The organism is Mesorhizobium sp. B2-3-14, assembly GCF_006442175.1.
GTDB lineage: Bacteria > Pseudomonadota > Alphaproteobacteria > Rhizobiales > Rhizobiaceae > Mesorhizobium > Mesorhizobium australicum.
The window spans coordinates 1-55,869 of the sequence record NZ_VFVP01000005.1 but is presented as its reverse complement, the minus strand read 5'-3'; the positions used below and the strand labels follow the sequence as shown (position 1 = coordinate 55,869).

General features: G+C 62.9%; 54 protein-coding genes, 2 pseudogenes and 1 riboswitch. Of the genes and pseudogenes, 33 read left to right on the top strand and 23 right to left on the bottom strand.

Annotated features, from left to right (window positions below; genetic code table 11):
- The first annotated feature begins 114 nt into the window (after window positions 1-114).
- On the top strand, window positions 115-1,230 hold the full coding sequence (gene aroC / locus FJ950_RS14745) for a chorismate synthase (protein ID WP_140617301.1): 1,116 nt from the start codon (window positions 115-117) through the stop codon (window positions 1,228-1,230).
- Between the two features lie 92 nt (window positions 1,231-1,322).
- Window positions 1,323-2,423 (top strand): 3,4-dihydroxy-2-butanone-4-phosphate synthase, encoded by a 1,101-nt coding sequence (ribB, locus tag FJ950_RS14740; RefSeq protein ID WP_140617300.1) that lies wholly within the window; start codon window positions 1,323-1,325, stop codon window positions 2,421-2,423.
- Window positions 2,424-2,442: 19 nt separating this feature from the next.
- On the opposite strand, the gene FJ950_RS14735 is transcribed toward ribB, so the two are convergent.
- The gene (locus FJ950_RS14735; RefSeq protein ID WP_140617299.1) at window positions 2,443-3,663 is read right to left on the bottom strand and encodes an MFS transporter; all 1,221 of its coding nucleotides are present in this window, start codon (window positions 3,661-3,663) and stop codon (window positions 2,443-2,445) included.
- A 120-nt stretch (window positions 3,664-3,783) separates the two neighbouring features.
- Here FJ950_RS14735 and FJ950_RS14730 point away from each other — a divergent pair, with 120 nt between their 5' ends.
- Both FJ950_RS14730 and FJ950_RS14725 read left to right on the top strand, forming a co-directional pair.
- Window positions 3,784-4,392 (top strand): TetR/AcrR family transcriptional regulator, encoded by a 609-nt coding sequence (locus FJ950_RS14730; RefSeq protein ID WP_015318812.1) that lies wholly within the window; start codon window positions 3,784-3,786, stop codon window positions 4,390-4,392.
- 90 nt (window positions 4,393-4,482) lie between these two features.
- Window positions 4,483-5,466: a hypothetical protein gene (locus FJ950_RS14725; protein ID WP_246681319.1), complete on the top strand. Its 984-nt coding sequence runs from the start codon at window positions 4,483-4,485 to the stop codon at window positions 5,464-5,466.
- A gap of 116 nt (window positions 5,467-5,582) precedes the next feature.
- Here FJ950_RS14725 and bluB read toward each other — a convergent pair.
- A pseudogene (gene bluB, locus FJ950_RS29805) lies at window positions 5,583-6,188 on the bottom strand (5,6-dimethylbenzimidazole synthase); the annotation flags it as partial.
- Window positions 6,189-6,259: 71 nt separating this feature from the next.
- Window positions 6,260-6,442, bottom strand: a riboswitch (cobalamin riboswitch).
- A gap of 178 nt (window positions 6,443-6,620) precedes the next feature.
- Here bluB and FJ950_RS14715 point away from each other — a divergent pair.
- From FJ950_RS14715 to FJ950_RS14690, 6 genes are all read left to right on the top strand, one after another.
- Window positions 6,621-7,547, top strand: coding sequence for a histone deacetylase family protein (locus FJ950_RS14715; protein WP_140617297.1), 927 nt, complete (start codon window positions 6,621-6,623; stop codon window positions 7,545-7,547).
- Between the two features lie 3 nt (window positions 7,548-7,550).
- Entirely contained in the window at window positions 7,551-7,802 is a 252-nt protein-coding gene (locus FJ950_RS14710) for an exodeoxyribonuclease VII small subunit (protein WP_015318808.1), read from the top strand.
- A 92-nt stretch (window positions 7,803-7,894) separates the two neighbouring features.
- Window positions 7,895-8,161: a DUF2277 domain-containing protein gene (locus FJ950_RS14705; protein ID WP_015318807.1), complete on the top strand. Its 267-nt coding sequence runs from the start codon at window positions 7,895-7,897 to the stop codon at window positions 8,159-8,161.
- A 39-nt stretch (window positions 8,162-8,200) separates the two neighbouring features.
- A complete protein-coding gene (locus FJ950_RS14700; protein WP_140617296.1) occupies window positions 8,201-9,121 on the top strand; it encodes a pirin family protein in 921 nt (306 codons plus the stop codon).
- 75 nt (window positions 9,122-9,196) lie between these two features.
- Window positions 9,197-11,134: a 1-deoxy-D-xylulose-5-phosphate synthase gene (gene dxs, locus FJ950_RS14695; protein WP_181171248.1), complete on the top strand. Its 1,938-nt coding sequence runs from the start codon at window positions 9,197-9,199 to the stop codon at window positions 11,132-11,134.
- Window positions 11,135-11,282: 148 nt separating this feature from the next.
- Window positions 11,283-11,576, top strand: a complete 294-nt coding sequence (locus FJ950_RS14690) for a hypothetical protein (protein WP_015318804.1) — start codon at window positions 11,283-11,285, stop codon at window positions 11,574-11,576.
- On the opposite strand, the gene FJ950_RS14685 is transcribed toward FJ950_RS14690, so the two are convergent.
- The gene (locus tag FJ950_RS14685) at window positions 11,573-11,974 is read right to left on the bottom strand and encodes a GFA family protein (protein WP_140617295.1); all 402 of its coding nucleotides are present in this window, start codon (window positions 11,972-11,974) and stop codon (window positions 11,573-11,575) included. The genes FJ950_RS14690 and FJ950_RS14685 overlap by 4 nt on opposite strands.
- Window positions 11,975-12,147: 173 nt before the next feature.
- On the opposite strand from FJ950_RS14685, the gene FJ950_RS14680 reads away from it, so the two are divergent.
- Window positions 12,148-12,912 (top strand): TlyA family RNA methyltransferase, encoded by a 765-nt coding sequence (locus FJ950_RS14680; RefSeq protein WP_140617294.1) that lies wholly within the window; start codon window positions 12,148-12,150, stop codon window positions 12,910-12,912.
- The gene (locus tag FJ950_RS14675; protein WP_140617293.1) at window positions 12,909-14,153 is read left to right on the top strand and encodes a class I SAM-dependent RNA methyltransferase; all 1,245 of its coding nucleotides are present in this window, start codon (window positions 12,909-12,911) and stop codon (window positions 14,151-14,153) included. Before FJ950_RS14680 ends, FJ950_RS14675 begins: the two co-directional genes overlap by 4 nt.
- 218 nt (window positions 14,154-14,371) lie before the next feature.
- Here the strand turns inward: FJ950_RS14675 and FJ950_RS14670 are convergent, their stop codons facing one another.
- The 3 genes from FJ950_RS14670 to FJ950_RS14660 all read right to left on the bottom strand — a co-directional run bounded on the left by FJ950_RS14670 (window position 14,372) and on the right by FJ950_RS14660 (window position 17,436).
- Entirely contained in the window at window positions 14,372-15,055 is a 684-nt protein-coding gene (locus tag FJ950_RS14670) for a transglutaminase-like cysteine peptidase (protein WP_181171246.1), read from the bottom strand.
- A gap of 235 nt (window positions 15,056-15,290) precedes the next feature.
- On the bottom strand, window positions 15,291-16,703 hold the full coding sequence (gene tldD / locus FJ950_RS14665) for a metalloprotease TldD (RefSeq protein WP_140617292.1): 1,413 nt from the start codon (window positions 16,701-16,703) through the stop codon (window positions 15,291-15,293).
- Window positions 16,704-16,875: 172 nt separating this feature from the next.
- A complete protein-coding gene (locus FJ950_RS14660; protein ID WP_140617291.1) occupies window positions 16,876-17,436 on the bottom strand; it encodes an invasion associated locus B family protein in 561 nt (186 codons plus the stop codon).
- A gap of 378 nt (window positions 17,437-17,814) precedes the next feature.
- Between FJ950_RS14660 and coxB the strand changes: the two genes are divergently transcribed.
- From coxB to FJ950_RS29800, 14 genes and pseudogenes are all read left to right on the top strand, one after another.
- A complete protein-coding gene (gene coxB, locus FJ950_RS14655) occupies window positions 17,815-18,681 on the top strand; it encodes a cytochrome c oxidase subunit II (protein WP_015318797.1) in 867 nt (288 codons plus the stop codon).
- A 38-nt stretch (window positions 18,682-18,719) separates the two neighbouring features.
- Window positions 18,720-20,372, top strand: coding sequence for a cytochrome c oxidase subunit I (gene ctaD / locus FJ950_RS14650; RefSeq protein ID WP_015318796.1), 1,653 nt, complete (start codon window positions 18,720-18,722; stop codon window positions 20,370-20,372).
- A 75-nt stretch (window positions 20,373-20,447) separates the two neighbouring features.
- Window positions 20,448-21,392 carry a heme o synthase gene (locus FJ950_RS14645; RefSeq protein WP_140617290.1) on the top strand — a complete coding sequence of 315 codons (945 nt, stop codon included), beginning with the start codon at window positions 20,448-20,450 and terminating at the stop codon, window positions 21,390-21,392.
- Between the two features lie 2 nt (window positions 21,393-21,394).
- Window positions 21,395-21,556: a hypothetical protein gene (locus FJ950_RS14640; protein WP_015318794.1), complete on the top strand. Its 162-nt coding sequence runs from the start codon at window positions 21,395-21,397 to the stop codon at window positions 21,554-21,556.
- Entirely contained in the window at window positions 21,556-22,188 is a 633-nt protein-coding gene (locus tag FJ950_RS14635; protein ID WP_140617289.1) for a cytochrome c oxidase assembly protein, read from the top strand. The genes FJ950_RS14640 and FJ950_RS14635 overlap by 1 nt, the downstream gene beginning before the upstream one ends.
- Window position 22,189: 1 nt before the next feature.
- Window positions 22,190-23,071 (top strand): cytochrome c oxidase subunit 3, encoded by an 882-nt coding sequence (locus tag FJ950_RS14630; RefSeq protein WP_015318792.1) that lies wholly within the window; start codon window positions 22,190-22,192, stop codon window positions 23,069-23,071.
- 330 nt (window positions 23,072-23,401) lie between these two features.
- Entirely contained in the window at window positions 23,402-23,788 is a 387-nt protein-coding gene (locus FJ950_RS14625) for a DUF983 domain-containing protein (protein WP_015318791.1), read from the top strand.
- A complete protein-coding gene (locus tag FJ950_RS14620; protein WP_181171244.1) occupies window positions 23,785-24,540 on the top strand; it encodes an SURF1 family protein in 756 nt (251 codons plus the stop codon). Before FJ950_RS14625 ends, FJ950_RS14620 begins: the two co-directional genes overlap by 4 nt.
- Before the next feature lie 88 nt (window positions 24,541-24,628).
- On the top strand, window positions 24,629-25,639 hold the full coding sequence (ispH, locus tag FJ950_RS14615; RefSeq protein ID WP_015318789.1) for a 4-hydroxy-3-methylbut-2-enyl diphosphate reductase: 1,011 nt from the start codon (window positions 24,629-24,631) through the stop codon (window positions 25,637-25,639).
- Window positions 25,640-25,645: 6 nt separating this feature from the next.
- On the top strand, window positions 25,646-26,623 hold the full coding sequence (locus FJ950_RS14610; RefSeq protein ID WP_140617288.1) for a homoserine kinase: 978 nt from the start codon (window positions 25,646-25,648) through the stop codon (window positions 26,621-26,623).
- Window positions 26,620-27,153 carry a ribonuclease HI gene (rnhA, locus tag FJ950_RS14605; RefSeq protein ID WP_015318787.1) on the top strand — a complete coding sequence of 178 codons (534 nt, stop codon included), beginning with the start codon at window positions 26,620-26,622 and terminating at the stop codon, window positions 27,151-27,153. The genes FJ950_RS14610 and rnhA overlap by 4 nt, the downstream gene beginning before the upstream one ends.
- Before the next feature lie 44 nt (window positions 27,154-27,197).
- On the top strand, window positions 27,198-27,773 hold the full coding sequence (locus tag FJ950_RS14600) for a histidine phosphatase family protein (protein WP_015318786.1): 576 nt from the start codon (window positions 27,198-27,200) through the stop codon (window positions 27,771-27,773).
- A gap of 122 nt (window positions 27,774-27,895) precedes the next feature.
- Window positions 27,896-28,177: a type II toxin-antitoxin system ParD family antitoxin gene (locus FJ950_RS14595; RefSeq protein WP_140617287.1), complete on the top strand. Its 282-nt coding sequence runs from the start codon at window positions 27,896-27,898 to the stop codon at window positions 28,175-28,177.
- Window positions 28,167-28,473, top strand: a pseudogene (locus FJ950_RS29800) (type II toxin-antitoxin system RelE/ParE family toxin). Before FJ950_RS14595 ends, FJ950_RS29800 begins: the two are co-directional and overlap by 11 nt.
- Window positions 28,474-28,477: 4 nt before the next feature.
- On the opposite strand, the gene FJ950_RS14585 reads toward FJ950_RS29800, so the two are convergent.
- From FJ950_RS14585 to FJ950_RS14575, 3 genes are all read right to left on the bottom strand, one after another.
- Complete coding sequence (locus FJ950_RS14585; protein WP_140617286.1) at window positions 28,478-28,954, bottom strand: DUF2938 domain-containing protein; 477 nt, start codon at window positions 28,952-28,954, stop codon at window positions 28,478-28,480.
- Between the two features lie 93 nt (window positions 28,955-29,047).
- A complete protein-coding gene (locus FJ950_RS14580) occupies window positions 29,048-29,530 on the bottom strand; it encodes a peroxiredoxin (protein ID WP_015318782.1) in 483 nt (160 codons plus the stop codon).
- A 78-nt stretch (window positions 29,531-29,608) separates the two neighbouring features.
- The gene (locus FJ950_RS14575; RefSeq protein ID WP_140617285.1) at window positions 29,609-30,415 is read right to left on the bottom strand and encodes a protein-disulfide reductase DsbD domain-containing protein; all 807 of its coding nucleotides are present in this window, start codon (window positions 30,413-30,415) and stop codon (window positions 29,609-29,611) included.
- A 172-nt stretch (window positions 30,416-30,587) separates the two neighbouring features.
- Between FJ950_RS14575 and FJ950_RS14570 the strand changes: the two genes are divergently transcribed.
- Window positions 30,588-31,196: a YqgE/AlgH family protein gene (locus FJ950_RS14570; protein WP_015318780.1), complete on the top strand. Its 609-nt coding sequence runs from the start codon at window positions 30,588-30,590 to the stop codon at window positions 31,194-31,196.
- A gap of 153 nt (window positions 31,197-31,349) precedes the next feature.
- Here FJ950_RS14570 and FJ950_RS14565 read toward each other — a convergent pair whose 3' ends face one another.
- On the bottom strand, window positions 31,350-32,141 hold the full coding sequence (locus FJ950_RS14565) for an MBL fold metallo-hydrolase (protein WP_181171242.1): 792 nt from the start codon (window positions 32,139-32,141) through the stop codon (window positions 31,350-31,352).
- A 98-nt stretch (window positions 32,142-32,239) separates the two neighbouring features.
- Between FJ950_RS14565 and FJ950_RS14560 the strand changes: the two genes are divergently transcribed.
- On the top strand, window positions 32,240-33,130 hold the full coding sequence (locus FJ950_RS14560; RefSeq protein WP_140617283.1) for a LysR family transcriptional regulator: 891 nt from the start codon (window positions 32,240-32,242) through the stop codon (window positions 33,128-33,130).
- Window positions 33,131-33,179: 49 nt separating this feature from the next.
- Here the strand turns inward: FJ950_RS14560 and FJ950_RS14555 are convergent, their stop codons facing one another.
- From FJ950_RS14555 to thrC, 4 genes are read right to left on the bottom strand one after another with little or no spacing between them, the layout of a single operon-like run.
- On the bottom strand, window positions 33,180-36,068 hold the full coding sequence (locus FJ950_RS14555) for an EAL domain-containing protein (protein ID WP_140617282.1): 2,889 nt from the start codon (window positions 36,066-36,068) through the stop codon (window positions 33,180-33,182).
- 3 nt (window positions 36,069-36,071) lie between these two features.
- On the bottom strand, window positions 36,072-36,668 hold the full coding sequence (locus FJ950_RS14550; RefSeq protein WP_140617281.1) for a GNAT family protein: 597 nt from the start codon (window positions 36,666-36,668) through the stop codon (window positions 36,072-36,074).
- Between the two features lie 12 nt (window positions 36,669-36,680).
- Window positions 36,681-37,973, bottom strand: coding sequence for a pitrilysin family protein (locus FJ950_RS14545; RefSeq protein WP_140617280.1), 1,293 nt, complete (start codon window positions 37,971-37,973; stop codon window positions 36,681-36,683).
- A gap of 14 nt (window positions 37,974-37,987) precedes the next feature.
- Complete coding sequence (gene thrC, locus FJ950_RS14540; RefSeq protein ID WP_140617279.1) at window positions 37,988-39,385, bottom strand: threonine synthase; 1,398 nt, start codon at window positions 39,383-39,385, stop codon at window positions 37,988-37,990.
- Between the two features lie 129 nt (window positions 39,386-39,514).
- On the opposite strand from thrC, the gene FJ950_RS14535 reads away from it, so the two are divergent.
- The gene (locus FJ950_RS14535) at window positions 39,515-40,246 is read left to right on the top strand and encodes a hypothetical protein (RefSeq protein ID WP_140617278.1); all 732 of its coding nucleotides are present in this window, start codon (window positions 39,515-39,517) and stop codon (window positions 40,244-40,246) included.
- A gap of 43 nt (window positions 40,247-40,289) precedes the next feature.
- On the opposite strand, the gene FJ950_RS14530 is transcribed toward FJ950_RS14535, so the two are convergent.
- Window positions 40,290-40,979 carry an HAD family phosphatase gene (locus FJ950_RS14530; RefSeq protein WP_140617277.1) on the bottom strand — a complete coding sequence of 230 codons (690 nt, stop codon included), beginning with the start codon at window positions 40,977-40,979 and terminating at the stop codon, window positions 40,290-40,292.
- A gap of 178 nt (window positions 40,980-41,157) precedes the next feature.
- Between FJ950_RS14530 and FJ950_RS14525 the strand changes: the two genes are divergently transcribed.
- Entirely contained in the window at window positions 41,158-42,291 is a 1,134-nt protein-coding gene (locus FJ950_RS14525) for a site-specific DNA-methyltransferase (protein ID WP_140617276.1), read from the top strand.
- A 64-nt stretch (window positions 42,292-42,355) separates the two neighbouring features.
- On the opposite strand, the gene FJ950_RS14520 is transcribed toward FJ950_RS14525, so the two are convergent.
- On the bottom strand, window positions 42,356-42,967 hold the full coding sequence (locus FJ950_RS14520; protein ID WP_140617275.1) for an HAD family phosphatase: 612 nt from the start codon (window positions 42,965-42,967) through the stop codon (window positions 42,356-42,358).
- On the bottom strand, window positions 42,960-44,099 hold the full coding sequence (gene mutY / locus FJ950_RS14515) for an A/G-specific adenine glycosylase (RefSeq protein WP_140617274.1): 1,140 nt from the start codon (window positions 44,097-44,099) through the stop codon (window positions 42,960-42,962). The genes FJ950_RS14520 and mutY overlap by 8 nt, the downstream gene beginning before the upstream one ends.
- Before the next feature lie 53 nt (window positions 44,100-44,152).
- Between mutY and FJ950_RS14510 the strand changes: the two genes are divergently transcribed.
- The 3 genes from FJ950_RS14510 (at window position 44,153) to smc (ending at window position 49,246) form a co-directional block, all read left to right on the top strand.
- A complete protein-coding gene (locus tag FJ950_RS14510; RefSeq protein ID WP_140617273.1) occupies window positions 44,153-44,653 on the top strand; it encodes a DUF721 domain-containing protein in 501 nt (166 codons plus the stop codon).
- Between the two features lie 267 nt (window positions 44,654-44,920).
- Window positions 44,921-45,664, top strand: a complete 744-nt coding sequence (locus FJ950_RS14505) for a DsbA family protein (protein ID WP_140617272.1) — start codon at window positions 44,921-44,923, stop codon at window positions 45,662-45,664.
- A 123-nt stretch (window positions 45,665-45,787) separates the two neighbouring features.
- The gene (gene smc / locus FJ950_RS14500) at window positions 45,788-49,246 is read left to right on the top strand and encodes a chromosome segregation protein SMC (protein WP_140617271.1); all 3,459 of its coding nucleotides are present in this window, start codon (window positions 45,788-45,790) and stop codon (window positions 49,244-49,246) included.
- Between the two features lie 212 nt (window positions 49,247-49,458).
- On the opposite strand, the gene FJ950_RS14495 is transcribed toward smc, so the two are convergent.
- The 6 genes from FJ950_RS14495 to FJ950_RS30085 form a co-directional block, all read right to left on the bottom strand.
- Window positions 49,459-49,827, bottom strand: a complete 369-nt coding sequence (locus FJ950_RS14495) for a VanZ family protein (RefSeq protein ID WP_140617270.1) — start codon at window positions 49,825-49,827, stop codon at window positions 49,459-49,461.
- Between the two features lie 224 nt (window positions 49,828-50,051).
- A complete protein-coding gene (locus FJ950_RS14490; protein WP_246673831.1) occupies window positions 50,052-50,831 on the bottom strand; it encodes a GGDEF domain-containing protein in 780 nt (259 codons plus the stop codon).
- 121 nt (window positions 50,832-50,952) lie between these two features.
- A complete protein-coding gene (locus FJ950_RS14485; protein ID WP_246673829.1) occupies window positions 50,953-51,612 on the bottom strand; it encodes a thermonuclease family protein in 660 nt (219 codons plus the stop codon).
- A 49-nt stretch (window positions 51,613-51,661) separates the two neighbouring features.
- Entirely contained in the window at window positions 51,662-52,864 is a 1,203-nt protein-coding gene (locus tag FJ950_RS14480) for an ABC transporter substrate-binding protein (protein WP_140617269.1), read from the bottom strand.
- Window positions 52,865-52,891: 27 nt separating this feature from the next.
- Complete coding sequence (locus FJ950_RS14475) at window positions 52,892-53,260, bottom strand: hypothetical protein (protein ID WP_015318761.1); 369 nt, start codon at window positions 53,258-53,260, stop codon at window positions 52,892-52,894.
- 72 nt (window positions 53,261-53,332) lie between these two features.
- The coding region (locus tag FJ950_RS30085) for a DUF5801 repeats-in-toxin domain-containing protein (RefSeq protein WP_210242356.1) at window positions 53,333-55,869 on the bottom strand (2,537 nt) is incomplete at its 5' end.

The window sequence follows — 55,869 nt, the reverse complement described above, 5'->3', positions numbered from 1 at the left end:
GAAACCAACCGAATGTGTCAAAACTAAATCCGTCGGATCACAGTTTGACCACTGTGGAAAACGCCAATAGAAGGCTGGCTTCAGCCGGTTTCGATGCCGGGCAGGGCACTTTCCATGTCTCACAACACGTTCGGCCATCTTTTCCGCGTCACCACCTGGGGCGAGAGCCATGGCGCGGCGCTCGGCTGCGTGGTCGATGGTTGTCCGCCGGGTATCCGTTTCACGCGCGATGAAATCCAGGCCGAACTCGACAAGCGCCGCCCGGGCCAGTCGCGCTTCGTCACGCAGCGCCGCGAGCCCGACGAGGTGAAGGTTCTGTCCGGTTTCGTCTTGGACGAGGACGGAGAGACGATGATCACCACCGGCACGCCGGTGTCGATGCTGATCGAGAATGTCGATCAGCGCTCGAAGGACTATGGCGAGATCGCCCGCCAGTTCCGGCCGGGCCATGCCGACTACACCTACGACGTCAAATACGGCATACGCGACTATCGCGGCGGCGGCCGCTCCTCGGCGCGCGAGACCGCTGCCAGGGTCGCTGCCGGCGCGCTCGCCCGCAAGGTGGTGCCGGGCATGGTGGTGCGCGGCGCGCTCGTGTCGATGGGCGAAAAGTCCATCGACCGCGCCAACTGGAACTGGAATTTCATCGGCGATGCCGAGAACCCGTTCTTCACCCCCGATCCGGCTTCGGTTCCTGTTTTTACGCGGTATCTGGACGACATCCGCAAGGCCGGTTCCTCCGTTGGCGCGGTGATCGAGATCGTCGCCGACGGTGTGCCTGCCGGCCTCGGCGCGCCGATCTACGCCAAGCTCGACCAGGACCTCGCGTCCGGCTTGATGTCGATCAACGCCGTCAAGGGCGTCGAGATCGGCAATGGTTTCGAGGCCGCCCGCATCACCGGCGAACAGAATGCCGACGAGATGCGCATGGGCAATGACGGCAAGCCGGTGTTCCTGTCCAACAACGCCGGCGGCATCCTGGGCGGCATCTCGACGGGCCAGGCGATCGTCGCCCGTTTTGCGGTGAAGCCGACTTCGTCGATCCTGACGCCGCGCAAATCGATCGACAAGGACGGCAGGGATGTCGAAGTGATGACCAAGGGTCGCCACGATCCCTGCGTCGGCATCCGAGCCGTGCCGATCGGCGAGGCCATGGTTGCCTGCGCCATCGCCGACCATTATCTGCGGCACAGAGGACAGACGGGGAAGGGAATAGGCGGTAGGGAATAGGCAGTAGTCAGTGGTCAGCTGCCAGCCCGCCCCTTTTATTCCCTAACCCCTACTGCCCAGTCCCTATTCCCTGCGAGCGAAGCGAGCATTCCATGTCTTATGACCAGAAGAAGATTGTCGAAGCCATCCGCGCCTTCGAACGCGGCGAGATCGTCGTCGTCATGGACGATGACGGGCGCGAGAACGAGGGCGACCTGATCGTCGCGGCCGTCCATTGCACGCCGGAGAAGATGGCCTTCATCGTTCGCAACACGTCGGGCATCGTCTGCACGCCGATGCCGCGCGAGGAGGCTAAGCGGCTGAACCTCGCGCCGATGGTGGCCGACAATGATTCGGCCCACACCACCGCCTTCACCGTCAGCGTCGACTTCAAGCATGGCACGACGACAGGCATTTCGGCCGACGACCGCACGCTGACTGTGCGTAACCTCGCCAACGGCAATGTCGGTGCCTCCGATTTCGTCCGCCCTGGACACATCTTCCCGCTCATAGCGCGCGAGGGCGGCGTCTTGATGCGCTCGGGTCATACCGAGGCGGCGGTCGATTTGTGCAAGCTCGCCGGCCTGCCGCCGATCGGCGTGATCTCGGAACTGGTCAATGACGACGGCACCGTCAAGCGCGGCCCGCAGGTCGCGGCCTTCGCGGAGGAGCATGGCCTCAGGCAGGTATCGGTCGCCGACCTCATCGCTTACCGGCAGCGCAAGGAGACCCTGGTCGAGCGCGTCGCCTGCTCCGACATCGAGACGCTGGGTGGCAAGGCCCAGGTCTTCACCTACACGCTGCCCTGGGACACGATGCATCACGTCGCCATCGTCTTCGGCGACATCCGCGACGGCGAGGAGGTGCCGGTGCGGCTGCATTCGGAGGATGTGGTGACCGACGTGTTCGGCACCAGCCACCGGCTCGACGGCATCATGAAGGCGATGGGCGAACGCAAGCGCGGCGTCATCGTCTATCTCAGGGAAGGCTCGGTCGGCGTTGCCCACCAGGAGCGCAACCGGCCGGCGCCAGGCGACCGCGAGGACCATGAAGAGGCGCGCCGGCGCGAGAGCGAATGGCGCGAGATCGGCCTTGGCGCCCAGATCCTGAAGGACCTCGGCATTTCCTCGATCAACCTGATTGCCTCGCGCGAGCGCCACTATGTCGGCCTCGAAGGCTTTGGCATCCACATCGCCAAGACCGAGATCATCTGAGCTCGACAAACCCTGCCTGTCACTCGGCCGGGATTGCCGCCTCGCATCCTTCCAACTCGCATTCGTGGGTGGCGAGGCTGCGCTGGCCGAGCAGCACCGTGATCAGCGCGATAGCGCCTGACGTCACCGAGACCCAGAATCCGTTCTGGGCGCCGAATGCATCCACCACGGCGCCGGCGGCGAAGGAGCCCAGCGCCATGCCGATGCCGATCCCGGTGGTTACCCAGGTGATGCCTTCGGTCAGCATCGCTTCCGGGACATGCCGCTCGATCAGGCCGAAGGCGGTGATGAAGGTCGGCGAGATCGCCACGCCACTGATGAAGACAGTCAGCGCGAGCGCTGGCACGGTGCTGGCGCTAAGCGGCAGCAGTGTGCCGAGCGCGACCAAGGCAACCGCGATGGCGAGCTGGCGCTGCAGCGGTGCTTTCAGGTTGAGCGCGCCGATGATGATGCCGAGCACGAAGGAGCCCAGCGCATAGACGCCGATGACGAGACTGGCAGTGCCCGGCTGGCCGAGTTCCTTGGTGATCGCCACCGTGCTCACCTCCGTCGTCGCGAAGGTCGCGCCGATGAAGATCATGGCGAAGGTGATGATTTGAACCGGCCCCAGGCGGATTGCCGAGCCGCTGGAGCCATGGTCCACCGGCCGCACTTGCGGCTCGGTCGAACGCTGCAGAACGAAGGCTATCGAGCCCAAGGCGAGGAACAGCGTGCTGACGAGCACGCCCGCTTCCGGGAACAGCGCGGCGCTGAGGCCCACAGATAGCGATGCGCCGGCGATATAGACCAGTTCGTCCGCCGCCGACTCGAAGGCGAAGGCGGTGTTCATCTCGGACCGGCCCCGGAAAATCTCGGTCCAGCGCGCCCGCACCATGGCCGGCATGCTTGGCATTGCCGCGGCCAGCAGCGCCGACGCGAACAGCGTCCATACCGGCCAGTCTTGATTGGCCGATGCGATCAGGGCCGCGAATGCGAGCACGGAGATGATGGTGGTGGGTACGACAACCCGCGTCTGGCCGAGGCGGTCGACCAACCTCGATATTTGCGGCGCCAGGAAGGCATTGGCCAAGGCGAATGTCGCCGAAACCGCACCCGCCAGCCAGTATTCGCCACGCGTCTGCGACAGCATCGCCACGATGCCGATCGGCGCCATGGCGATCGGCAGGCGCGCCATGAAGCCGGCGGCGGCAAAGCCCCTGGCTCCGGGCGCGCGAAAGATTTCCGAATAGGGGTTTTGCATGATCCTGTTCCTCGACAAGGGGCGATTCGACAATTACATACGAGACGTATAAGTGTTAAATAGAGCATACGTCGCGTATGTCAATTGGCATACGGAGCGTATGTAAGTAAGGCCAGAAGCATGCATCGACCGCGCAAGGAGATGATCGCCGAGACACGCGCCAAGCTGATCGCCGCGGCGCGCCAGGCTTTCGGCACCATTGGCTATGCCGAAGCGTCGATGGATGATTTCACCGCGTCGGCCGGGCTGACGCGCGGCGCCCTTTATCATCACTTCGGCGACAAGAAGGGACTGCTTGAGGCGGTTATCGCCGAAATCGACGCGGAAATGGCGGCCCGGGTGAATGAGGTCGCGTCGCGGGCGCCGACCCGCTGGCAGCATTTCGTCGACGAATGCACCACCTATATCGAAATGGCGCTGGAGCCGGAAATCCAGCGCATCATGTTCCGGGATGGTCCGGCTGTGCTGGGCGATCCGGCACTGTGGTCGAATGCCAATGCCTGCGTCGGTTCAATGACCGATCATCTGACAGCGCTGCAGCGGGAAGGGGTGGTCGTCCCCGGCGTCGACCCGGAGTCGGCAGCGCGGCTGATCAATGGGGCGAGCAGCCAGGCCGCGCAGCGCATCGCCAATTCGCAAGATCCCGAAGCGACATCGAAGATGGTGGTGGCCGCGTTCAAGCAATTGCTCGAAGGCCTGCTGAAAAAGCCGGAAGCGCTTTCAAGATGAACCGCCATGGCAGTCCCGCCACTGCCTGCAATTGACAATAGCCGGTTTGAGCGCATCCTCCGCAGCCATCTCTGAGGGGAGATTCGGGGCGTGTGGGATTTCGATATCGGCAGGTCGGTGTCCATCATGATGCGGACCTGGCCTTTCATTGTCTTTCGCATGATCGTCTATTTCGGCATCACGCTGGCCTACATCGTGGCCACCGGCACCGGCGCCTCCGTCGGCTATGGCGTCGGCCATATTTCTACCGATCCCGACGGACCATTGTCTTTTGCGATGTGGGGCGGCGTGGTCGGTTTCGGCATCGTCTCGATCGCCGTCTACTGGATCCGCGAATACATTCTCTACGTCGTCAAGGCGGGCCATATCGCCGTCATGGTGCATCTGATCGACGGCAATGATATTCCCGACGGCCAGAACCAGATCGCCTACGCGAAAGAGGTCGTGACCGAGCGTTTTGCCGAGGCCAACATCCTTTTCGTCGTCGATCAATTGGTCAAGGGCGCCATACACGCCATCACCGGCCTGCTCGGCGGCATCGCGGCCTTCCTGCCCATTCCTGGCCTGAGCGGCCTGGTTTCGTTCCTCAACACGGTGATTCGCCTGTCGCTGACCTATGTCGACGAGATCATTCTCGGCTACAACATTCGCATCAGTTCGTCCTCGCCGTTCGAAACCGCGCGCCAAGGCGTTGTGCTCTACGCCCAGAACGGCAAGACCATGGTCAAGAATGCCGTCTGGCTAGGGGTCATCATGTGGGGCGTGTCGTTCGTGATTTTCCTGCTGATGCTGGCTCCGGCAGCCGCTATTCTTTACGTCATGCCCGGGCAGCTCGCCGGCTGGGCTTTCGTGCTGGCAATCGTCTTTGCCTGGGCTTTCAAGGCGGCCTTCATTGAGCCGTTCGCCATTGCCTGCCTGATGCAGGTCTATTTCAAGACTATCGAGGGTCAGGTGCCCGATGCCGCCTGGGACGCCAGGCTGGCCGAAGCCTCGTCGAAGTTCAGGGAACTCAAGGACAAGGCGCTCTCCACTTTCGGCGGTTCGCGCTGGGGCACGGCCGGCGCGACGCGCTGATCGGCTAGGCTCGCGGGCGCACCGGCGGCGGTACCGAGGCGCGCCACTGCTGATTTGAGCGGCGCTTCGCCTTGTCCGCGAAAAGTCTCGCTCATGATAAGCTCGGGCAACGGCAGCCGCCGGCCCCAGCCGTGTGTTTCGAGATCCGGCTTCGGTGCGAATTCGGAAACGCGGCCGACGCAGAGATAGGCGATCGGCGTCATTTGATCGGGAATGGCCAGCAAGCTTTTCAGCGCTTGCGCCTCGATGATGCTGACCCAGCCGACGCCGACGCCTTCGGCACGCGCGGCCAGCCAGAAATTCTGCACCGCGCAGACCGTGCTGTAGAGATCCATCTCCGGATTGTGCCAGCGCCCCAGCGGCGAGCCTTTCGAGCGCTCGCGGTCGCAGGTGATGCAGATGTTGAGCGCGCTTTCGCAAATGCCTTCCAGCTTGAGCTTGCGGTAGAGCGCCTGCCGTTCTGCTTCGATTTCAGGCAGTTCCCGTTCTCGCGCGGCCAGGAACAGGTCGCGCACCTCCGCCCGCCGCGCGGCATCGCGAATGACGATGAAATTCCAGGGTTGCATGAAGCCGACCGATGGCGCGTGGTGGGCGGCAAGCAGCAGCCGCGCCAGCACCTCGTCGTCGATCGCCTCCGATGTAAAATGGCTGCGGACGTCGCGCCGTGTGAAGATGGCGCGGTAAACAGCGTCGCGCGCAATCTGGTCAAATCCATCGCCCATTGGAGCGGTCATAGCTTCCGGCATCGCTTGTCCCCTTGCGATTGCAATCGATGTCATCCGCCTGACCATGCGGATGACGATGCCTGCCAGGCCGGTCTTCTGGCTCGGGATCGACCCGCGTCCGGTGCCTTCCCGTCATCGACAGTGGCATTTACCGGCGCGGTCCCCCTCACAGCGTTGGGCACGCCACGGAGTTCAACCGTGTTCCCGATTCTCCCGCCAAGGCATTTGCAGCCAAGTGGAATCACTTGGCGTCGCAAAATGCCGCTAAAACAAACAGCCCGGCGGGCACCAGGCAGTGGTTGCGACCTTACGCCGAAGGGCCGGCGCCGCCAATGCCCGCAGCGACATGAATGGACGCAGGTTCGATTTTCCCCAGCGATCAAGCCGCAACGCATGGCCATCACGACGCCGGGGCACTAGATAGGGGGCATGGCCACCCGTCTCTACACGCACCCGATCTTTCTCGAACACATCACGCCGCCCGGTCACCCCGAGCGGCCCGACCGCCTGCGCGCCATCGAGCGCGTGCTCGACGACGAAGCTTTTGCCACGCTTGACCGCGTCGAGGCACCGCACGGCGACGAGGCGACCATCCTCTACGCGCATCCCGCCGATTTCGTCGCGCGTGTCCGCGCCGCCATCCCCGACGAAGGCATTGCCCGCATCGACGCCGACACCACCGCCAGCCCGAAAAGCTGGCAGGCGGTGATTACGGCGATCGGTGCCGCCAATGCCGCCGTCGACGACGTCTTTGCGGGCCGCGCCGACAACGTCTTCGTCGCCGCCCGCCCGCCCGGCCACCATGCCGAAAAGACCACGGCCATGGGCTTCTGCTTCTTCAACACGGCCGCAATCGCAGCGCGCCATGCGCAGAGGAAGCATGGCGCCGAGCGTGTCGCTGTCGTCGACTGGGACGTGCATCACGGCAACGGCACGCAGGATATTTTTTGGGACGATCCCTCGGTGCTCTATTGCTCGACGCACCAGATGCCGCTTTATCCCGGCACGGGCGCGAAGAGTGAGACCGGCGCCGGCAACATCGTCAATGCGCCGCTGGCGCCTCGGACGGGCAGCGAGGTGTTTCGCGATGCGTTCCTGTCGCGCGTGCTGCCGGCACTCGACAATTTCGCGCCGGATCTGATTATCGTTTCGGCCGGCTTCGACGCGCACCATCGCGACCCGCTGGCGGAAATCAATCTGACCGAGGACGATTTCGACTGGGCGACCGGCCAGCTGATGCAGCGCGCCGCAATCCACGGCGGTAACCGGCTCGTCAGCCTGCTCGAGGGCGGCTACGATCTGCAGGGATTGGCATTTTCGGTCGCCGCCCATGTCGGGCGACTGATGAAAGGATGAATGATGACCGGTGAGATCAACGAAGACGTCAAGGCGATGAGCTTTGAACAGGCACTCGACGCACTGGAGAAGATCGTCGATGATCTGGAGCGTGGCGACGTACCGCTCGACCAGTCGATCCGGATTTACGAGCGCGGCGAGGCGCTGAAGGTTCATTGCGACCGGCTGCTGAAGGCCGCCGAGGACAAGGTCGAGAAGATCAGGCTGTCGCGCGACGGCAAGCCGGTTGGAACCGAGCCGCTCGACGCGGACTGAGGTCCGGAGCAGCCTTACCGGTTTTTGGACACGATCATCATTGAGGATACAGTTCGTCCCGATTGAAACGGACAAGAGGAGATACGGAAGCGATGTGCAGAAACATCAAGACCCTGTTCAATTTTGATCCGCCGGCAACCAACGACGAAGTCCGCGACGCGGCACTGCAGTTTGTCCGCAAGCTGAGCGGCACGACGCGGCCTTCTGCCAAGAACCAGCATGCGTTCGATCATGCCGTCGAAGCCATCGCGGCATCCGCACGCGAATTGCTCGATTCCCTCGAAACCCACCAGCATCCGCGCAATCGCGAAGAGGTGGCAGCCAAATTAAAAGCAAAAGCGGCGATCCGGTTCGCCTGATATGCCCAAGCGCCCACTGACCGCTGACGAGGAGAGTTCATGAGCTTCTTCCCCGGCAAGGACCCTGAGGCCGGCGATGCCTTCGCCAGCGACCAGATCGAGCTGATGGTTATCCCTAACGCCAAGGACATTGGCGGTTTCGAGGTGCGTCGCGCCTTGCCGACCGCCAAGCGGCGCCTGGTCGGGCCGTTCATCTTCTTCGATCGAATGGGTCCCGCGATCATGCGCGCGGGCCAGGCGCTCGATGTCCGTCCCCACCCGCATATCGGCCTGTCGACCGTGACCTATCTGTTCGACGGCAAGATCAGGCACCGCGATTCGCTCGGCACCGAAATGGTCATTCAACCCGGCGACGTGAACCTGATGACGGCCGGTCGCGGCATCGTCCACTCCGAACGCACGCCGCAGGAATTGCGCGGCGCGCCGATGTCGATCTCCGGCCTGCAGACCTGGTTGGCTCTGCCGGACGGCAAGGAAGAGGTGGCGCCGGTGTTCGAGAACACAGCGGCGCTGCGGCTTCCCGAAATCGACGCCGAAGGCGTCTGCGGCCGCGTCGTCATCGGTGATTTCCAGGGTTTGCGGTCTCCGGTGCGGGCCGATTCCGAGACACTCTATGCAGATTTGCGGCTGGCGCCCGGCGCCAGCGTCAAAATCCCGCCCGATGCCGAGGAGCGCGCCATCTACACGCTGGAGGGCGAGGTCTCGATTTCGGGTGATGTCTTTCCAGCGGAACGGCTGCTGGTGTTCCGGCCCGGCGACGAGATCGTCATATCGTCATCGACGGGTGCGCATTTCATGCTGTTCGGCGGCGCGTCTCTCGGTTCGAAGCGCTACATCTGGTGGAATTTCGTTTCCTCGTCCAAGGAGCGCATCGAGCAGGCCAAGCAGGAATGGAAGACCGGCCGCTTCGATATCGTTCCTGGCGATGAGAAAGAATTCATCCCGCTGCCGGAAGGCTGAGAAGATCGGTGAGGGGCTGACCGTCCGCGTCAGCGACACGCATTTACTTTCGCCGGCCGGCGGCCTATCCCGCCGATGAACAGAAAGTCTGGGCCCAACGTGAACGCAACGCCGCATACGCCGCTTCTCGATAGGGTTCGCGTCCCGGCCGACCTGCGCACGCTGGCCGAGAGCGACTTGCCGCAATTGGCATCGGAGCTTCGCCTCGAATTGATCGACGCGGTGTCGCGCACCGGCGGCCATCTCGGTGCCGGCCTTGGCGTGGTCGAACTGACCGTGGCACTGCATTATGTCTTCAACACACCCGATGACCGGCTGATCTGGGATGTCGGCCACCAGGCCTATCCGCACAAGATACTGACCGGCCGTCGCGACCGCATCCGCACCTTGCGCCAGGAAGGCGGGTTGTCGGGCTTCACCCGCCGAGCCGAGAGCGAATATGACCCGTTCGGCGCCGCCCACTCCTCGACATCGATATCGGCCGGCCTCGGCATGGCCGCCGCCCGCGACCTCTCAGGCGGGCGCAACAATGTCATCTCCGTCATCGGCGACGGCGCCATGTCGGCCGGCATGGCTTATGAGGCGATGAACAATGCCGGCGCGCTCGATGCGCGCCTCATCGTCATCCTCAACGACAATGACATGTCGATCGCCCCGCCAACCGGCGCCATGAGCGCCTATCTGGCGCGTCTGGCTTCCGGCAAGGCCTATGTCGGCCTGCGCGACTTTGGCAAGAAGCTGACCTCCTATCTAGGCAAGCGGGCCGATCGAGCCATCACCCGCGCGGTCGAGCATGCGCGCGGTTACGTCACCGGCGGCACCTTGTTCGAGGAACTCGGCTTCTATCACATCGGCCCGATTGACGGTCACAATCTGGAGCATCTCATCCCGGTCCTGAAAAATGTCCGTGACAACGGCAAGGGTCCGGTGCTGATCCATGTCGTCACCCAGAAGGGCAAGGGCTACGCGCCGGCGGAGGCGGCCGCCGACAAGTATCATGGCGTCAACAAATTCGACGTCATCACCGGCGCACAGGCCAAGGCGCCGGCCAATGCACCGGCCTACACCAAGGTGTTTGCCGAAAGCCTGATCCAGGAGGGGCGCGAGGACGACCGCATCGTCGCCGTCACCGCCGCGATGCCGGGCGGCACCGGCCTCGACCTGTTCGGCGAGGTGTTTCCGTCAAGGACTTTCGACGTCGGCATTGCCGAGCAGCATGCGGTGACCTTCGCCGCCGGCCTGGCGACGGAAGGCTACAAGCCCTTCGCCGCGATCTATTCGACCTTCCTGCAGCGTGCCTACGATCAGGTCGTCCATGACGTCGCGATCCAGAAACTGCCGGTGCGTTTCCCCATCGATCGCGCCGGCTTTGTCGGCGCCGACGGTGCCACCCATTGCGGCGCGTTCGACACCACCTTCCTGGCAAGCCTGCCGGGCTTTATCGTAATGGCCGCGGCCGACGAGGCGGAATTGCGTCACATGGTGCGCACCGCCGCCAGCTATGACGATGGGCCGATCGCCTTCCGCTATCCGCGCGGCAACGGCGTCGGCGTCGACATGCCCGAGCGAGGCTCTGTTCTGGAGATCGGCAAAGGCCGCATCGTCCGGGAAGGCAGCAAGGTTGCCCTCCTGTCGTTCGGCACAAGGCTGCAGGATTGCCTCATCGCGGCCGAGGAACTCGGCGCGGCCGGGCTTTCCACCACGGTCGCCGATGCCCGTTTCGCCAAGCCGCTCGACCAGGATCTGATCCGGCGGCTGGCCCGCTCGCATGAGGTTCTGGTGACGGTGGAGGAGGGCGCAATTGGCGGCTTCGCCAGCCATGTGCTGCAATTCCTCGCCCATGAAGGACTGCTCGAAAGCGGGCTGAAGGTACGCCCGCTGGTGCTGCCGGATGCCTTCACCGACCACGCCAAGCCAGAGAAGATGTATGCCGATGCTGGCCTCGACGTCGCCGGAATCGTGCGCACCGTATTCATCGCGCTCGGTCATACGGTCCGCGCCCAGCGCGCCTGAATCAAAACCTCAACAGCTTGAATCAGTTTGCCGGCTCGATTTTATAAGGCATTGTTAACGTTGCCGTTTGGCGTTTTGCTTACCCTGTCCCTTGGCCGTTTTTCAACGCCGCCCTGCTAGATCACAGCCAGGCAGGGAGACAACGAGAATGAAGACGCTTCTGTGCGGCGCGGCCTTCTTGGCGGTGATGGTCGTACCGGCTGCCGCCGAAACGCCCTACGACCGCAATCTCGAAAAGGCGGCGATAGGCATTGTCGCCGGCAAGATGGGCGATATCCGCGGCGGCTTTTCCTACAAGCAAATTCCGCAGCTTGTGGTGCCGCCGGATCCTTCGCCTGTATCACCTGTTGCGACCGGGCATGCGCGTGAGCAGGCTTCAGGCGGTCGAGACGACGGTTTGTCTCCAGCCATCGAGCGCCAGGCTCCGCGAACCATCTTCTAAAACCACATGTCGCGTACGCAGCGGCCGTCGCGCGGCAGATCGTCGTAAGTGTCGAGGCCATCGAAATGGTCGATCGGCAGATCGGCGACGGCCTCGGGGGGCGCCAGCCGGACATTGACGGCCATGCGTCTTCGACCCGAGGCGCTGGCGCGCAGTCCGCGCCAGCCGAGCACGCAGGCGCAACGCGGGCAGAACAGGATCTCGAGCGACGGGTCTTCCTGTCCGGCGCGCGTATAGCTGCCCATTGGCCCCGAAACGCGAATGCGTTCGTCGACATAATCATAGGCCCAGAGCGTGCCATAGCGGCGGCAAAGCGTGCAGTTGCAGGCCGTCACCGGGCCGGGGTCGCCCTCCAGCGTCCAGTGGGCGGCGCCACAGTGGCAGGTTCCCGTCAGCATTCGTTCTCCTTCGAGTTGCGACAAACAGAGGGCTCTTCGTGGCCAATATTCTGCCGGACCGGCATAATGGGCGCAAGCCGCGGCCTGGTTCGATGCACCAGCCGCTCTCGTAGGATCACTTTGGTCCATCTAATGTCCTTGCCTTCACCGCGGGCTTTCGTCAGAGAAGGCCGATGAACTCGCCTCTGCCAGCAAGCACACGCCAGCGGCTCGACGACCTGCTCGTCCAGCGCGGGCTGTTTGCCAGCCGCTCGCGCGCCCGCGACGCGGTGGAGCGCGGCACGGTGACGGTCGACGGCGCCATAGCCCGCAAGCCCGGCCAGAACGTTTCGCCGCAATGCGTTGTCGCCATCGACGATCCGGCGCAAGCCTATGTCTCGCGCGCCGCGCTCAAGCTGATCGCCGGGCTCGACCATTTCAGCCTCGACCCGGCCGGTCGCGAGGCCCTCGACATCGGCGCCTCGACCGGCGGTTTCACCCAGGTGCTGCTCGAACGCGGCGCGTCCCATGTCACGGCAATCGATGTCGGGCATGGCCAGATGCATCCTGATGTCGGTGGTGATCCGCGCGTGACCGTGATCGAGGGCCTGAACGCGCGCGATCTCACCGTTGCCGATCTTGCCGGCCGCAATCCGGATTTCATCGTTTCCGACGTCAGTTTCATCTCGCTGAAACTGGCGCTGCCGCCGGCACTCGCCATTGCCAAGCCCGGCGCCGGTGCGATCTTTCTGGTCAAGCCGCAATTCGAGGCCGGTCGCGAGGCGATCGGCAAGGGCGGTTTGTTGAAGGATCCCTTCGATGCCGCCCGTGTCGCGGGCCTGCTGCAGGATTGGCTGGATGCCGTTCCCGGCTGGCGCTCGCTTGGCCTGCATCTGTCGCCGATCGAAGGTGGCGACGGCAATCGCGAATTCCTGCTCGGTGGGATCAAGGACCGATGAGCGTACGCTTCACAATACGAAAGCTCGGATCGCAGGGCGACGGCATCGCCGAAACCGAGAGCGGCGATCTGTTCATTCCCTTCACGCTGCCGGGCGAGATCGTCACCGCCGCGCGCGAGCGGGATCGCGCCACGCTGATGGCGGTGCTGGAAGCCTCTCCGCTGCGCGTCGAACCCGCCTGCCGCCATTTCACCGAATGCGGCGGCTGTGCCCTCCAGCATTTCGAGACCGAAGCCTATCGCCGATGGAAACGCGAAAAGGTGGTGCACGCATTGAGGGGCAAGGGCATCGAGTGCGAGATTGGCGAACTGGTCGCCTGCGCGCCGCAGTCGCGCCGCCGCGTCGTGCTTGCCGCCCGGCGCACGGACGCAGGCATGCTGCTCGGCTTCAATCGCCATCTGTCGCCCGAGATCATCTCCATATCCGAATGCCCGATCTCACTGCCCGAGATCGTCGCGGCACTCGGCCAGCTGAGGGCGCTGGCCGAATTGATATGCGCCACCACCAAATCGTTCCGGATGGCGGTCACCGTTACGGGTTCCGGCCTCGACATCGCGGTGCACGAGTCAGGCAAGCTCGGCGAACACCAGCGCCGTATCGCCTCCAACTTTGTCATTGCGCAAGGCTTTGCCAGGCTGTCCATCGATGACGAGATCGTCATCGAACCAAGGAAGCCCGTGGTCATGTTCGGCAGTGTTGCGGTCGCCGTGCCGCCCGGCGCCTTTCTGCAGGCGACGGAGGCCGCCGAACGGACCATGGCCGAGATCGTCGGCGGACATCTGAAGCGTGCAAAAAAAATTGCCGATCTCTTTGCCGGTTGCGGCAGCTTTGCCTTGCGGCTGGCGGCGAAATCGGAAGTCCATGCGGTCGAAGGCGACGCGGCGGCGCTTTCGGCGCTCGACCGGGGATCACGTTTCGCGACCGGCCTCAAGCGGGTGACGGGCGAACGACGCGACCTGTTTCGCCGGCCACTGACCTTCAAGGAGTTGAACGCCTTCGACGGCCTTGTCTTCGATCCGCCGCGCGCCGGCGCCGAAGACCAGTCGAAGCAGATCGCCCGCTCGGATGTTCCATACGTTGCTGCGGTGTCCTGCAACCCGGTGACGCTGGCCCGCGACCTGCGCATTCTCATCGACGGCGGCTATACCCTGAACAGCGTGACGCCAATCGATCAGTTCCTGTGGTCGCCACATGTCGAGGCGGTCGCCTTGCTGGAGAAACCGAGGAGGAGGCGCGGCTGAGCACGGTTCGTTGAGACTGCTGAGGCCAAACCGCGCTTCCGAAGCGCTGCTGCGGGATCCTCCGGTTAGAGCAACTCCAGGAAGAGTGCGTAGCGGTTTTCCGTCCGGAATTGCGTCGAAATGAAGAGAGAGCGGTTCAGCGCTTTTATCAAACACCGAACCGCTCTAAAAAAGCCGCCGAACGCCTGTAATGCCTGAACCGTACGGTCCAGGCAGGCTCAATCTACGAGCTTTGCAGCATTCGCGAAGGTTTTCGGCGTGCCGCCTCGCTGGTTGACCGACTGCCAGACATTCGGATTCTGCTGCGATTGACGTTTCAGGAAGTAGTAGCCGGTTGCGTTCCAAGGCCTGATTTGGTCGACCATATTGTCGAGGACAAGATCGCCTTTGTCGGTTTTCACCGTCAGGATGGTGTGGCCCTCATTGTTGAGATCGCGCACGACCGTCATCAACAGCGCTTGTCGGGGAAATCCAGCCTCTTGAAGGAGCTTGCGTTTGTAGAGGGCGTAGATCTTGCAATCGCCTTTGCCGTCAACCGGATAATCCCAATGGTCCGCCATCGTGCCCCAGTGATCGAAATTGCTGACGGGTTTGATGGCGCTGTTCGCCTTCTGATTTATCCGCTTGAGGATGCGGAAGGTCCGCGCTGTCAGCTTGACATTCGCGGCCGGCAGAGCCGGCACCTTGCACTCTTTTGGGCGGCGATGACAGAAATCGATCCAACCGTAGGGGACGCTGGTGCTTCCACCCACGGAGGCAGAGCGCGACCCATCCATGGAAGATTGGGTCGATCGCGACTTGAACAACGTCGACTGGGCCGACGCCGGACTGGCTAGCAGCGATGCCGCACCAATCAACGAAACAAAGCCAAGCAGGAGAGCCAGGACGGGGGAGTGCCGCATTGCCAAAACCACCACCGCAACGAGGAACTGGTGCTGCGTTCGTGCGCGAGAGGCAGCCCAGGCAGTCAAAGACCTAATAATTTGTTAATGTGGATTGTGTCCACTTCAAGGTCCCGGCCGCCGAAAAGCCGGTCCCTGTCAGGCCGGCCCCTGTCAGGATGACAATGGGCATGGTGGAGGGCGCCTGCATCCGGAAACGTCACGGCGGGTGATGACACCGGAACGGCACCGAGTTTCAAACCCGCGTGCCGCCGACCGTCATCTGGTTCATCCTGAGATGCGGCTGGCCAACGCCGACGGGTACGCCCTGGCCGGCCTTGCCGCACATGCCGATGCCGTTGTCGAGCTTCATGTCGTTGCCGACCATCGAGACGCGGTGCATGGCATCAGGCCCGTTACCGATCAGCATCGCGCCTTTGATCGGCTGCGTCACCTTGCCGTTCTCGATCATGTAGGCCTCGGTGCAGCCGAACACGAATTTGCCCGACGTGATGTCGACCTGGCCACCGCCGAAGGAGACGGCGTAGATGCCGTTCTTGACGGAGGCGATGATTTCGTCCGGCTCCATGTCGCCTGAGGTCATGTAAGTGTTGGTCATGCGCGGCATCGGCTGGTGCGCATAGCCTTCTCGCCGGCCATTGCCGGTGGCTTTCATGCCCATCAGCCGGGCATTCTGCCGGTCCTGCATGTAGCCGACCAGTTTGCCGTCCTCGATCAAGACGTTGCGGGCCGAAGGCGTGCCTTCGTCGTCGACGGTGAGTGAGCCGCGCCGCTCTGGGATGGTGCCGTCGTCGACGACCGTCACCCCCTTGGCGGCCACCTGCTGCCCCATCAGGCCGGCGAACGCCGACGTCTTCTTGCGGTTGAAATCGCCTTCAAGACCATGACCGACGGCTTCGTGCAGCATCACGCCCGGCCAGCCATTGGATAGCACGATGTCGAAAGTGCCTGCCGGGGCCGGGATTGCCTCCAGGTTGACCACCGCTTGCCGGAGCGCCTCCCTGGCGGCGTGCTTCCAACTATCCTCGATCAGGAATTCGCCGAATGCCTTTCGCCCGCCCATGCCATAGGAGCCGCTTTCCTGGCGGTCGCCGTCGCCAACGACGACCGAGACGTTGACGCGGACCAGCGGCCTGATATCGCGCACTATCTGACCGTCGGCACGCACGATCTCGACATGCTGCCAGGATGCGGCAACCGAGGCCGTTACCTGGCGCACGCGTGGATCCTCGGCGCGCAGCCAGGCGTCGATTTCTTGCAGCAGCTTCGCCTTGGCCTCGAAGGAAGGCGAGGGGATCGGGTTCTCGTCGCCGTAGAGATGGCGGTTGGTACGGGCGGGGGCTGCCGCAAGCGTGCCGGAATAGCCACCCTTGACGGTCGAGACGGCTTCGGCCGCGCGCAGCAGCGACGCCTCGGACAGGTCGCTGGAATGAGCGTAGCCGCTGGCCTCGCCGGCGACGGCCCGCAGGCCAAAGCCCTGGTCGGTGTTGAAATTGGCGGTCTTCAGCTTGCCATTGTCGAACATCAGCGCTTCGCTCTCGCTGTATTCGAGGAAAAGCTCGCCGTCGTCCGCGCCCTTGATGGTGTCAGCGACGATCTGCTTGATGCGGTCGTCTGAAATGTCGAATTGGCCGATCAGGCTGTTCATGGCGCGTCCGTCCGTGGGATGTTTGCTTTCCCCCGATGTAGGCGTGAAGCCGCGCCCGCACAATCGGCAATGAGGAATCGGCGCCGACGAATGATTTCGTTCGCTGAACGCAAGGCATGCGTCTGGGGTCGGCAAAAGCCGCGTCCAGGCCTGGTTCAGCGCGAAGCCGCGATCAGGGCAGAGCGGCGAAGCCTTCGGCGAAACCCTTGAGGTCGACGGGAATGCCGATACCCTCTTCCGGGGTCTGGAAAACGATGAATGTTGCCGACGTACCGGTCTTCAGCGTGTCGAGCAGCGGCTTTTCGAGAATGACCTCGGCATAACAGCCGTCCTGGAAGCAGCGCACGAAATAGGCGCGGCCAATGTCCTTGCCGTCGACATTGAGCCCGAGGCCGTTCGGCAACAGCACGCCGAGCGGCGCCAGCACGCGCAGGATCTCGGCCTTGTTGTCGGCGGTGCGCAGCACGACGACCGAAAGCCCCATCTCCGGACGATCCTCGGCGACGACGTTCTGCATCATCACGCATTGTTCCGAGGTGGCACCGGCCGGCGTGTCGCAGATGATCGACCATGCGCCATGCGTCGAGCGCACCGTGCCGCTTGGCTGGGCAGCATTGGCCTTGCCGGCGACGGACAGACCGGCCGCGCACAGGACCGCGAGAAACACGGCGTTTGCCAGGGTTCTCGAAAGGCCCAGTCGCGTATGCCTCAGTCTCGAAAGCCAAGAGTTCATGACGGCTCCATTGCGAATCACGGCACTTTAAGCCGCGCCAATGCCAAGTAAAGGACGAGACCGTGGCCGGACTGTCCCTAAAAAGGCAATGCGGCGCTTTTCCCTGCCAAATTCGCCTGAATTACGACGCTTTGCGGGTGTCGCCGGCACAAGGCGTGCGGGCCGCCGAACATACGCGATTCGCCACTACGGCCATTGCCCCGGACGAGCCACGTCAGCTTGCGCGCAAAAATGCCGCACGGTTTCGACCGCTCCTTTCTTGCGGAGGGAAAAAGAGTATGGTTTGAACCAGCTTGAGACTGTCCGGGATTCCCGTCCCGGCATTGTTCGTTATTCTCGCGGGCACAGCCGGTGAGAGACTGGGAGACGAAGAGGGCGATGAGAAAATTCCTAGCGAGCACCGGTGCTGCTGCCACGTTCCTCGCCTGCGGATCCGCTTATGCGGACCAGCCCAGGCCGTGGGAGACCGGCTTCCAGGCGCCTGCGACCGACATGATGCGGCAGATCGAGTGGTTCGGAAACTACACGATGTGGTTTATCATCCCGGTCACGGTCCTTGTGCTGTTTCTGCTGATCTACTGCATCGTCAAATTCCGCGCGAGCGCCAATCCGACCCCGTCCAAGACCAGCCACAACACGCTGATCGAGGTGATCTGGACCATCGGCCCTGTCGTCATCCTGCTTTGCCTCGCCATCCCCTCGTTCCAACTCCTGACCGCCCAATATACGCCGCCGGAAGAGGCCAAGCTGACCGTCAAGGCAACCGGCAACCAGTGGAACTGGGATTACGAATACCAGACCGACAACACGCTCGCCTTCAATTCGGCCATTCTTCAGGATGGCGATCGCGCCAAGGCCGGCAAGGAGGATCGCGCGGTCTATCCGCGCCTGCTCGCCGTCGACAACGAGCTGGTCGTGCCGGTCAACACGATGACCCGCGTGCTTGTCACCGCGACCGACGTGATCCATTCCTTTGCCGTGCCGTCCTTCGGCATCAAGATCGACGCCGTTCCCGGCCGCACCAACGAGACCTGGTTCAAGGCGGAGAAAGAAGGCCTCTACTACGGTCAGTGCTCGCAGCTCTGCGGCAAGGACCATGCCTTCATGCCGATCGCCGTTCGTGTGGTGTCGGACACGCAGTTCAAGACCTGGCTGGCCGCGGCCAAGACCGACCTGCCAGGTGCCAACAAGACGCTCATGGCCGAGGTCGATGGCCAGAACAAGGTAGCGGCCGCCGGCAACTGATGCCGCGGGTTAGCAAGATTTAGGGAACGGAGCGGAACATGGCAGACGCTGCAGCTCACGACGGGCACGACCACAAGCCGTATCATGGCTGGGTGCGCTGGGTTTATTCGACCAATCACAAGGATATCGGTACGCTCTACCTGATCTTCGCGATCATGGCCGGCATAATCGGCGGCGCGCTTTCGGTCGCCATCCGCATGGAGCTGCAGGAGCCTGGCATCCAGATCTTCAGCGGTCTTGCGCAGATGGTCTATGGCATGAACGGCGACGCCGCGATCGACGGCGGCAAGAGCATGTACAATGCGTTTGCCACCGCGCACGCGCTGATCATGATTTTCTTCATGGTCATGCCGGCCCTGATCGGCGGTTTCGCCAACTGGATGGTGCCGATCATGATCGGTGCTCCCGATATGGCGTTCCCGCGCATGAACAACATCTCATTCTGGCTGCTGCCGCCGGCGTTCATCCTGTTGCTCACCTCGATGTTCGTGCCGAGTGCGCCCGGCGCCTTTGGCGTGGGCGGCGGCTGGACGCTCTATCCGCCGCTGTCAACTTCGGGCCAGCCCGGACCGGCCATGGATCTGGCGATCCTGTCGATCCACATCGCCGGCGCCTCCTCGATCCTCGGCGCCATCAACTTCATCACCACCATCTTCAACATGCGTGCCCCCGGCATGACCCTGCACAAAATGCCGCTGTTTGCCTGGTCGGTGCTGGTCACCGCCTTCCTGCTCTTGCTGTCGCTGCCGGTTCTGGCCGGCGGCATCACCATGCTGCTCACCGACCGCAACTTCGGCACGACCTTCTTCGCGCCTGACGGTGGTGGTGACCCGATCCTGTTCCAGCACCTGTTCTGGTTCTTCGGTCACCCGGAAGTTTACATCCTGATCTTGCCGGGCTTCGGCATCATCAGCCATATCGTCTCGACCTTCTCGAGGAAGCCGGTATTCGGTTACCTTGGCATGGCCTACGCCATGGTCGCGATCGGCGCGGTCGGCTTCATCGTCTGGGCGCACCATATGTATACGACGGGCCTGTCGCTCGATACGCAGCGCTACTTCGTCTTCGCCACCATGGTCATCGCGGTGCCGACAGGCGTGAAGATCTTTTCCTGGATCGCAACCATGTGGGGCGGATCGATCTCGTTCAAGCCGCCGATGCTGTGGGCGCTGGGCTTCATCTTCCTGTTCACCATCGGTGGCGTCACCGGTGTCCAGCTGGCCAATGCCGGCCTCGACCGGTCGCTGCATGACACCTATTTCGTCATTGCCCACTTCCACTACGTACTGTCGCTGGGCGCGGTGTTCGCCATCTTCGCCGGCTGGTACTACTGGTTCCCGAAGATGACCGGCTACATGTACTCGCCCGTCATCGCCAACACCCATTTTTGGGTCATGTTCGTCGGCGTGAACCTGATCTTTTTCCCGCAGCACTTCCTCGGCCTCGCCGGTATGCCGCGCCGCACCATCGACTATCCTGACGCGTTTGCGGGCTGGAACATGGTTTCGTCCTACGGTTCGTATATTTCGGCCGTCGGTGTGGTGATCTTCCTCTATGGCGTGTTCGAAGCCTTCCAGAAGAAGCGGATCGCCGGCGCCAACCCGTGGGGTGAGGGTGCTACCACGCTCGAATGGCAGCTGCCTTCGCCGCCGCCGTTCCACCAGTGGGAGCAGCTGCCGAAGATCAAGTAAGGCGGCTCCCGCTCGAATACAAAACCGCCGGCCCGCCGGCGGTTTTGGCCAACGGAATGATGGACTTGAGTACGCATGGCCCTAGTCGACAAAACCAGCATTGACGAAGCGGGCTTCCGTATGTCGGAAGCCACGGCGGGCGATTTCTTCGCCCTGCTGAAGCCGCGCGTCATGTCGCTGGTGGTGTTCACCGCCTTTGTCGGGCTGGTCGCGGCACCGGTGACCATCAATCCGCTGCTGGCGGTGATCGCCATCCTTGCCATTGCGATTGGAGCCGGCGCCTCTGGCGCGCTCAACATGTGGTACGACGCCGACATCGACGCGGTGATGACCAGGACCGCCAGCCGCCCGGTGCCTTCCGGCCGGATCCAGCCGCACGAGGCGCTGAGCTTCGGCCTGGTGTTGTCGGTGCTGTCGGTGATGACGCTCGGCGTGTTGGTCAACTGGTTGTCGGCGACGCTGCTGGCCTTCACCATCTTCTTCTATGCCGTGGTCTACACGATGTGGCTGAAACGCTCGACGCCGCAGAACATTGTCATTGGCGGTGCAGCGGGCGCCATCCCGCCGGTTATCGGCTGGGCCGCGGTGACCGGGTCGGTCAGCCTCGAAAGCATCATCCTGTTCCTGATCATTTTCCTGTGGACGCCGCCGCATTTCTGGGCGCTCGCGCTGTTCAAGTCCGAGGACTATGGCCGCGCCGGCATCCCGATGATGCCCAACGTCGCCGGCCATGCATCGACCCGCCGTCAGATTTTCGCCTACGCGCTGGTGCTGGCCCCGGTCGGCGTGCTGCCCTGGCTGCTCGGCTATACGACGCCGTTCTACGGCGTGGCCGCCTTGCTGTTGGGGGCTGGTTTCGTCTGGTATGCCTGGAAAGTGCTTGGCATGGCCGACGATGACCGCGTCATGAAGCCGGCCAAGGCCCTGTTCGCCTATTCGCTGCTCTATCTCTTCGCAATCTTCGCCGCCTATCTGGCAGACAGTGTCGTCGAACGCGCGCTTGCCATGGGTGGGGCATGACCATGGCCGAGAAAGAACTCGAAACGGTGACCTTGACCGATCGCCAGAAGAAGGCCCAGCGCAGCCGTTCCATCGCCATCGGCGTGGCGCTGGCGGTGCTGGTCGTGATCTTCTACATCGCGACAATCGTGAAGTTCGGCCACAATTTGTCGGGCTCGATGTGATGAGCGCCGAGACGTCCAAGAAGACGGTAAGCAAGACCGGCAACCGCGTTGTCGCGGTTGTCTGCCTTGCCTTCTTCACCGGCATGATCGGCATGGCCTATGCAGCCGTGCCGCTCTACAAGATGTTTTGCCAGGCGACCGGCTATGGCGGCACGACGCAACGTGCCGAGAAGCAATATGCCGGCCGCGTGCTCGATCGCGAGATCACCGTCCGTTTCGACGCCAACATCGCCGGCGTGCCATGGGAGTTCCAGCCGGTCCAGCGCTCGATGACCATGAAGATCGGGCAGACCGTGCAGGCGCATTATCAGGCGACCAACAAGTTCGATCGCCCCGTCACCGGCCGCGCAACCTTCAACGTGCAGCCGGAACTGGCGGGTCCGTACTTCAACAAGGTCGAATGCTTCTGCTTCACCGATACGACGCTGAAGCCGGGCGAGACGCTGGACATGCCGGTCCTGTTCTATGTGGACCCCGACATCGTGAATGTGCCGGAACTGAAGGACGTGAAGACGATCACCCTGTCCTATACGATGTTCCCGGTCGAGAAGACCAAGCCGGTGGCGTCGTCCGGGCCGGCCCAGGGCAATAGCAAGACAGTTTCAGATACCGAAGGAAATCTCGGGGGTTGATATGGCAGACGCGCACGCAAAACCACACCATGACTACCATCTCGTCGACCCGAGCCCGTGGCCCTTCCTGGGATCGGTAGGGGCGCTTGTCACCGCTTTTGGCGGTGTCTGCCTCATGGAATACCTGAAAGGCGGCTCGTTCCCGATCTTCGGCGTCAACATCGCCAATCCGTGGCTGTTCTTCATCGGCATTGTGATCGTGCTGTACACCATGTTCGCCTGGTGGTCGGACACCATCAAGGAAGCGCATGAAGGCCACCATACGCGCGTCGTGTCGCTGCACCTGCGCTACGGCATGATCATGTTCATCGCCTCGGAGGTGATGTTCTTCGTTGCCTGGTTCTGGGCCTATTTCGATGCCAGCCTTTTTGCCGGTGAGGTGCAGAACTATGCCCGCCACACGTTTACCGGTGGTGTCTGGCCGCCGAAGGGCATGGAGGTTCTCGATCCCTTCCATTTGCCGCTCTACAACACCATCATCCTGCTGCTGTCGGGCACCACGGTCACCTGGGCGCACCACTCGCTCATCCATGGCGACCGCAAGGGCCTGATCAACGGCCTGGTGCTGACCGTCGGGCTTGGCATGCTGTTCACCATGGTGCAGGCTTACGAGTACATGCACGCGCCGTTCGGCTTCAAGGATTCCATCTACGGCGCCACCTTCTTCATGGCGACCGGCTTCCATGGCTTCCATGTCATCATCGGCACCATCTTCCTGCTGGTCTGCCTGATCCGGGCGATGAAGGGCGACTTCACCCCCAAGCAGCATTTCGGCTTCGAGGCGGCCGCCTGGTATTGGCACTTCGTTGACGTGGTCTGGCTGTTCCTGTTCGCCTCGATCTACGTCTGGGGATCGGTCGGCGCGGTGATCGAAGGCCACTGATCCAGCCTTTTGAGTTTCAATTTCGGGAAGGCGGCCGCGGCGACGTGGCCGCCTTTCTTCTTTTCGGCGCAAGGATCGCCAATCGATGAAAGATGCGGCTGACTTCAATTTGCGCATTTTATCGTCTTGGCATTCCGGCTCTTGCCCGAGAAGGTCTTGCGCGTCGAGGAGGCGAAGCGGCTTCAGCTAGTGGGGCTGGCTGCTTCAATTGGTCGACTGGACCGATGACTGCATTGGGGTTACGGAGTCCGATATGGACAAATCTGGGCGATGGTGGCCGATGGGGCGCCGATCGAGATCGAGCAATAGCCATGAATTACGGCACTACGCATGAGTGAAGACAAGGCGATCTGGCCTCCGATCGATCCGATTTCGGCCGGCCTGCACGGCCGCTGCCCGCGTTGCGGCGAGGGGCGGCTGTTTTCCGGCTTTCTCACCGTCGGCAAGCGCTGCGTCAATTGCGGCCTCGACTATTCCTACGCCGATGCCGGCGATGGACCGGCCGTGTTCGTCATCCTGATCATCGGCTTCATCATCGTCGGTCTGGCGCTCTGGGTGGAAGTGACGCTGAGCCCGCCGCTCTGGCTGCATCTGCTGATATGGATCCCACTCGCCCTGGTGCTGTGTCTCACGGCGCTTCGGCTAATCAAGGGCGTGCTGCTCACCCTGCAATACAGCAACAAAGCAGCCGAGGGTCGGCTGGATCGCGGCGAATGAGCGAAGCGTCCCTCAAAGACCGCGGCCATTCGCGGCCACGATCGGCACTGTTGTTCGTCCTTGGCCTTGTGCTGTTCTTGATTCTGCTGGCGCTGGGCACCTGGCAGGTCCAGCGCCTGCACTGGAAGGAAGGCCTGCTGCAGACCATCGACCAGCGCACCCATGCGGCGCCACGACCGCTTTCCGAGGTCGAGAAGGAATTCGCCTCGACCGGCGACGTCGACTACACGCCGGTGACTGTCACCGGCACTTTCCTGCATTCCGGCGAGCGGCATTTCTACGCGACCTGGGAAGGGGATGCCGGCTTCAACGTCTATACGCCGCTGGCCCTAGACGACGGCCGTTTCGTCCTGATCAACCGCGGCTTTGTTCCCTACGACCTCAAGGATGCGGCGAAGCGCGCCAAGGGACAGGTAACGGGCAGGGTCACGGTCACCGGGCTTGCCCGCAACCCGCTGCCGGCAAAGCCCTCCATGATGCTTCCCGACAATGATGTGGGGAAGAACATCTTCTACTGGAAGGACCGCGACGTCATGGCCGCGAGCGCCGGCCTGCCGGCTGGGTTCACCTTGGTGCCGATCTTCATCGATGCCGACAAGACGCCAAATCCCGGCGGCCTTCCGGTCGGGGGTGTCACCATCATCGACCTTCCGAACAGCCATCTGCAATATGCCGTCACCTGGTACGGGCTTGCCGCGGCACTCGCCGCGGTGCTTGTCCTCCGGCTCCGTCGGCCCGCGAAAGAGGAATGAACGCAAGCGACGCCTCTCTTTCCACCGACACCCTTGACAGGGCAGGGGTAGGCACCTCATTTCGGCGCTGACCAACCGGCAGGATTTGATGCTTCACACAATCGCCAAGCCTCCTCTGACGATCCGGCTCTGCCAGCCGCGCGGTTTTTGCGCGGGCGTCGACCGTGCCATCCAGATCGTCGTGCTGGCGCTGAAAAAATATGGCGCCCCGGTCTATGTCCGCCACGAAATCGTCCACAACCGCTATGTCGTCGAGGGGCTGCAGAGCCTTGGGGCCGTCTTCATAGAGGAACTTTCCGAAATCCCGGCCGAACATCGGCAGTCGCCGGTCGTCTTCTCCGCGCACGGTGTGCCCAAGTCCGTGCCGGCGGATGCGCAGGCGCGCAACCTGTTCTATCTCGACGCAACCTGTCCGCTGGTCTCCAAGGTCCACAAGCAGGCGATGCGTCACCAGCGGCTTGGCCGCCATGTGCTGTTGATCGGTCATGCCGGGCACCCCGAGGTGATCGGCACAATGGGGCAGTTGCCGGAAGGCGCGGTAACGCTGATCGAGACCGAAGCCGACGCAGCCCGGCTTGTACCGGCCGATCCAAAAGCACTTGGTTTCGTCACCCAGACCACGCTCTCGGTCGAGGATACCGCCGGCATCATCCGCGCGTTGCAGGAGCGCTTTCCGGACCTGCAGGCGCCGGCGGCGGAATCGATCTGCTACGCCACCACCAACCGCCAGGAAGCGGTCAAGGACACCGCCCCGGGTGCTGACCTCTATCTGATCGTCGGCGCCCCCAATTCCTCGAATTCGCGCCGCCTTGTCGAAGTTGCGGAACGGGCAGGTGCCTCGATGTCGCTTCTCGTGCAGCGCGCCGCTGAAATTCCGTGGAATGACATCGGCACCATTTCGACGCTCGGCCTGTCGGCGGGAGCATCGGCGCCGGAGATCATCGTCGACGAGATCATCGACGCGTTCCGCCAGCGTTTCGACGTCACCATCGACCTGGCCGTCACGGCCACCGAAACAGAGGATTTTCCGGTCATGCGGGTACTGCGCGATGTCGAACTGACGCCGGCCGACATGGCCTTCGTCAATGGGACCGCGTGAACGGCCATGGCGGTCTATACCGACGTTGCGGAGGGCGAACTCGGCGCTTTCCTGAAGCACTACCCGGTCGGCGATCTCCTATCCTACAAGGGCATCGCCGAAGGCACCGAGAATTCGAACTTTCTGCTGCACACCTCGAGCGGCTCCTACATCCTGACGCTCTATGAAAAGCGGGTCGAGAAGGCGGATTTGCCGTTTTTCCTCGGGCTAATGGGCCATCTCGCCAGCAAGGGGGTGTCCTGCCCGCTGCCGGTGACCGCGCATGACGGCAGCGTCATCGGCACGCTGGCCGGCCGGCCGGCCGTGATCATCACCTTCCTCGAAGGACTTTCGCTGCGGCGACCGGCCGCAACGCATTGCGCCGAGGTCGGCAAGGCGCTGGCGGCGCTGCACCTGGCCGGCGCCGACTTTCCGATGACGCGTCCGAACGCGCTCGCCGTCGACGGCTGGCGCAAGCTTTGGGATGCGTCTCGCGGCCGCGCCGACGAGGTCGAGCCGGGCCTTGCGGCCGAGGTCGATGCCGACTTTGCCGATTTCGAGCGGAACTGGCCCAAGGGCCTCCCCGAGGGCATCATTCATGCCGATCTGTTCCCGGACAATGTCTTTTTCCTGGGCGAGAAGCTTTCGGGGCTGATCGATTTCTATTTCGCCTGTGACGATCTCTATGCCTATGATGTCGCCACCTGCCTCAACGCCTGGTGTTTCGAGAAGGATTTTTCCTTCAACCTTACCAAGGGCAAGGCACTGCTTGCCGGTTATCAAAGCGTGCGCCCCCTGAGCGATGACGAGAAAGCGGCGCTGCCGATGCTGGCGCGCGGTTCGGCGCTACGCTTCATGCTGACCCGGCTTTACGACTGGCTGACCGTCCCCGATGGCGGACTGGTGATGAAACGCGACCCGTCCGAATATATCCGAAGGATGCGGTTCCATCGGGCGATCAGATTTCCTTCGGAATATGGATTGGCCGAAAACGGGGTGTCATGAGCAAGCAGGTTGAAATCTTTACCGATGGCGCCTGTTCGGGCAATCCCGGCCCCGGCGGCTGGGGCGCCATCCTGCGCTTCAACGGCACCACCAAGGAACTCTTCGGCGGCGAGGCCGAAACCACCAACAACCGCATGGAATTGCTGGCGGCCATTTCGGCGCTGAATGCGTTGAAGGAGCCTTGCACGGTCGAGCTTCATACCGACAGCAAATACGTCATGGACGGAATTTCCAAATGGATCCATGGCTGGAAGAAGAATGGCTGGAAGACCGCCGACAAGAAGCCGGTCAAGAACGGCGAACTCTGGCAGGCGCTGGACGAGGCCAACCGGCGCCACAAGGTCACCTGGAACTGGGTGAAGGGCCATGCCGGCCACATCGAGAACGAGCGCGCCGACGAACTGGCAAGGGAAGGCATGGCGCCGTTCAAGAAAGGGCCTTTCAGGCCGGTAGTGTCGGCGCCAAAGCCGGATGTCCAGGCAAAGCAGCCGCTGGCCCCGAAGGCGCGTCGTTCGACCCAGAGCTATTGAGCTTCTGGCACTCGCTGCGCCCGGCCGACAGGAGAATTTCTGTTATGCCGATCGCCTATTACATCACCCATCCTCAGGTTCAGATCGACGCCAGCGTGCCCGTGCCGGATTGGGGTCTATCCGACATCGGTCGTGCCAGGGCGCATGCAATGCTGAACCAGCCGTGGATCGCATCGATCGGGCGTGTGGTGTCGTCGGGCGAACGCAAGGCCGTTGAAACCGCCGAGGTGCTCGGGCGGCACCTCGACCTTGCGGTGCAGGTGAGGGAACGGATGCATGAGAACGACCGGTCGGCGACGGGTTTCCTGCCGCCTCCGGAGTTCGAGGCGGTCGCCGACCGGTTCTTCGCCAATCCGCACGAAAGCATTCGTGGCTGGGAGCGGGCCATCGACGCACAGCAGCGCATCGTGAGCGAGGTCGAGGCCGTCCTCGGTGCCGGCGGCAGCAACATCGCCCTTGTCGGACATGGCGGTGTCGGTACGCTCCTGCTACTGTCGCTCAGCGGCAGGCAAATCAGCCGCGAAGCCGATCAGCTGGCGGGCGGCGGCAACTATTTCGCCTTCGATACCCACACGCGCCAAATTATTCATGGATGGCGACCGATCGACAGGCTGTCCTGATCGGCGTACCGCAGCCGTACTCGTAGCGCAAGGACAGGCTCTTCTCGCGACATCGCAGTTGCTCGAGGATGTGGATGGGAGTAATATTTCCCACTATCGAGCAATGCAAGAGAGGACGCAGCGTGGCGAACGTTGAAAAAATGAGCGTGGCTGTGACCCCACAACAGGCAGCCCTGATGCGCGAGGCCGTGGAGGCGGGCGAGTATGCCACTGCAAGCGAGATCGTGCGTGAAGCGATGCGGGATTGGCTGGCCAAGCGCGAACTGCGGCATGACGATGTTCGCCGGCTGAGACGGTTGTGGGATGAAGGCAAGGCAAGCGGGAGACCGGAGGCTGTGGATTTCGACGTGTTGCGAAAGGAAGCTCGGCGAGAGCTGACGGAAACCTCGCGGAATGGCCGTTAGGCTAGTCTGGTCACCCGCGGCCAAGGCTGACCTCATCGACATCTACGTGACGATAGGCAGCGAAAACATACGGGCGGCCGATCGTTACTACGATCAGTTAGAAGCGCGTGCAGCTGGCAGACCAGCCGCGCATGGGTGTCAGGCGACCGGATATCAGGCCTTCCGCACGAATGCTGGTGGAGGCGCCTTTTGTACTGCTCTACGAAACGATTCCAAACACGGACGATGGCCCAGTGGAGTGGGTTGAAATCGTCCGTGTGGTCGACGGGCGGCGGGATCTGAACAGTCTGTTCTAGCTGTCTACCGGATCAGCAGCGCCGTACCGTAGAGCCCGAGCGCGAACACCGTGTGCGAGACCAGATTGAGGGCGCGGACCCGCATCGGATTCGGCCGCTTCGAGGCCGCCCAGCCGGCGCCCATGCCTGGCGCCAGCAGGAACCAGCCGGCGCCGACGGTAACGATGCCGAGGATGAAGGCCGGCAGGAAGGTCGGCGCGGCCAGCCAGCCCGCGCCCGCCAGCATCACCAGGATTATGCCGTAGGCGATGCCGACGAAGTAATGGAAGGCCCAGCCCAGCGCCTGTTCATACGCGTAGGGCGCCGCATCGCCGATATCGTCGTGAAACACCTTGTCGCGGAGGTGCCAGACCCAGCGCCCGACCGGCCCCCAGTTCGGGCGTGGCTGGCCGAACGCCTTGTGCAGGAAGAAGGCCCAGAGATCCATCAGGACGGTCGCGCCGACGCCGATCGCGACAGCGCGCCAGAAGATGTCAAACATCGTAGGATCCCCCCGAAAACCGGCAATTCTGGAGCGCGGCTGCTTGTCACGCGAGGCCGGCCATTGCGGCCTCGCGTGATTGGCCGTCGAAGTTCAAAGCTGGCCCAGAATATGAGCCGCGCCGGACTCGTCGACGCCGGGTTTGGTCTCGACATTGAGCGCGGTAACCTTGCCGTCGTCGATAATCATCGAAAACCGCTTCGAGCGCAGGCCCATGCCGCCACCGGAATAGTCGGCGTCGAGGCCGACCGCCTTGGCGAAATCGCCATTGCCGTCGGCGAGGAACAGGATCTTGCCTTCGCCGCCGGTGAAGCGCGCCCAGGCGCCCATGACGTGGACGTCATTGACCGAAACGACGGCGATGGTGTCGACGCCGCGCGCCAGGATCGCGTCATGGTTCTCGAGATAGCCGGGCAGGTGGTTGTTGCTGCAGGTCGGCGTGAAGGCGCCGGGAACGCCGAACAGCACCACTTTCTTGCCCGGAAAAATCTCGGCCGACGTGATCGGCTTGGCGCCGTCCGCGGTCATGGTCTTGAAGGTCGCCTCGGGCAGCTTGTCGCCAACGGAGATGGTCATGAATTCCTCGCTTGGGATGGGGAAAGACGCGTGCTTGCGTAACGAACTCGGCGGCTTCCTGCAACCATCGCGGCGCCATCAAGGGAAAGGCAGCAACCCTTCGACCGCGCCCGCCGAACTCGTCAACGTGTAGTGAAGCCCGCCGTCGGTCGGCGTCGTCGAAGGGCGATCGAGGATCGGCACGGTGAAGATCAGCTTGCCGTCCTTTTCCGAGCGGGAAGGTGTGCCGAACATATAGTCGCGCTCGCCGGCAACGAAGAAATCCGCTGCCTGCGGATCGCCAGGAAAACTTGCCTCGACAACCAGCGTCTCGTGATCGCCGGGCAGCACCTTGATGCCGAAGTCAGGCTTTGCCGCCGCCGGCAGTGCGGTGAAACTCGCCTTCACCAACGCCGCGTCGTCGGCATTATCGGGATCGGAAGCGGGGTCGACGCTCAGCCGTGTCTGCACGGGGATGCAGATGGATTCGCAAATGCCGAGAAAGACGTCGGCATCGATGACCGCCGGCTGGTTCGGCGTCCCCAGCGTGAACGTCACGGGCAAGGAAACCGGATAATTGTAACCGGCCCATTTGCCATAGCCATCATCGTGGCGCTGCGGCGCGGGAAAAGACAGTGTCGCATCGGTTATATTGGTGCTGGCCGAGACGTCGAGCTGCGGCGGCACACCTGCATCGCCCGGGTCGCGCCAATAAGTCTTCCAGCCGGGTTTGAGCGCGATATCGAGAACACCGTGTATGCGGCCAGCGTCGTCCGGCTTGCCGGATGTCACCAGCCGCACCTTGCCGCCTTCGCTGTTGTACCAGGCGGATGAGGAGGCGCTGGCGGGGAGGGCGGCCGCCAATCCAATGGCGGCGCCGAGCAACAGGATTTTCAAGCTTTGCATGGCGGTGATTTGATCGTCCCTTCGTGGCCGCGCAATGATTTCATGGCCGTGCTGATATCATATTTGCGTGACCTTTGCGGGCAAGCCAAGGCCGGACTCGCAATATGAGCTTTGGTCGAATCCGCTACGGCGCATCTTTTCGGCGCCGGGGAAACGCGTTACCTTCCCTGGCATGGATTTGTTGCGCCACAAAAAGACAGCCGCCGGCCGCGGCTTTCTCGACGATCAGTTCCTGATTGCCATGCCTGGTATGAAGGACGACCGTTTCACGCGCTCGGTCATCTACATCTGCGCCCATAGCGATGAAGGCGCGATGGGCCTGATCATCAACCAGACGCAGCAGATGCTGTTCCCGGACCTTCTGGTACAGCTTGGCATCATGAACGAGCAGGAGGCGATCCGCCTGCCGGCACAGGCGCGCGATTTCGTCGTGCGCAATGGCGGGCCTGTCGACCGCAGCCGGGGCTTCGTCCTGCATTCGGGCGACTACCGTGTGGATTCCTCGCTCACCGTTTCCGACGACATCTGCCTGACCGCGACCGTCGACATACTGCGGGCGATATCGTCAGGGCGCGGGCCGCGCCGCGCGCTCATGGCGCTCGGTTATTCCGGCTGGGGCGCCGGCCAGTTGGAAACCGAGATCGCTGAGAACGGCTGGTTGACCTGCCCGGCGACGCCGGAATTGCTGTTCGATGCCGACATCGAACGCAAATACGACCGGATTCTCGCCTCCATCGGCATCGATCTCGCCCATCTCAGCCTGGCCGCCGGGCACGCTTGAGCCTCGTCTTTGCCGGCCAGGGTCCCTTCGCCAGGTAAGGCGCAGCCGGAACGCTGCGCCGTTAGCGCAATCTCATCCCATGGCGATGCGCGAGAGCTGTTCAGGCTTGGAATTGCGTAAACAGGCGAAACCGCGTGTCCGGCTTGTTATCCGCTATGCCGGCTCATAGCCGTACGCTCCGTCCTCACGCATCACGCGGCCGATGCCCGGCCAGCCAAGGTGCGCTCCGGCGATCCATGTTCCAGCCTCGGCCGCGTCGAGGAAAACCTTCTGGCGCGTTGCGCGTGCGATCGCTTGGTCGTCGTCATAACCCCAACTCAACGCGGGATTGCCAAACTGCAATGCCGGCACATGAACAATGTCCCCGAAGAACAGGAAGCGGGCCTCGTCCGTGTCGAATGCGTAGCCGATGTGACCGGGAGCATGACCCGGCAGGGCAACTGCTCGCAGTCGCTTGGCCACCTGGTCGCCATTCCGCACGGGCTTCAACATGGATCTGAACCGCGCAAGGTCTGTTTCGGCGAGAAAGCTCTCGACAGCCTCCTCGGCGATTACGATCGCCTTCAAATTCGGAAAGAGCACCCGGTCGTCCGGCGTCAAAAGCCCGTACACATGATCCTGGTGGGCATGGGTGAGCGCCAAGACCGTGATCAAGGCAGGATCGATGCTGGCTTCGGCTAGTGTCTGCTCGAGGCGTCCTGTTGTTGAGGCCCAGCCTCCTCCTCCACTGTCGATCAGAATGCCGTCAACGCCTGGACCTGCGAGGGCAAAGCAATTGACGGACAGGCGGAGCGCCCCTGCCTGCGCGACTTGCGGCACCGGTTTGTCGCGCGGATCGCGCAGAAGGTCCGCCGGCATCTCAATATAGCCGTCCGAGAGCGACCAGACCCGCCAGGCGCCGGCGGTACAGCCGAGGACGTTACCGCTGCGGAATGTTACGATCATAGAGTACCTCAATCTGCCGTTGCCGATCAAAGCTAGGACAGAGTCACCTATGAGGATAGGCCTGTTGCACAGCAAGGCCTCATGAGTGATACTCATGAATGATGAGAAGCGAACTGAACGAACTCGCCGCGTTCGCGATGGTCGCCCGGGAACGAAGCTTTACACGAGCCGCGGCAAAACTAGGCGTGTCTCAATCTGCGCTGAGCCACACTATCCGTGGGCTCGAGCAGCGGCTCGAGCTACGGCTTTTGGCTCGAACGACGAAGAGCGTCGCGCCAACAGCCGCAGGGGCCGCTCTCTTGAAAGACCTGTCTCCGGCGCTTGAGCAAATCGCTGCTGCCCTTGACGGAGCGCGAAGCCTCAGGCGGCGCCCTGCGGGGCGCCTTCGAATTGTGATGTCACGCTCGGCCGCCGTAATGGTGCTGCTGCCACGGCTCGCGGCATTCGCGCAGGCCTACCCCGATATCGTTCTCGACGTTGTCACCACGACAGGCCCTGTAGACCTCGTTGCCGGCGAGTTCGATGCCGGTATCCAGCTCGGCGAGTATATTCAGAAAGACATGATCGCGGTACGCGTCACGCCGGAGTTGCGGCTGGGTGTGGTGGGATCGCCTGGTTATTTCTCATCACGAAGAATCCCGCAAAAGCCGAGGGATCTCAAGGATCATCAATGCATAGCCCTGCGTCTTCCAGGCGGTCCATCTCGGTGGGAGTTCGAGCGGGCGAGAAAGTCGGTCACGATCAACGCCAGCGGCTCGCTCATAATCGACGATACTCACCTGGTGATTCAGGCGGCGCTCGCCGGCGTTGGTCTCGGTCTCGCCTATGAAGAGCAAGTCGCAGAGTATATCGCGGAGCGACGGCTTGTCCGCGTCCTGGAGGAATGGACGCCGCCAATCCCAGGCTTTTTCCTGTATTATCCCAGTCGTCAGCTTCAGCCAGCGGCGCTGTCAGCATTGGTCAATGCGCTGCGACTCTCGCAACAATAGTGACGCATGTCGTTGTTCCGGAACCGAGGACACTTCCGGACGACATGCATTAGGCCTGCGTGAGCGGATACTGCTCCTTCAGCGTCTTTAGCACCTGGTCGCCCGGCATCGGCGCGCCGAACATGAAGCTCTGGACATATTCGCATCCCATCTGGCGCAGCTCCAGCGCATCGCGCTCGTCCGATATGCCCTCGGCGACCACCGAAAGGCCGAGCTCATGCGCCATGTTGACCATGGATTTGAGCAACACCGCGCGTTTTGGCGTGCTGTCGTCGACGAAGCTCTTGTCGATCTTGATGGTGTCGAACGGGAACCGCGTCAGATAGGCGAGCGATGAATAGCCGGTGCCGAAATCGTCCAGCGACAGGCCGATGCCGAGCTGCTTGAGCTTGGTCAGCACATGGGCCGTCTGCTCGGGATTGTCCATGACCAGCGACTCGGTCAGTTCGAGCCGGAAGCAGCGCGGCTTCAGATTGGCGCGCGCGATCACGGAACGCACGTCGCTGACCAGGTCGCGGCGGATGAGCTGGCGGCTCGACAAGTTGACCGACACCGACAGCGGCGCGTCGCCGATCTGCTTTTGCCATCCTGCCAGATCCTCGGCCGCCTGCTGCATGGCAAACAGCCCAAGCTGCACGATCAGCCCGCAGCTTTCCGCGACCGGGATGAAATCGGCCGGCGGGATCATGCCGCGGCGCGGATGGTCCCAGCGCAGCAGGGCCTCGAAGCCGGCGACGCTGCCATCCTCGAGCCGCACGATCGGCTGGTAGGCCAGCGTGAATTCGCGCCGCTCGATGGCGCGCCGCAGATCGGATTCGAACTGCAGGCGATCGGTGCCGACGGTGCGGAACGCCGGGCGGAACGGCTCGATCCTGTCGCCGCCGAAGCGCTTGGCCTGGTGCATGGCGAGCTCGGCGTCCTTGACCATGTCTTCGGCCGAGGTTTGTGCCGAGGTCCAGGTGATCAGGCCGATCGAGGCGGTCAGCACGATCTCGCGCTTGGCAAAGGTGATCGGATTGTTGATCGCATGCTTGATGGCGTCGGCCACGCCGGCGATGCGGGCAGGGTCCTGCTCGGACAAAAGCATCAGGGCGAACTGGTCGCCGGCGAAGCGCGACAGCGAATCCTTCGGCTTGAGCAGCCGGTGCAGGCGGCGCGCTATGGTGAGCAGGATGGTGTCGCCGGCCGAGATGCCGAGCCCGTCATTGACCTGCTTGAAGCGGTCGATATCGATGACGAAGACGGTCGGCCGCACCTTCTCTTCGGTGCGGGCGATCGAAATGATCGCCTCCAGCCGGTTCATGAACAATTCGCGGTTCGGCAGGCCGGTCAGATTGTCGTGCACGGCGTCGTGCAGCAGCCGTTCCTCGGATTTCTTCTGTTCGGTGACATCGACCATGGTACCGACGCAGCGGATCACCTCGCCGTCCGATCCGATGACGGGTCGCGCGCGCAGGGCAAACCAGTGATAGTGCCCATCGGCGCCACGCAGGCGGAAATTCTGCGACACCCGGCCGCGGCGATGTTCCAGCACCACGTCGAGCGTCGTGCGGAATGTGTCTCGGTCGTCGGCATGCAACACCGGCAGCCAGTTGCGGGCGGCGCCACCCAGGCTGTTGGGCGCAAGGCCGAGCTGGATGCTGACGTCGGGTTTGGTCACCACGCGGTCGCGCAGCACGTCCCAATCCCACACCGTATCGCCCGATCCCGCGACGGCCAGCGCCTGCCGCTCGAGGTCGGAGAACAGCCCCTGATGCAGCGCACCGCCAGCAAAGGCGTGCTGCATGACGGTGAAGCCGATCAGCAGGATGATCAGGATCAAGCCGCCGCCAAGTGCCGGCTGGGCGATATCGTTGTCGAGCATGCCGGTGATCGCCATCCACGATCCGCATAACCACAACAGCACCATGACCCAGCTGGGCACCAGCATGATCGCTCGGTCATAACCACGAATTCCGAGGAAAATGATCAAGCCGAGCCCGGTCAGTGCGGTCGCGGCAAACGAGATGCGGGCGATGCCGGCGGCGACCGCCGGATCGACAATTGCGACGCCGGCGATCAACAGCAGCCCCAGAATCCAGACCAGGGCGCCATAGCTGAAATGGCCGTGCCATCGGTTGAGGTTGAGATAGGCAAACAGGAACACCACGAAGGTCGCTGCCAGCGCCACCTCGGTGCCGGCCCGCCACATCTGCTCGTTGCCGGGCGAGATCTCGATGACCTTGTTGAGGAAGCCGAAATCGACACAGATATAGGCAAGCACCGCCCAGGCGAGGGCCGCCGTCGCCGGGAACATCGACGTCCCCTTGACCACGAACAGGATGGTCAGGAACAGCGCCAGAAGGCCGGCGATACCGATGACGATGCCGCGAAACAGCGTGTAGGAATTGACCGAATCCTTGTAGGATTCCGGATCCCAGAGGTAGACCTGCGGCAGCTTCGGCGAGGCGAGTTCGGCGATGAAGGTGATCACCGTGCCGGGGTTCAGCGTCACCCGGAACACGTCGGCGTCGGGGCTGGTCTGGCGGTCGAGCGCGAAGCCTTCGCTGGGCGTGATGGCGGCGATGCGCGTGGAACCCAGATCCGGCCAGAAGATGCCGGAATTGACCAGCCGGAAGTGCGGCGCCACGATCAGCCGATCGAGTTGCTGGTCGGTGGTGTTGGCGAGCGCGAAGACAGCCCAGTCGCCGGTCGAGCGGGCATCGTTGGCTTCGACCTCGATCCGCCGCACGATGCCGTCCGGCCCGGGCGCGGTCGACACCTGGAAGTTCTCACCCTGGTTGCGGTAGATTTCGACGGCGCGCGAAAGATCGAGCGCGACATCGTCGCGGGCGATCTTGATCGGTTCTACGGCAAAGGCCGACGAAGCCGCGCACAGCGTCAGCATCGTCGCCAGAAGAAAGGCGAACAGCGGCCCGTTTCGCAGGGAATTCGTCAAAAATCAGTCCTTCGTTCCAGCGCCCGGCGGATCGTCGGCGATCCGGGCGTAGAGGTAGTGGTCCTGCCAGATGCCGTTGATCCTGAGATAGGATCGCAGAAGTCCTTCGCGCCGGAATCCGGCTTTTTCAAGCACGCGGATCGACCTGATATTGTCGGGAATACAGGCGGCTTCGATCCGGTGCAACCTCAGCGTCTCGAAGGCGAAGCGGGCCACCACCTTGACCGCGTCTGTCATCAGGCCGCGGCCGCCGAAGCGCTCGCCGATCCAGTAGCCGACATGGCCGCTTTGCGAGACGCCGTGGCGTATGTTGCCGAGCGTGATGCCGCCCGCGAGCTTGCCGCTCGACTTCTCGAAGATGAAGAAGGCGATCGCGGTTCCCTGTGCGTAGTCCTCGCGATAGCGGCTGATGCGCAGGCGCCATGCCGTGCGGTCGAGTTCGTCCGGGGTCCAGCGCGGCTCCCATGGCTCCAGGAACGCCCGGCTTTCGCCGCGCACCGCCGACCACTCGCGGTAGTCGTTGGTGAACGGCACGCGCAGCGTGACGAGGTTGCCCTTCAGTGCCGGCAGGTCACGGCGAAAGAAAGGGAGCGCGAACACGGCGCTTGGGACTTAGACGGCGAGCCTGCGGGCCGTGGTCTGCGTGCCCGGAAGCGAATCGAGGATCGCCTCGTATGGTGCCAGCGTACCCACGGGCCCGACAGCGGTAAGCGTCGGCTTGGTCGAGAACATCCGCGACGACAGGTCGGTCAGGCGCTCGATCGTCAGCGCCGCCAGGCGCTCCATCAACTCTTCTTTCGCGATCGGCCTGCCGAAAAGGAGTAGTTGCCGCGCGATCTGCGAGGCGCGGCTGGCCGGGCTTTCGGCCGACATGATCAGCCCGGCACGATATTGGGCGCGCGCACGGTCGAGCTCTTCCTGCAGGATGCTCTCGCCGGCCTTCTGCAACTCGTCGATGATGACAGGCACCAGCTTGGCGATGTCGCTCTGCCCCGTCGCGGCGTGAACGCCGAATATGCCCGTATCGGAAAAGCCCCAGTGGAAGGCGTAGACCGAGTAACAGAGGCCGCGTTTTTCGCGGACCTCCTGGAACAGACGCGATGACATGCCGCCGCCGAGGATCATCGACAGCACCTGCGACGCGTAGAAATCCCGCACATGGTAGGCGCGGCCCTCGAAGCCCAGCACGATCTGCGCGTCCATCAGGTCGCGGTCCTCGCGGAAGTCGCCGCCGACATATTGCGCGTATTGCGGGATGGTGCTGTCGGCCTTGCTGCGGAAACCGCCGAGCCGGTTTTCGACCTCGCGCACGAACTTGTCGTGCTTGATGTCGCCTGCGGCCACGATCACCATGCGCTCGGCGCCATACTGGCGTTCGATGAAATCGTGCAACTGCTTGGAGGTGAAGGATTTTACCGTTTCGGGCGTACCCAGGATCGAGCGGCCGATGGTCTGGTGGCGAAAGGCCGTCTCGGTGAAACGGTCGAAGACGATGTCGTCGGGCGTGTCGTGCGCGGCGCCGATCTCCTGCAGGATGACGTGCTGCTCGCGCTCAAGTTCCTGCGGGTCGAATTCGGACTCCTGCAGGATGTCGGACAGGATATCGACGGCCAGCGGCACATCGTCGGAGAGCACCCTGGCGTAGTAGGACGTGGTCTCGACGCTGGTGGCCGCATTGATCTCGCCGCCGACGTCCTCGATTTCCGAGGCGATCTCGAAGGCGCTTCGCCGCTTCGTCCCCTTGAACGCCATGTGCTCGAGCAGATGGGCCATGCCGTGCTCGTCTTCGCGTTCATTGCGGGCACCCGACTTGACCCAGGCACCCAAGGCAACCGATTCGATACTTGGAAGGGTTTCGGTGGCGACTGTCAGGCCGTTCGACAGACGGCTTACCTCAACACCCATATGGCTCGTACTCCCTAACGCGCCGCCCGCGCGCGGCGACTGACGTAATCTTCCACCATTTTGAGGTCGGATGGAAGTACCGTGTATTTTTCCTCGAATGTCATCAATCCCCCTAGCCATGCGGGCAGGGCGGGCGAGACACCGCTGGCGGCTTCGACGGCGGCCGGGAATTTCGCCGGATGGGCGGTGCCGAGCACCACCATCGGCACGGCGCCCGCAGCCCTGGCCGCCGCCACATGCATGGCTGCCGCCGTATGTGGATCGAGCAGATAGTTGCTGTTTGCCAGCGTCGAGCGGATGGTGGCGGCGACCTCGTCCATATCGGCGCGGCCGGCGTCGAATTCGGTTCGCATACCGGCGATTTCCGCGGCTTCGATGGTGAAGGCGCCCGATTGTTTGAGGCCGGCCATGTAGCGCCGCACCGTTGCGGGGTCGCGGTTTGACGCCTCGAAAAGCAGGCGTTCGAAGTTCGACGAAACCTGGATGTCCATCGACGGCGAGGTGGTCGCAAAGACCCCTTTGGTCCGGTATTCGCCGGTCGCGAAGGTGCGTGCCAATATGTCGTTGTCGTTGGTGGCGATGACCAGCCGGTCGATCGGCAGGCCCATCTTCTTGGCGGCGTAGCCGGCGAAGATATCGCCGAAATTGCCGGTCGGCACGGTGAAGGAGACCGGCCTGTCCGGTGCGCCGAGCGACAATGCCGAGGAGAAATAATAGACGATCTGGGCCATGATGCGTGCCCAGTTGATCGAATTGACCCCCGACAGCGACACCTGGTCGCGGAAGCCGTGATCGTTGAACATGTCCTTCAGCAGGCCCTGACAGTCGTCGAAATTGCCCTCGATCGCCAGCGCATGCACATTTTCAGCCTTCGACGTCGTCATCTGCCGCTGCTGCACCGGCGAGACGCGGCCATGCGGAAAAAGGATGAAGATGTCGGTGCGGCTGCGCCCGGCAAAGGCGTCTATGGCCGCGCCACCGGTATCGCCCGACGTGGCGCCGACGATGGTGGCGTGCTGGTCGCGTTCGGCAAGCACATGATCCATCAGCCGGGCAAGCAACTGCATCGCCACGTCCTTGAACGCCAGTGTCGGCCCATGAAAAAGTTCGAGGACAAAAGTGTTGGCGCCGGTCTGCACCAGCGGGCAGACGGCCTCATGGCGGAAGGTGGCATAGGCTTCGCGGACCAGGCGCTCGAAGACCGGCGCGGCGATCTCGCCGCCGAGGAACGGCGTCAGCACGCGTATGGCCAGGTCGGGATAGGCGAGGCCGCGCATGGCTCGGATCTCGGATGGCGAGAAATGCGGCCATTCGCGCGGCACGTAGAGGCCGCCATCGCGCGCCAGGCCCGCCAGGATGGCGTCGGAAAATCCAAGCGCGGGCGCTTCGCCGCGGGTGCTCACATAATGCATGTCACAGATCCGTTTGCCGCCTGTTTTTCCGTTCACCACAAGGTGGTTAATTTCTGCACCGGCTCTAGTCGCATTTTTGCCGCGCGGTTGATATACGTCACCAGCTTTGCGAGAGGGAAGTGCAGTTTCATGGCGTTTCGTATATCAAGTGGTCGCCTTTTGGCGGGTCTTGCGCTCACTGGCTTTATGCTTGCCGCCGCGGGCTGCCAATCAGGCGACAATGGCATCCTGAACCTCGGTTTCGGCAAGAAGGATCCGACGGCGCCACCCCCGCCGCAGGACCCCAAGGTGCTGGCCAGCCAGCTGAACGCCTATTGCCCAAGGGTGACGGTGCGCGACGGCACGGCCTTCTTCAATACCTATGTCAACGAGGTCCAGAAGCCCAAGCCGAAGCTCAAAAAGACCGGCGATGCCGCTGCGGATGCCGCGGCCCAGGCCGCCGCTGACGCCGCTGCTGCTACGCCGCCCGACGATTCGGCGAGGATCATTTATCAGGCGTCGATCAGCGACGTGACCCGCGATTGCAGCCGTGCCGACGGACAACTGACGATGAAGATCGCGGTTGCCGGCAAGATCGTGCCAGGACCGAAATTCACGCCCGGCACCATCACCATGCCGATCCGCACCGCGGTCATGCATGGCACTGACGTGCTTTATTCGCAGATCCACCAGTATCAGGTTCAGGTGACCGATCCCTCGGTCGCGACCCAGTTTGTCTTCACCGATTCCAATGTGGTCGTACCGGCGCCGACGGCGCAGGACTATCAAGCCTATGCCGGTTACGACGAAACCGCGCCGAAGGCGACGACCGACAAGCCGAGGAAGAAGACCCACAGGAAGAAGACGGCCGCGACGAACTAGGCGGCTTGTCGGCCTGGCGTGCCTCCAGCCGGACGCACGCATCTCAGGCATCCGCCGACCACTCCGACAGAGCGGCAATGACGCTCTTCAGTTCCGCCCAGCGGCGGATCACCGTCTCGGCGCCGGCCTCTGTCAAGGCGTCGGCATGGCCGGGATAGCTGTGGCTGGCGCCCGTAAAGCCGATCACGCGCATGCCGGCGGCCTTGGCGCCGGTGACGCCGTGCACGGAATCCTCGATGACGAAGGTGTTCGCCGGGTTGACGCCGAGCTTTTCGGCGGCATGCAGGAACACGTCTGGAGCCGGCTTGGTCTTTCCGGTCGGCGTTTCCATCGCCGAGAAGATGCGCCCGGCGAAGAACGGCAGCAGATGCACCTTCTCCAGCATGAACTCGATCCGCTCCGAACGTGAGTTGGAGCAGACGCAGCGTTGCGACGTGACCGAGGCGACCGCTTCGCGGACGCCTTCGATGGCGCGCACGTCGCTGCGCAGTTTGCGGTCGACCAGTTCCTCGGCGCGGTCGATCAGCGACACCTGGAACGGGATTTTGGACTTTTCCTCAATTCGTATCAGTATGTCCTTGAAGGTCAGGCCGGCATAGGTCTCGGCAATCTCCTCCGCCGAGATTTCGTATCCGGCCAGGGTTATCAGTTCAGCTTCGACCCGCGCGGCGATGATTTCGGAATCGACGAGCACGCCGTCGCAATCGAAGATGACAAGATCTGGCTGGGGCATGGTGATCCGAACGATGGAGGGTGGAGGAATGGCCGCTCAGGGCTCAAGCGGCGCGGCATACACCAATGGACACGGCTTCGCAAACTCCTCCACGGCATCGATAAAGCTTCACCGAATATTTACGCTGATCGGTAACCATAACGGGCAGTAAACAGTAACGCGTGCCTTGGGTGTAAAAATGTCAGCCGTGCGTCTTCTCGACGAGCTCTCCCACGCTCCCCAGCAATCCGAATGGCTGGACACGATCCTGAAAGGCGACTGCGTCGCGGCGCTCGACCGCCTGCCGGAAAAGTCGATCGACGTCATCTTTGCCGATCCGCCCTACAATCTGCAGCTCGACGGCGACCTGCACCGTCCCGACCAGTCCAAGGTCGATGCGGTCGACGACGACTGGGACCAGTTCGAGAGCTTCGAAGCCTATGACGCTTTCACCCGCGCCTGGCTGCTGGCGGCACGCCGCGTGCTGAAGCCCAACGGCACCATCTGGGTCATTGGCTCCTATCACAACATCTTCCGCGTCGGGGCCAAGATGCAGGATCTCGGCTTCTGGATTCTCAACGACGTGGTCTGGCGCAAGACCAATCCGATGCCGAATTTTCGCGGCCGCCGCTTCCAGAACGCGCATGAGACGATGATCTGGGCTTCGCGTGACCAGAAGGGCAAGGGCTATACCTTCAACTACGAAGCGCTGAAGGCGTCGAACGACGATATCCAGATGCGCTCCGACTGGCTGTTCCCGATCTGCACCGGCGGCGAGCGCCTGAAGAATGAGAATGGCGACAAGCTGCATCCGACTCAAAAGCCCGAGGCGCTGCTTGCCCGTATCATGATGGCCTCGACCAAGCCGGGTGACGTCGTGCTCGACCCGTTCTTCGGCTCCGGTACGACAGGCGCGGTTGCCAAGCGCCTCGGCCGTCACTTCGTCGGCATCGAGCGCGAGCAGGCCTATATCGACGCCGCCAATGAGCGCATCGACGCGGTGCGGCCACTCGACGAGGCGGATCTCACCGTGCTCACCGGCAAGCGCGCGGAGCCGCGCGTCGCCTTCGTCAGCCTGATCGACACCGGGCTGATGACGCCCGGCGCCACGCTCTATGACGCCAAGAAGCGCTGGGCCGCCAAGGTTCGCGCCGATGGGACCGTCGCGATCGGCGACAGCGCCGGCTCGATCCACAAGATCGGCGCCGAGGTGCAGGGATTGGACGCCTGCAACGGCTGGACCTTCTGGCATTATGAGCGCAGCGGCGGGCTTACCCCCATCGACGAACTGCGCCGCATCGCCCGGCTTGGCATGGAACGGGCAGGGGGCTGAGCTCTGCCGCCTGCCTCATATTTATTGATTCAAATGCTCAACGGATCGTCGCAAGCGATGGAGATCACGTCCTGATCCCCAATCGCTCAAGGTCTGCTTTAAGCGTGCTGGCATCGGTGAACAGCACCGCTTGCCAGCCGGCGGCCTTGGCGCCGTCGACATTTTTCTGGCTGTCGTCGATGAACAGCGTCGCCGATGGCTCGAGGCCGAACGCGGCCACGTGATGGTCGTAGATGCCACGATCCGGTTTGATCTTGCCAATCTCGCCTGAGATGGTGACGCCGCGCGGACGATCGAGGAAATCGAAGCGTTCGCGCGCTTCGGCCAGCGTGTCGGAAGCAAAGTTGGTCAGCATCGTCACATCGTGGCCGCTATCGATCAGGCCGAGCATGATGGTGACACTGTCGTCATAGGCATGCGGCACCATCTCGTGCCAGTGGCGACGGAAATTGCGGATGTTTTCGGCGTGCTCGGGGTGCTCCGCGATCAGCAGCGCTTCGGCCTCTTCCCACGTCCGGCCGCGATCCTGCTCTATGTTCCAGTCATGCGTGCAGATATTGTCGAAGAACCACTTTCTCTCTTCGTCGTCGGGAATGAGGCGGCTGAAGGGAATGTTCGGATCGTAATGGATCAGCACCTTGCCGATGTCGAAAACGATGTGGCGGATTTCAGTCATGGGGCCTCTTTGCACTCAATGGCGACGGTTTTTTCGTCGCGCCGGGTATCGCAGCCTCGATTGCCTTTTTCATGACGGTGGGCAGCGCCTCGCCTGAAATCTCATGGGCGGGCGACCAGAAATACCCTGCCAGGGCATCACCTTTGATGTGGGCACGAAAGACTTCGAGTTCGAGCGCGAAATGGGTGAACACATGCGCGATTGTCCCGGCGCGCCGCCAGTCGCCGGTAAAGGGCGCTGCCGCCTCTGTGGTGGCTCCGTCCACCCGCGCCGTCCAGGCGGTGGTCGGCACTTCCGTCATGCCGCCGAGCAGCCCTTTCTCAGGCCGCTTGCGCAAAAGAATGGCACCGTCGTCGCGCATGGCAACGAAAGCAGCCCCCCGCCGCAGCGGCTTGTCGGCCTTCGGCAGGCGCACCGGGAAATTTTCGGGATCTCCTGAAACAACGGCGCTGCAGTCCTCGCGCAGCGGGCACAGCATGCAGCGCGGCCGGCGCGGAGTGCATATCGTGGCGCCGAGATCCATCATCGCCTGGGCAAAGTCGCCGGGCCTTGTCGCCGGCATCATGCGCTCGACATGGACCCGTATCTCGGCCTTGGCTTCGCTGAGCGGCGTCGTGATCGAAAACAGCCGTGAGATGACGCGTTCGACATTGCCGTCGACGACGGCGGCGTGGCGGTCGAAGGCGATGGCCGTTATTGCCGCCGATGTATAGGCGCCGATCCCCGGCAATTCTCGAAGTCCGATCTCGGTGTCCGGAAACCGGCCGCCGCGCGCCGCCACCAGATCCGCGCAGGCCTTGAGGTTGCGGGCGCGGGAGTAGTAACCGAGCCCCGCCCAGGCTTTCATCACATCCTCCGTCGGCGCCGCGGCCAGCGCTTCGACATCGGGCCATTTCTCGACAAAGGCGAGGAAATACGATTTCACCGCTTCGACGGTGGTCTGCTGCAGCATCACCTCCGACAGCCAGATACGGTAGGGATCGGGCCGCACACCGCGTGCATGCTCGCGCGGCGTCACGCGCCACGGCAATTCGCGATGATGCGCGTCATACCAGGCGAGCAGGCGCGACGCCGTATCATCCGAGATGGCCTTGCTGGTCTGGGCCTTGCGGGTCTGGTCTGCTGGTGCCATTGATCTTGCGTTGGCCTGGCCGGTATCTGCTGGGTCGTGGCTGGAGAACGCACATGGCAGGGAAAAGGCGCTTCGGCAATCCCGTTCCGGTGAGCGATCTCGCCACCGACATCCTCGACCCGGTGCTGCGCAAGCGGGCAGGCATCTCGATCGGTCTGGTCCAGTCGTGGGAAGAGATTGCCGGACCGCGCCTGGCCATCCACTCGCGGCCCGAAAAGATCCAGTGGCCGCGCCGCCTGCACGAGGATGATCCGTTCGAGCCGGCCGTACTGGTCATCGCCTGCGAAGGCATGGCCGCGCTTCATCTGCAGCACGAGACCGGCGAGATCATCAACCGGGTGAACGCCTTCCTGGGTTTCAGGGCGATAGGCCGCATCAGGATCGTGCAGAAGCCGATAAGCTCGGGAAGAGCCCGGCCCAAATCCACCCTCAGGGCGTTGAGCGCGGCCGAAAAGGCGAAATTGTCCGATACTGTCGGGCTTATAGAGGATGACGGGCTGCGCGCCTCGCTGGAACGGCTGGGGGCGACCATTCTGGGCGCAAGGAAAGCCTAGACGGCTGCAATGACCCCAGGGACTATCCCGAGGCCGTCTGGCCAAGGGCGAAGTGGAACGGTTACAGTTGCCCCGGTCGGCCCAAACGGAGACGATCCCCTTGGTTCTGATTGGAAACGTCATAGGTTTGTCGTTAATCTCGCGCATTCGTGATCGCCCTTGTCAGGTTTCACGATTGGATTGGGGACAGGGATGCCTTAATTCGCGCCAACTCTCGCCTTTTCGTGCCTTTGCATTGCAAAATCCAACCCTTATCAGGTGATTCGTATGAGCCGTCCCCCGTTTGGCCAAAGCTTCTCTCGCAGAAACGTCCTGACATCGCTGGCCGCCATCCCGGCGGTGGCCCTGCTCGCCGCCTGCAGTGATTCCGGCGAAGAGGCGAAGGCCGCGGATGTCAAACCCGCGAATCCGGCAACGCCCGCAAAGCCGGCCACGCCCGCCGCGGTCCAGGTACCGGAAGCGCAGGGCACCGTCGACATGACCGAACTGATGAAGCCGGGCGCGCTGCCCGACAAGCAGCTCGGCAAGGATGACGCCAAGGTCACCATCGTCGAATACGCCTCGATGACCTGCCCGCACTGCGCGCATTTCGCCGAGACCACCTTTCCGGATTTGAAGACCAAGTACATCGATACCGGCAAGGCGCGCTACATCCTGCGCGAATTCCCATTCGATCCGAGCGCCGAAGCCGGTTTCATGCTGGCGCGTTGCGCCAAGGATAACTATTTCCCGATGGTCGACGTGCTGTTCAGGCAACAGGCGAACTGGGTCGGCGTGTCGAACACCAAGGAAGCGCTGCTGCAAATTTCCAAGCTTGCCGGTTTTACACAGGAGTCCTTCGAGGCCTGCTTGACGGACCAGAAACTTCTGGACGATGTGAGATCGGTCCAGAAGCGTGGCGCCAATGAATTCAAGGTCGACTCGACGCCGACCTTCTTCATCAACGGTAAGACCTACAAAGGGGCGATGTCGATTGAGGAAATGTCGGCCATCATCGACCCTCTGCTCTGACATCGGCTCAGTGCTGAAGCGGCAGCGCTCCGGCGCTGCTTGCCTCTCTATCCGTTCGCGCGCTCTGCGTCCTATCGCAAAACCTCGGTACACTCTTCCCGAACCGGTGTATGAGGCGCGCGAATGAAGTTTTCGCGCCTCCGCCTCCTTGGTTTCAAGTCCTTCGTCGAACCCGGCGAGTTCGTCATCGAACGCGGCCTGACCGGCATTGTCGGGCCGAACGGCTGCGGCAAGTCGAACCTGGTCGAGGCGCTGCGCTGGGTGATGGGCGAAAGCTCCTACAAGAACATGCGCGCGTCCGGCATGGACGACGTCATCTTTTCCGGCTCGGGAACCCGCCCCGCCCGCAACACCGCCGAAGTCACGCTTTTCCTGGACAACAGCGACCGCTCGGCTCCATCCGCCTTCAACGATGCCGACGAACTACAGGTGTCGCGCCGCATCGAGCGCGAGGCCGGCTCGCTCTACCGCATCAACGGCAAGGAAGCGCGCGCCAAGGACGTGCAGCTTCTGTTCGCCGACCAGTCGACCGGCGCGCGCTCGCCCTCGATGGTCGGGCAAGGCCGTATCGGCGAACTGATCCAGGCCAAGCCGCAGGCCCGTCGCGCCCTGCTCGAAGAAGCGGCCGGCATTTCCGGCCTGCACACCCGTCGCCACGAGGCGGAATTGCGGCTTAAGGCGGCCGAGCAGAACCTCGAACGCCTGGACGATGTCGTGGGCGAGCTGGAAAGCCAGATCGAAAGCCTCAAGCGCCAGGCGCGCCAGGCTTCCCGCTTCAAGAACCTGTCGGCCGACATCCGCAAGGCCGAAGCAACGCTCTTGCACCTGCGCTGGACGCTGGCCAAGACACAGGAAGGCGAGGCGCGTTCGGCGCTGGCCACGGCCACGGCGCTCGTCGGCGACCGCGCCGCCACGCAGATGAACGCGGCCAAGGAGCAAGGCATCTCCGCCCATCGCCTGCCTGACCTGCGCGACGCGGAAGCCGCGGCTGCCGCGGCTTTCCAGCGCCTGTCGATCGCCAGGTCGCAGATCGAGGAAGAAGCTGGCCGTATCCGCAACCGGCAGGCCGAACTCGAACGCCGGCTGCAGCAGCTCGACGGCGACATTGCCCGCGAAGAGCGGATGGTGCGCGACAATGCCGACGTTCTCGAGCGCCTGCGTGCGGAAGAGGCCGCGCTGAACTCCGAAAACGCCGGCGCCGCCGAGCGCGAGGCCACCACCCGCGCTGTATTCGAACAGGCCGCCTCGACGCTTGCGCAAAGCGAAGCCAAACTTGCCGCGCTGACCGCCGAGCGTGCCGAGGCCGCCGCCTCGCGCCATCAGATCGAACGGACTTTGCGCGAAACCGCGGAGCGACGCGACCGCTTCGCCCGCCAACTCGCCGACGTTGACCGCGAATTGTCGGACATCCTCTCCAAGGTCGCCGGCTTGCCGAATCCGGCCGAGAAGCAGGTACTGGTCGAGCAGGCGATGGCGTTGCTGGAGGAGTCCGAGGCAGCGGTGGAGCAGGCTGAACAGTCGGTCATCGACGGCCGTGGCGCTGAAAGCGCTGCCCGCCCGCCGCTTCAGGACGCCAAGGCCGAGCTCGCGCGGATCGAGACCGAAGCGCGCACGCTGGCCAAGATCCTGAACGCGGCCAGCGGCGATCTCTTCCCTTCGGTGCTGGAGCAGATCAGCGTCGAGCGCGGCTTCGAGACGGCACTGGGGGCCGCCCTTGGCGAAGACCTCGACGTGCCGCTCGACCGCAGTGCACCGGCGCATTGGGGCGAAAGCGAAATCCAGCCCGGCGATGCCGCGCTTCCGGAAGGGATCAAGAGCCTTGCCAGCGTGGTTCGCGCGCCGGCGCAACTAGCCCGACGTCTTGCGCAGATCGGCATCGTCGAGGCCGCTGACGGCCGCCGGTTGCAGGGGCTTCTGGCTCCAGGCCAGCGCCTGGTCAGCCGCCAGGGTGCGCTGTGGCGTTGGGACGGCCTGACCGCCAGCGCCGATGCACCGACCGCCGCGGCACAAAGGCTGGCACAAAAGAACCGGCTTGCCGAACTCGATGCCGAAGCGGTGCAGGCGACGCTTGTGCTGCGCCAGGCCGAGGAAGCGCTAGCGCAGGCCGAGCAGGCGCTCCGCCAGGCAAGCGAAGCCGAACGTAACACGCGTCAGGCGGGACGTGAGGCCCAGCACCGGCTGGACGCCGCCCGCAATGCGCTGGCCGAGGCCGAAAAGGCCGGCGGTGAACTATCGAGCCGGCGTGCCGCGCTGGACGAGGCGCGCGCCCGCATCTTCGACAGCCATGAGGAGACGTCAGCGGCTTTCGTCGAGGCCGAGATGCTGCTGCAGGATGCGCCCGACCTCGGCGACCTGCAATTGCAGCTCGAACAGTCCTCGGCCAATGTCTCGCGCGACCGCGCCGCGCTTGCAGACGCGCGCGCCGTCCACGAGGGCTTGCGGCGAGAAGCCGAGGCACGCACACGCCGGCTTGACGCCATCGGTGCCGAACGCAGCAACTGGCTGGTGCGCGCCGAAAACGCCTCGACGCAGATCGCATCGCTCGCCGAACGCAAGGCAGAGGCCGAGGCCGAGCGCGAACGGCTGGCCGATGCGCCCGACGAGATCGACGCCAAGCGGCGTGCGCTGCTGTCGCAACTCACCGAGGCCGAAAGCTTGCGCAAGGCGGCCGCCGACCGGTTGCAGGAGGCGGAGAACAGGCAGGCCGAACTGGACAAGGCAGCCACATCAGCCATCCAGTCGCTGGCCGAAGCGCGCGAAACCCGCGCCCGCGCCGAAGAACGGCTGACGGCGGCCGACGAACGCCGGCTGGAGGTCGAGGCGCGCATCCAGGAAACGTTGAACACGCCGCCGCATCTGGTCATCCGCCACACCGGCCTGGAAGCCGACGATCCGATGCCCGAAATGCCCGAGATCGAACGCCAGTTGGATCGGCTAAAGGTCGAGCGCGAACGGCTCGGCGCCGTCAATCTGCGTGCCGAGGAAGAGCAGAGGGAGCTTTCCGAGCGCCTGGAGGCGATCGTTTCCGAGCGCGAGGACATTATCGAAGCGATCCGCAAGCTCAGGCAAGCGATCCAGAGCCTCAATCGTGAAGGCCGCGAACGGCTGCTGGCCGCCTTCGATGTCGTCAACAGCCACTTTCAGCGACTGTTCTCGCATCTGTTCGGTGGCGGCACGGCGGAATTGCAGTTGATCGAATCCGAGGATCCGCTGGAGGCGGGCCTGGAGATTCTTGCCCGACCGCCCGGCAAGAAGCCGCAGACCATGACGCTGCTGTCGGGCGGCGAGCAGGCGCTGACGGCGATGTCGCTGATCTTCGCTGTCTTCCTGACCAACCCGGCACCGATCTGCGTGCTCGACGAAGTCGATGCGCCGCTCGACGATCACAATGTCGAGCGCTTCTGCAATCTCATGGACGAGATGGCCAAGACCACCGAGACGCGTTTCGTCATCATCACCCACAATCCCATCACCATGGCCCGCATGGACCGGCTGTTCGGCGTGACCATGGCCGAGCAGGGCGTCAGCCAGCTTGTCTCTGTTGATTTGCAGGCGGCAGAGGCGATGCGCGAGGCGAGTTGACGCGTCCGACCGCCACCGCGAGGTGGAGCGTCCGGCAGCCATCGGCGGACCGCTTAGGTTTTCTGATCGTGTCCGTGAGACCGGTGTTTGGCCGAGGCCCAGAGGAAATAGAGCGGGCCCATTTTCAGCACAGGCACACGACGATCCCGCTCGCGATCGCGCAGTTCGCGGTAGACCTTCACCTTCAGCGGCAACTTGCTGATTTGGCTATCTCAATGCACGCGTCGCGAAATCCAGTTCGCGCAGATTGCCGCCAGAAGTCCGCAAGCCATGCCGACGCAATCGGCGATCCAGTCGAACACGTCGAGATCACGCTCTATCAGCGACGTGCCCTGGAGGATTTCGATCGCGGCTCCAACCAGGGCGAGGAAGATGATCAGCCTCGTCTTGCGGCCCGGCCAGCCCAGACTTCCCAGAAACGCCAGGATCGCGAAGGCGCTCGCATGGTTGGCCTTGTCGTAGTGGAAGCCGATATCGATGCCGAATTCGTCGAGGCGAGATATCGGCAGCAACGCGAGCACCAAGACCGCAATGAGCGTGGCGATAAAGGCAATCCGCTCGGCGGCTGAGTAAAATTTCATTCTGTTCCGTCGATACACCAGCCATCGAGGTCGGGTCCGGAGATCTTGGTCAGGTGGCATGCCGGTGTAAGCGGCAGGCTGGCGTCCATGGCCACGATTGCATAAGCCGGCTTCGAAAAGCAACGAGCCCGTCTCGCGATCACGAGGGGATCCCAAGGCGTGCCCGCCCATTTGCCGGGCAGGGCACGCCTTCCGCCTATTGGCGATAGAATGGTGCCGGCTCGTCAGATTGAAGCGCGTTGAATACGCGACAGTCCAAAACCGCTTTTGCCCGACAAGCTCTCTTCGGCAGGCCGGAACATGTCCTCGAAGTCCAGGTCCTGCTCGAAAACCACGCCCCCGACGGACACGGCCAGGATCTCCTCGGCTCCCTGAGGGGCGAAATAGACCTGCGAGACAGTGGCACGGATACGCTCGCCAACCGTCCTGGCTTCGGCCTCGCTCGTTCCGGGAAGGAATACACCGAACATGGAGGCACCTATGCGGCCGACGATGTCTTGCGAGCGCACGCAAGACCGGATGGTTGAAGCGATCAGGCGCAAGGCCTCGTCGCCCCAGTTCAGGCCGAAGCGCAAGTTGATGGCGTTCAGGTGTTCAGGATGAATGACCAGGAACGCGCCCGATCGCTCGCCTTGTGGGGAAGACCTGATCGCCCGTCTCTCGATCAGCGACGAGAAGACCCTCCCGTTCAGGCAACCGGTCAGCGTATCGAAGGTCGCGGCCCGGTTGAGTTCCCGCCGATAGCGACGGATCTCGGCCAGTTTCAGGCCTATGAACACAAACAGCGGCAAGCAGATCACCACAGGCAAAAGTGTTGCCGTGATCATGCCGCGCCCGAAAGGCGTCAGCGTCTCGCTGAACAACAGCAGATAGTTCAGGACGAGGGACACGCACAGGCTGCCGACGGTTCCAAGAAATGCCAGCCAGGCAATGGTCTTCCATTCATGATGGGCCGGGACATCAGCTGCTGCATTGCTCATCGTCGATCTCCGTTCGATCGCCAAGCATAAGACCGGCAAGTTACGATTTCGGTTTCGAAGAACAATACAATTTGACACGTCGGGTTAGATCGCCAAGCTTCTGAACGGAGGATGCTGCCCTTTGTGGCGAATCCGGTGCTGTCGCCTATGGCGGGCCAAAGATTCCCATCTCCGCCGCCCTGGCTGTTGCTTCGGCCTTGCCATAGATGCCGCTCGGCAAGGCCAGCGCCCAGCCATTCGATACCAGCCAGGCACCGACATCCTGTTTGCCCAGCCTGCATGTCACCGCGACAGGGAAGCGGTCGACCACCGGAGGCACGAAGCAGTTCAGCGCTCGCCCGCGCATCCAGTTGTTGAAAGCCGCGTAGGCTCGCTGTCCGCATGGCCACGCGCTCTCGTGAAACAGGCAGACCCTGTCGGTCTGGACGCCCTGGGTTCCACTGATGAACAGTTTCCGCCCCATGGAGTCGAAACCAGCCGACGACGTGGCCACTGGATCGTAAAGCAATGTTTCCCGCCAATCCCTGGGCATCGATGACTTGGGGCGTGATGCGAGGCCGAGGTCGCCAAGCGGCAAACGAGGTTCCACCCGCTCCATCTCCGATCCCTCGATCTGCGGCGGTGCGATGAGATCCTCGGCAATCTTGCGGGCTGAGTTGACGATCGATCGAGCCGGATGTCGCGCGACGTCATCGCCGACGTCAGGTGCTGGGTCGGTGAGGCTTCGTTCGACGGGGAACAGGGTCGCTGCCTTGACCAGCAGCAGGATGCCGATGAGAAGCTCGAGGCCTGCGAGCGCGATCATGATGCGAACGCGCCCCCGATCTCCCATCGGGCCGCCCGCGCCCAATTCGCTAGAAGCTGGACGTCGATTTGGCAACCAGTTTGAGCGCACCTTTTTCTATCCGGTAAAACGGCATCGAGCGTTCGCTGGATCCATCCGCGCGGAACCTGAACAAGCCGGTCGATCCGCGAAAGCCATTCGGGTTCTCGAAAACCTGCCTACTGAAACCGTTGGGTCCGGCAGCGCTTGCGATGCCCACGGTCAGCGCGACCATATCATAGGCATAAGCGACATTGACGTCGGCCTGGTAATTGAAGCTTGCCTTGAAACGATCCGAAATGGGGCCTGTTTCATGTTGGTCGAGCGTGGCGATATAGGCGCCTTCGAAAAGCGGACTGGTCGGGTGCTCCAGCCAGCGGTTCGTGCCAACCACGGAGGTTGATTTTCCAGGGATGCCTTTTGCCTTCAGGGCGATCAGGATTGGCGATGGATTGCTGTCGCCGCTGGCGACGATCACGGCGTCGGGGGCGTCAACCAGCGAGCCCATGTCCGCGACCGCCTTTGCCGCGCTGTCGGCGCTCGTGTAGGGGATGGTGATCGCAAGTGCGGCGCCGTACACGCTGAGGCTGTTGGCGACGTGTTTTTCGGCAATATCGGCACCCGCGCCCGCTGGCACCAGCAGGACGAATTTCTTGCCGCCCTTGGCCGCGATTGCGCCGGCGCCCGCCGCGGCGCTGTCCGCCTCGCCAAGGCATACCGCATAGACGCCCGGGCCGCCGGCAAAATTGTCCGCGAGAGCCAGAACCACCGGCCGGTTCGAGCCCGACAGTTTCGCGACATGCTGCGCTGCCGGCAGTTCGGTCGGACCGATGACCACTTTCGCTCCCGAAGTTATGGCCTTTACCGCCAGTTGCTGGGAGTAAGCCGCGTCTCCCCTTGTGTCCTCGACGGTAAGCGTCAGCAGGGGATTACCGAGGTCCGTCATGGCGAGCTTGGCGGCGTCGAGCATCTTTTTGCCGTTTTCGCCCGCTGATCCGGAAGCGGACAGCGGCAGCAGCATGGCGACTTTCGTGGGTCCCGTGCCGAGGGACTGCGTCGCCTGGCTTGCGTTTGCCACAGCAACAACAGCAGCCGGCTGATTGGCGACCTGGATGGCAGCGGGGTCGAGCGCGTCCGACACCGAGCCTTTGGATTGGCAGCCGAGCAGCGATAGCGCCAGCGCGCAAGCGACCACCCATGTCCGCAGGCGGTGAACCTGCCGGTCAGATTCCATTTTCTGCCAGCGCTTTCGCTCTTGCGGTCAGTTCATGTACTCGACCATGCGGTCGTGAAAACACTCGCATTTATTGAGCGTGTCTTCGTCCTTGTAGTTGGTCTTCAGGTAGCCGTAAGCCATGCCGCAGGCGACCTTGGCTTCCGATGCCCAGACGAAGACCGGCCGGGATGAATGGATCCATTCCGGGCTGTTGGCGACGGCAACCGACTCATCCATCAGCTTGACGACCTGTTTCGTGAGGTCGACCGTGTTGTCGGTCAGCACGAGGTTGGAAGTGCCGACGGTGCGGCAATAATCGGCCACGGGTCCCTCGATGATGTCGGCGGCAAAGCCGGTCGATCCTGCCAACAGCAGCGCCGTGGCCGAAATCAGTAATTTTGAACAACGCTTCATTTAAGTCCCTCTCCAAACTGCGGTATTATGTTTCGCTAATATGTAGCATGAGAGAACGGCCGCGCATAAGTGCTAAATCGTGGCCGTGTGCTGTGTGTGAGCCGTGTCGTCGTAAATCAGACTGATGGTGCCGGCGACAGGTGCGTTCTGCAAGACGGCGACGTCGACGAAATTGGCGCCACCGGTTGTACCATTGGCGTCGACGCTGAGCGTGTGTGATGCCGAGTCGTATTTCACGAAGTCCCCGATATTTGCCCCTGGACCTGTTTCAAACAGGGATGACAGGTCGATCTTGTCGCCTTGTGCACCACTGTAGTCGGCGATGAGGTCCTTGATGTCCAACCCGTCGAGCTTGAATGTGTCGGCGCCCGTGCCGCCGGTCATGGTGTCCTGGCCGGCGCCGCCGATGAGAAGGTCGTTGCCGGCGTTGCCGTTGATCGTATCGTTGCCGGCGCCGCCATAGAGCACGTTGTTGCCGCTGTCGCCATTCAGCGTGTCGTTGAAGTCCGACCCGATGATATGAGGCGCCGCCAGCGTCGAAGTATACAAATGGGAGTCACCGGCCAGATCTGACGAGTGATTCTGGATGGTTTGTCCCGTCGGGCTCAAAGTGATACCGATGGTGCCCGCAGCTGTGTCGTTATCGCCATCGACAACACTAACGGGAAGATCGAAGCTCACCGGACTGTTTGTCGAAGCTGCCGCGCCAAAATCTCCGAGTTTGAACGTGTCACCCGACTCGTAACCAATCTCGAGACTGTTATACCCATTGGCCGTGTAGGTGGCTATTGAGGTGTTCTGCAGAATTGATCCGACCACGGCCTCGTATTGAGTTCCAGGAGCGGCACCGTCGACGAAATGCACTGTAAATACGTGACCGCCAACCGTGACGTTCGTCGTTGTGGTGCTGATCTCGGCGAACGTCACCAGCTTGGTCTCGCCGTTGTAGCTCAATGCGACCGCGGTAACAGAATCCTGGAGGCCGTCGCCAACCTTTACGTTCCCATCCGGATCGTCGAAGGCGGCGAAGCGAGCCGCGGACTGAGATGAGATACCGGTGAACTTCGCCGACGCGCCGTTCGTAGTATAATGTCCTTCGAAGAGATGGGTCGAGGGCGACGAGTAGCTGCCGTTCGGAGGGTTGCCGGTCAAATCTACGACGAAGTCAAGGCGCATTTTCTCACCTGACCCAACCGAATTGCCACCGCTGACGCCGCCCTCATTGGCGTTAGTGTTCAAAGTTCCAGAGCTGACTCCGCTTTCTATGGGCGTAAGCAGCAGATCCTTGCTGTCGTCATTGGCCGCCGTATTGAAGCCTGCCCAAGCCCCGTTGCCGCCAACGAAATCATAGCCACCTCCGTTGAAATCCACTGTGGTTATGCTGTCCACAGTTCCGTTCATCTCGACGGAGTAGGAAGCGGTCGCCGGGTTGAGCGTAATGACAAACACGGATGTGGCGCCGGCCAGACCCGTGAGCGTGTGGCCGTCGGCTGAGACGTCGTACACGATCGAAACGCCGTTTGAGGTCAGTCCGCTTGCCGTGCCTTCGAGCGACGTCGGGAAGATGACTGTTCCGCCATCAGCGCCGTAGTTGTTGGTAAGTATCCCGTCGATATCGAGGTCGAACGAGACGGCCGCTCCTGCTCCGTTTGCCACAACTGCGGAGGCCGGAGATATTGCCGTCGGCAAGGCATCGTCGAAGCCGAGATTGCCGCCCAGGTCGGCGCTCACCGTCGAGGTCGCCTGGTCGTTGTCGCCATCCGTCACCGTCGCCGTCGCCGACAGCGTCACCAGGCCATTGGCAAGGTCGATGTGGGCGTTGTTGTTGGTGGTGTCGAGGCTCTCGGGCAGGTGGTCGATCTGCTGATACTGCGTCAGCGTCACCGTGCCGGCCGCATTGACGGAGATCATGAAGACATCGCCATGCGTGGCCGTCGTGCCGACGATGTCGTTGCCCACCTTGGACAGCGTGATTGCCTCACCCTGGCTGGTCAGGCCCGAATTCTCGCCGGAAGCTGTCACCGACAGCGTGTAGCCGCTGATCACCGTCGAACCGGCGCCGTCCGCGCCATAGCTCGGCGTCACCGCCCCAAGGAAGGCGGCCGCGAAGCTTGCGCTCGCCGTGTCGGTATTGTTGCCGATCGTATCGGCGTCCTGCGTCACAACCTTGATCGCATCGCCGATCGCCGCAACCGACAGCGTCGGCAAGGCATCGTCGAAGCCGAGATTGCCGCCCAGGTCGGCGCTCACCGTCGAGGTCGCCTGGTCGTTGTCGCCATCCGTCACCGTCGCCGTCGCCGACAGCGTCACCAGGCCATTGGCAAGGTCGATGTGGGCGTTGTTGTTGGTGGTGTCGAGGCTCTCGGGCAGGTGGTCGATCTGCTGATACTGCGTCAGCGTCACCGTGCCGGCCGCATTGACGGAGATCATGAAGACATCGCCATGCGTGGCCGTCGTGCCGACGATGTCGTTGCCCACCTTGGACAGCGTGATTGCCTCACCCTGGCTGGTCAGGCCCGAATTCTCGCCGGAAGCTGTCACCGACAGCGTGTAGCCGCTGATCACCGTCGAACCGGCGCCGTCCGCGCCATAGCTCGGCGTCACCGCCC

Coding starts and splice junctions, on each gene's coding strand:
- FJ950_RS14620 (WP_181171244.1), top strand. CDS start 23,785: ATGAGCGAAGCGTCCCTCAAAGACCGCGGCCATTCGCGGCCACGATCG.
- coxB (WP_015318797.1), top strand. CDS start 17,815: ATGAGAAAATTCCTAGCGAGCACCGGTGCTGCTGCCACGTTCCTCGCC.
- FJ950_RS14475 (WP_015318761.1), bottom strand. CDS start 53,260: ATGAAGCGTTGTTCAAAATTACTGATTTCGGCCACGGCGCTGCTGTTG.
- FJ950_RS14495 (WP_140617270.1), bottom strand. CDS start 49,827: ATGAAATTTTACTCAGCCGCCGAGCGGATTGCCTTTATCGCCACGCTC.
- FJ950_RS14660 (WP_140617291.1), bottom strand. CDS start 17,436: ATGAACTCTTGGCTTTCGAGACTGAGGCATACGCGACTGGGCCTTTCG.
- ribB (WP_140617300.1), top strand. CDS start 1,323: ATGTCTTATGACCAGAAGAAGATTGTCGAAGCCATCCGCGCCTTCGAA.
- FJ950_RS14600 (WP_015318786.1), top strand. CDS start 27,198: ATGCCGATCGCCTATTACATCACCCATCCTCAGGTTCAGATCGACGCC.
- dxs (WP_181171248.1), top strand. CDS start 9,197: ATGAACAGAAAGTCTGGGCCCAACGTGAACGCAACGCCGCATACGCCG.
- FJ950_RS14520 (WP_140617275.1), bottom strand. CDS start 42,967: ATGACTGAAATCCGCCACATCGTTTTCGACATCGGCAAGGTGCTGATC.
- FJ950_RS14510 (WP_140617273.1), top strand. CDS start 44,153: ATGGCAGGGAAAAGGCGCTTCGGCAATCCCGTTCCGGTGAGCGATCTC.
- FJ950_RS14625 (WP_015318791.1), top strand. CDS start 23,402: ATGAGTGAAGACAAGGCGATCTGGCCTCCGATCGATCCGATTTCGGCC.
- thrC (WP_140617279.1), bottom strand. CDS start 39,385: ATGCATTATGTGAGCACCCGCGGCGAAGCGCCCGCGCTTGGATTTTCC.
- FJ950_RS14585 (WP_140617286.1), bottom strand. CDS start 28,954: ATGTTTGACATCTTCTGGCGCGCTGTCGCGATCGGCGTCGGCGCGACC.
- FJ950_RS14480 (WP_140617269.1), bottom strand. CDS start 52,864: ATGGAATCTGACCGGCAGGTTCACCGCCTGCGGACATGGGTGGTCGCT.
- FJ950_RS14715 (WP_140617297.1), top strand. CDS start 6,621: ATGGCCACCCGTCTCTACACGCACCCGATCTTTCTCGAACACATCACG.
- FJ950_RS14675 (WP_140617293.1), top strand. CDS start 12,909: ATGAGCGTACGCTTCACAATACGAAAGCTCGGATCGCAGGGCGACGGC.
- tldD (WP_140617292.1), bottom strand. CDS start 16,703: ATGAACAGCCTGATCGGCCAATTCGACATTTCAGACGACCGCATCAAG.
- FJ950_RS14730 (WP_015318812.1), top strand. CDS start 3,784: ATGCATCGACCGCGCAAGGAGATGATCGCCGAGACACGCGCCAAGCTG.
- FJ950_RS14630 (WP_015318792.1), top strand. CDS start 22,190: ATGGCAGACGCGCACGCAAAACCACACCATGACTACCATCTCGTCGAC.
- FJ950_RS14505 (WP_140617272.1), top strand. CDS start 44,921: ATGAGCCGTCCCCCGTTTGGCCAAAGCTTCTCTCGCAGAAACGTCCTG.
- FJ950_RS14530 (WP_140617277.1), bottom strand. CDS start 40,979: ATGCCCCAGCCAGATCTTGTCATCTTCGATTGCGACGGCGTGCTCGTC.
- FJ950_RS14700 (WP_140617296.1), top strand. CDS start 8,201: ATGAGCTTCTTCCCCGGCAAGGACCCTGAGGCCGGCGATGCCTTCGCC.
- ctaD (WP_015318796.1), top strand. CDS start 18,720: ATGGCAGACGCTGCAGCTCACGACGGGCACGACCACAAGCCGTATCAT.
- FJ950_RS14710 (WP_015318808.1), top strand. CDS start 7,551: ATGACCGGTGAGATCAACGAAGACGTCAAGGCGATGAGCTTTGAACAG.
- FJ950_RS14565 (WP_181171242.1), bottom strand. CDS start 32,141: ATGATCGTAACATTCCGCAGCGGTAACGTCCTCGGCTGTACCGCCGGC.
- FJ950_RS14670 (WP_181171246.1), bottom strand. CDS start 15,055: ATGCGGCACTCCCCCGTCCTGGCTCTCCTGCTTGGCTTTGTTTCGTTG.
- FJ950_RS14645 (WP_140617290.1), top strand. CDS start 20,448: ATGGCCCTAGTCGACAAAACCAGCATTGACGAAGCGGGCTTCCGTATG.
- FJ950_RS14690 (WP_015318804.1), top strand. CDS start 11,283: ATGAAGACGCTTCTGTGCGGCGCGGCCTTCTTGGCGGTGATGGTCGTA.
- FJ950_RS14680 (WP_140617294.1), top strand. CDS start 12,148: ATGAACTCGCCTCTGCCAGCAAGCACACGCCAGCGGCTCGACGACCTG.
- aroC (WP_140617301.1), top strand. CDS start 115: ATGTCTCACAACACGTTCGGCCATCTTTTCCGCGTCACCACCTGGGGC.
- FJ950_RS14545 (WP_140617280.1), bottom strand. CDS start 37,973: ATGGGTGTTGAGGTAAGCCGTCTGTCGAACGGCCTGACAGTCGCCACC.
- FJ950_RS14610 (WP_140617288.1), top strand. CDS start 25,646: ATGGCGGTCTATACCGACGTTGCGGAGGGCGAACTCGGCGCTTTCCTG.
- FJ950_RS14535 (WP_140617278.1), top strand. CDS start 39,515: ATGGCGTTTCGTATATCAAGTGGTCGCCTTTTGGCGGGTCTTGCGCTC.
- ispH (WP_015318789.1), top strand. CDS start 24,629: ATGCTTCACACAATCGCCAAGCCTCCTCTGACGATCCGGCTCTGCCAG.
- mutY (WP_140617274.1), bottom strand. CDS start 44,099: ATGGCACCAGCAGACCAGACCCGCAAGGCCCAGACCAGCAAGGCCATC.
- FJ950_RS14735 (WP_140617299.1), bottom strand. CDS start 3,663: ATGCAAAACCCCTATTCGGAAATCTTTCGCGCGCCCGGAGCCAGGGGC.
- FJ950_RS14570 (WP_015318780.1), top strand. CDS start 30,588: ATGGATTTGTTGCGCCACAAAAAGACAGCCGCCGGCCGCGGCTTTCTC.
- FJ950_RS14560 (WP_140617283.1), top strand. CDS start 32,240: ATGATGAGAAGCGAACTGAACGAACTCGCCGCGTTCGCGATGGTCGCC.
- FJ950_RS14575 (WP_140617285.1), bottom strand. CDS start 30,415: ATGCAAAGCTTGAAAATCCTGTTGCTCGGCGCCGCCATTGGATTGGCG.
- FJ950_RS14580 (WP_015318782.1), bottom strand. CDS start 29,530: ATGACCATCTCCGTTGGCGACAAGCTGCCCGAGGCGACCTTCAAGACC.
- FJ950_RS14640 (WP_015318794.1), top strand. CDS start 21,395: ATGGCCGAGAAAGAACTCGAAACGGTGACCTTGACCGATCGCCAGAAG.
- rnhA (WP_015318787.1), top strand. CDS start 26,620: ATGAGCAAGCAGGTTGAAATCTTTACCGATGGCGCCTGTTCGGGCAAT.
- smc (WP_140617271.1), top strand. CDS start 45,788: ATGAAGTTTTCGCGCCTCCGCCTCCTTGGTTTCAAGTCCTTCGTCGAA.
- FJ950_RS14705 (WP_015318807.1), top strand. CDS start 7,895: ATGTGCAGAAACATCAAGACCCTGTTCAATTTTGATCCGCCGGCAACC.
- FJ950_RS14635 (WP_140617289.1), top strand. CDS start 21,556: ATGAGCGCCGAGACGTCCAAGAAGACGGTAAGCAAGACCGGCAACCGC.
- FJ950_RS14685 (WP_140617295.1), bottom strand. CDS start 11,974: ATGCTGACGGGAACCTGCCACTGTGGCGCCGCCCACTGGACGCTGGAG.
- FJ950_RS14485 (WP_246673829.1), bottom strand. CDS start 51,612: ATGATCGCGCTCGCAGGCCTCGAGCTTCTCATCGGCATCCTGCTGCTG.
- FJ950_RS14525 (WP_140617276.1), top strand. CDS start 41,158: ATGTCAGCCGTGCGTCTTCTCGACGAGCTCTCCCACGCTCCCCAGCAA.